This window comes from Streptomyces sp. NPDC054765, assembly GCF_053612065.1.
On sequence record NZ_JBSHBP010000001.1, the window covers coordinates 1 to 56,435 of the forward strand.

The 56,435-nt window shown below is 67.4% G+C and carries 61 protein-coding genes and 3 pseudogenes (1 of these 64 running past the window's edge); 11 read left to right on the plus strand and 53 right to left on the minus strand.

All coding sequences use genetic code 11. From position 1 onward, the window contains the following. Positions 1-282: 282 nt before the first annotated feature. The 6 genes and pseudogenes from ACWGJY_RS00005 (at position 283) to ACWGJY_RS00030 (ending at position 4,387) form a co-directional block, all read left to right on the plus strand. A pseudogene (locus tag ACWGJY_RS00005) lies at positions 283-484 on the plus strand (cold-shock protein). 75 nt (positions 485-559) lie between these two features. Next, positions 560-846 (plus strand): annotated as a pseudogene (locus ACWGJY_RS00010) (hypothetical protein); the annotation flags it as partial. Between the two features lie 181 nt (positions 847-1,027). Continuing rightward, on the plus strand, positions 1,028-1,198 hold the full coding sequence (locus ACWGJY_RS00015) for a helix-turn-helix domain-containing protein (RefSeq protein WP_453258770.1): 171 nt from the start codon (positions 1,028-1,030) through the stop codon (positions 1,196-1,198). A 663-nt stretch (positions 1,199-1,861) separates the two neighbouring features. Further along, a protein-coding gene (locus tag ACWGJY_RS00020) for an IS630 family transposase (RefSeq protein WP_453258493.1) occupies positions 1,862-2,925 on the plus strand; the annotation gives its coding sequence in 2 pieces (ribosomal slippage) (positions 1,862-2,309 and positions 2,309-2,925; 1,065 coding nt in all). A 170-nt stretch (positions 2,926-3,095) separates the two neighbouring features. Continuing rightward, entirely contained in the window at positions 3,096-3,440 is a 345-nt protein-coding gene (locus tag ACWGJY_RS00025; protein WP_453258494.1) for an effector-associated constant component EACC1, read from the plus strand. Continuing rightward, positions 3,440-4,387 (plus strand): caspase family protein, encoded by a 948-nt coding sequence (locus ACWGJY_RS00030; protein ID WP_453258495.1) that lies wholly within the window; start codon positions 3,440-3,442, stop codon positions 4,385-4,387. Before ACWGJY_RS00025 ends, ACWGJY_RS00030 begins: the two co-directional genes overlap by 1 nt. 465 nt (positions 4,388-4,852) lie before the next feature. On the opposite strand, the gene ACWGJY_RS00035 is transcribed toward ACWGJY_RS00030, so the two are convergent. The 35 genes and pseudogenes from ACWGJY_RS00035 to ACWGJY_RS00205 form a co-directional block, all read right to left on the minus strand. Beyond that, positions 4,853-5,437, minus strand: coding sequence for a DUF6349 family protein (locus ACWGJY_RS00035; RefSeq protein WP_453258496.1), 585 nt, complete (start codon positions 5,435-5,437; stop codon positions 4,853-4,855). 56 nt (positions 5,438-5,493) lie between these two features. Next, the gene (locus tag ACWGJY_RS00040) at positions 5,494-7,137 is read right to left on the minus strand and encodes a DUF4192 family protein (protein WP_453258497.1); all 1,644 of its coding nucleotides are present in this window, start codon (positions 7,135-7,137) and stop codon (positions 5,494-5,496) included. Further along, positions 7,134-7,730, minus strand: a complete 597-nt coding sequence (locus tag ACWGJY_RS00045; protein WP_453258498.1) for a hypothetical protein — start codon at positions 7,728-7,730, stop codon at positions 7,134-7,136. Before ACWGJY_RS00045 ends, ACWGJY_RS00040 begins: the two co-directional genes overlap by 4 nt. Further along, a complete protein-coding gene (locus tag ACWGJY_RS00050) occupies positions 7,727-8,743 on the minus strand; it encodes an N-6 DNA methylase (protein WP_453258499.1) in 1,017 nt (338 codons plus the stop codon). Before ACWGJY_RS00050 ends, ACWGJY_RS00045 begins: the two co-directional genes overlap by 4 nt. A gap of 81 nt (positions 8,744-8,824) precedes the next feature. Further along, on the minus strand, positions 8,825-9,124 hold the full coding sequence (locus ACWGJY_RS00055) for a hypothetical protein (RefSeq protein ID WP_453258500.1): 300 nt from the start codon (positions 9,122-9,124) through the stop codon (positions 8,825-8,827). Positions 9,125-9,187: 63 nt separating this feature from the next. Next, positions 9,188-9,832 carry a hypothetical protein gene (locus tag ACWGJY_RS00060; RefSeq protein WP_453258501.1) on the minus strand — a complete coding sequence of 215 codons (645 nt, stop codon included), beginning with the start codon at positions 9,830-9,832 and terminating at the stop codon, positions 9,188-9,190. Positions 9,833-10,384: 552 nt separating this feature from the next. Next, positions 10,385-11,011, minus strand: coding sequence for a hypothetical protein (locus tag ACWGJY_RS00065; protein WP_453258502.1), 627 nt, complete (start codon positions 11,009-11,011; stop codon positions 10,385-10,387). Further along, complete coding sequence (locus ACWGJY_RS00070; protein WP_453258503.1) at positions 11,008-11,745, minus strand: phosphoadenosine phosphosulfate reductase domain-containing protein; 738 nt, start codon at positions 11,743-11,745, stop codon at positions 11,008-11,010. Before ACWGJY_RS00070 ends, ACWGJY_RS00065 begins: the two co-directional genes overlap by 4 nt. Further along, positions 11,742-12,269 carry a hypothetical protein gene (locus ACWGJY_RS00075; protein ID WP_453258504.1) on the minus strand — a complete coding sequence of 176 codons (528 nt, stop codon included), beginning with the start codon at positions 12,267-12,269 and terminating at the stop codon, positions 11,742-11,744. Before ACWGJY_RS00075 ends, ACWGJY_RS00070 begins: the two co-directional genes overlap by 4 nt. A gap of 71 nt (positions 12,270-12,340) precedes the next feature. Beyond that, a complete protein-coding gene (locus tag ACWGJY_RS00080; RefSeq protein WP_453258505.1) occupies positions 12,341-12,673 on the minus strand; it encodes an HU family DNA-binding protein in 333 nt (110 codons plus the stop codon). A gap of 145 nt (positions 12,674-12,818) precedes the next feature. Beyond that, positions 12,819-13,274, minus strand: coding sequence for a hypothetical protein (locus ACWGJY_RS00085; RefSeq protein WP_453258506.1), 456 nt, complete (start codon positions 13,272-13,274; stop codon positions 12,819-12,821). 22 nt (positions 13,275-13,296) lie between these two features. Then, the gene (locus ACWGJY_RS00090; RefSeq protein ID WP_453258507.1) at positions 13,297-14,028 is read right to left on the minus strand and encodes a hypothetical protein; all 732 of its coding nucleotides are present in this window, start codon (positions 14,026-14,028) and stop codon (positions 13,297-13,299) included. Positions 14,029-14,242: 214 nt separating this feature from the next. Continuing rightward, complete coding sequence (locus tag ACWGJY_RS00095) at positions 14,243-14,857, minus strand: hypothetical protein (protein WP_453258508.1); 615 nt, start codon at positions 14,855-14,857, stop codon at positions 14,243-14,245. Positions 14,858-14,946: 89 nt separating this feature from the next. Next, positions 14,947-15,225 (minus strand): hypothetical protein, encoded by a 279-nt coding sequence (locus ACWGJY_RS00100; RefSeq protein WP_453258509.1) that lies wholly within the window; start codon positions 15,223-15,225, stop codon positions 14,947-14,949. A 100-nt stretch (positions 15,226-15,325) separates the two neighbouring features. Further along, the gene (locus tag ACWGJY_RS00105; protein ID WP_453258510.1) at positions 15,326-16,240 is read right to left on the minus strand and encodes a hypothetical protein; all 915 of its coding nucleotides are present in this window, start codon (positions 16,238-16,240) and stop codon (positions 15,326-15,328) included. A gap of 87 nt (positions 16,241-16,327) precedes the next feature. Further along, positions 16,328-17,461, minus strand: coding sequence for a PD-(D/E)XK nuclease family protein (locus ACWGJY_RS00110; protein WP_453258511.1), 1,134 nt, complete (start codon positions 17,459-17,461; stop codon positions 16,328-16,330). 62 nt (positions 17,462-17,523) lie between these two features. Beyond that, a complete protein-coding gene (bet, locus tag ACWGJY_RS00115) occupies positions 17,524-18,510 on the minus strand; it encodes a phage recombination protein Bet (RefSeq protein ID WP_453258512.1) in 987 nt (328 codons plus the stop codon). Between the two features lie 25 nt (positions 18,511-18,535). After that, on the minus strand, positions 18,536-18,880 hold the full coding sequence (locus ACWGJY_RS00120) for a hypothetical protein (RefSeq protein WP_453258513.1): 345 nt from the start codon (positions 18,878-18,880) through the stop codon (positions 18,536-18,538). 104 nt (positions 18,881-18,984) lie between these two features. Beyond that, the gene (locus ACWGJY_RS00125; RefSeq protein ID WP_453258514.1) at positions 18,985-19,206 is read right to left on the minus strand and encodes a hypothetical protein; all 222 of its coding nucleotides are present in this window, start codon (positions 19,204-19,206) and stop codon (positions 18,985-18,987) included. Between the two features lie 91 nt (positions 19,207-19,297). After that, on the minus strand, positions 19,298-19,867 hold the full coding sequence (locus ACWGJY_RS00130) for a hypothetical protein (protein ID WP_453258515.1): 570 nt from the start codon (positions 19,865-19,867) through the stop codon (positions 19,298-19,300). 174 nt (positions 19,868-20,041) lie between these two features. Continuing rightward, a complete protein-coding gene (locus ACWGJY_RS00135) occupies positions 20,042-20,350 on the minus strand; it encodes a hypothetical protein (protein WP_453258516.1) in 309 nt (102 codons plus the stop codon). Positions 20,351-20,422: 72 nt separating this feature from the next. Next, positions 20,423-20,668 (minus strand): hypothetical protein, encoded by a 246-nt coding sequence (locus tag ACWGJY_RS00140; RefSeq protein ID WP_453258517.1) that lies wholly within the window; start codon positions 20,666-20,668, stop codon positions 20,423-20,425. Positions 20,669-20,996: 328 nt separating this feature from the next. Further along, positions 20,997-21,899, minus strand: a pseudogene (locus ACWGJY_RS00145) (peptidoglycan-binding protein); the annotation flags it as partial. A gap of 164 nt (positions 21,900-22,063) precedes the next feature. Further along, positions 22,064-22,501, minus strand: a complete 438-nt coding sequence (locus ACWGJY_RS00150; protein ID WP_453258518.1) for a hypothetical protein — start codon at positions 22,499-22,501, stop codon at positions 22,064-22,066. Next, a complete protein-coding gene (locus ACWGJY_RS00155; protein ID WP_453258519.1) occupies positions 22,502-23,605 on the minus strand; it encodes a hypothetical protein in 1,104 nt (367 codons plus the stop codon). After that, entirely contained in the window at positions 23,605-24,534 is a 930-nt protein-coding gene (locus tag ACWGJY_RS00160) for a hypothetical protein (protein WP_453258520.1), read from the minus strand. The genes ACWGJY_RS00155 and ACWGJY_RS00160 overlap by 1 nt, the downstream gene beginning before the upstream one ends. 13 nt (positions 24,535-24,547) lie before the next feature. Continuing rightward, positions 24,548-25,483 (minus strand): hypothetical protein, encoded by a 936-nt coding sequence (locus ACWGJY_RS00165; protein WP_453258521.1) that lies wholly within the window; start codon positions 25,481-25,483, stop codon positions 24,548-24,550. Then, on the minus strand, positions 25,483-29,742 hold the full coding sequence (locus tag ACWGJY_RS00170) for a phage tail tape measure protein (RefSeq protein WP_453258522.1): 4,260 nt from the start codon (positions 29,740-29,742) through the stop codon (positions 25,483-25,485). The genes ACWGJY_RS00165 and ACWGJY_RS00170 overlap by 1 nt, the downstream gene beginning before the upstream one ends. Before the next feature lie 34 nt (positions 29,743-29,776). After that, entirely contained in the window at positions 29,777-30,121 is a 345-nt protein-coding gene (locus ACWGJY_RS00175; RefSeq protein WP_453258523.1) for a TFIIB-type zinc ribbon-containing protein, read from the minus strand. Continuing rightward, positions 30,118-30,600 (minus strand): hypothetical protein, encoded by a 483-nt coding sequence (locus ACWGJY_RS00180; protein WP_453258524.1) that lies wholly within the window; start codon positions 30,598-30,600, stop codon positions 30,118-30,120. Before ACWGJY_RS00180 ends, ACWGJY_RS00175 begins: the two co-directional genes overlap by 4 nt. A gap of 80 nt (positions 30,601-30,680) precedes the next feature. Continuing rightward, the gene (locus tag ACWGJY_RS00185; RefSeq protein WP_453258525.1) at positions 30,681-31,313 is read right to left on the minus strand and encodes a phage tail tube protein; all 633 of its coding nucleotides are present in this window, start codon (positions 31,311-31,313) and stop codon (positions 30,681-30,683) included. Between the two features lie 129 nt (positions 31,314-31,442). After that, entirely contained in the window at positions 31,443-31,898 is a 456-nt protein-coding gene (locus tag ACWGJY_RS00190; protein ID WP_453258526.1) for a hypothetical protein, read from the minus strand. Further along, positions 31,895-32,323, minus strand: coding sequence for an HK97 gp10 family phage protein (locus ACWGJY_RS00195; RefSeq protein WP_453258527.1), 429 nt, complete (start codon positions 32,321-32,323; stop codon positions 31,895-31,897). The genes ACWGJY_RS00190 and ACWGJY_RS00195 overlap by 4 nt, the downstream gene beginning before the upstream one ends. Further along, a complete protein-coding gene (locus ACWGJY_RS00200; RefSeq protein ID WP_453258528.1) occupies positions 32,323-32,754 on the minus strand; it encodes a DUF6093 family protein in 432 nt (143 codons plus the stop codon). The genes ACWGJY_RS00195 and ACWGJY_RS00200 overlap by 1 nt, the downstream gene beginning before the upstream one ends. Continuing rightward, a complete protein-coding gene (locus ACWGJY_RS00205) occupies positions 32,744-33,115 on the minus strand; it encodes a hypothetical protein (RefSeq protein WP_453258529.1) in 372 nt (123 codons plus the stop codon). The genes ACWGJY_RS00200 and ACWGJY_RS00205 overlap by 11 nt, the downstream gene beginning before the upstream one ends. A gap of 318 nt (positions 33,116-33,433) precedes the next feature. Here ACWGJY_RS00205 and dnaE point away from each other — a divergent pair, with 318 nt between their 5' ends. Together dnaE and ACWGJY_RS00215 are read left to right on the plus strand one after the other, a co-directional pair. Beyond that, entirely contained in the window at positions 33,434-37,024 is a 3,591-nt protein-coding gene (dnaE, locus tag ACWGJY_RS00210) for a DNA polymerase III subunit alpha (RefSeq protein WP_453258530.1), read from the plus strand. After that, positions 37,021-37,371, plus strand: a complete 351-nt coding sequence (locus ACWGJY_RS00215) for a DUF6300 family protein (protein ID WP_453258531.1) — start codon at positions 37,021-37,023, stop codon at positions 37,369-37,371. Before dnaE ends, ACWGJY_RS00215 begins: the two co-directional genes overlap by 4 nt. A gap of 329 nt (positions 37,372-37,700) precedes the next feature. Here the strand turns inward: ACWGJY_RS00215 and ACWGJY_RS00220 are convergent, their stop codons facing one another. From ACWGJY_RS00220 to ACWGJY_RS00250, 7 genes are all read right to left on the minus strand, one after another. Beyond that, a complete protein-coding gene (locus ACWGJY_RS00220; protein ID WP_453258532.1) occupies positions 37,701-38,138 on the minus strand; it encodes a glycine-rich domain-containing protein in 438 nt (145 codons plus the stop codon). Between the two features lie 167 nt (positions 38,139-38,305). Continuing rightward, entirely contained in the window at positions 38,306-39,211 is a 906-nt protein-coding gene (locus ACWGJY_RS00225; RefSeq protein ID WP_453258533.1) for a hypothetical protein, read from the minus strand. A 126-nt stretch (positions 39,212-39,337) separates the two neighbouring features. Next, positions 39,338-40,276: an MvdC/MvdD family ATP grasp protein gene (locus tag ACWGJY_RS00230; RefSeq protein WP_453258534.1), complete on the minus strand. Its 939-nt coding sequence runs from the start codon at positions 40,274-40,276 to the stop codon at positions 39,338-39,340. Positions 40,277-40,323: 47 nt separating this feature from the next. Further along, the gene (gene tgmA / locus ACWGJY_RS00235; protein ID WP_453258535.1) at positions 40,324-40,548 is read right to left on the minus strand and encodes a putative ATP-grasp-modified RiPP; all 225 of its coding nucleotides are present in this window, start codon (positions 40,546-40,548) and stop codon (positions 40,324-40,326) included. A 632-nt stretch (positions 40,549-41,180) separates the two neighbouring features. Then, the gene (locus ACWGJY_RS00240) at positions 41,181-41,585 is read right to left on the minus strand and encodes a hypothetical protein (RefSeq protein WP_453258536.1); all 405 of its coding nucleotides are present in this window, start codon (positions 41,583-41,585) and stop codon (positions 41,181-41,183) included. Then, on the minus strand, positions 41,572-42,093 hold the full coding sequence (locus ACWGJY_RS00245) for a DUF6302 family protein (RefSeq protein ID WP_453258537.1): 522 nt from the start codon (positions 42,091-42,093) through the stop codon (positions 41,572-41,574). Before ACWGJY_RS00245 ends, ACWGJY_RS00240 begins: the two co-directional genes overlap by 14 nt. Next, a complete protein-coding gene (locus ACWGJY_RS00250) occupies positions 42,090-42,503 on the minus strand; it encodes an ATP-binding protein (RefSeq protein ID WP_453258538.1) in 414 nt (137 codons plus the stop codon). The genes ACWGJY_RS00245 and ACWGJY_RS00250 overlap by 4 nt, the downstream gene beginning before the upstream one ends. 134 nt (positions 42,504-42,637) lie before the next feature. On the opposite strand from ACWGJY_RS00250, the gene ACWGJY_RS00255 reads away from it, so the two are divergent. The 3 genes from ACWGJY_RS00255 to ACWGJY_RS00265 all read left to right on the plus strand — a co-directional run bounded on the left by ACWGJY_RS00255 (position 42,638) and on the right by ACWGJY_RS00265 (position 45,815). Then, the gene (locus ACWGJY_RS00255; protein ID WP_453258539.1) at positions 42,638-43,225 is read left to right on the plus strand and encodes a hypothetical protein; all 588 of its coding nucleotides are present in this window, start codon (positions 42,638-42,640) and stop codon (positions 43,223-43,225) included. A gap of 548 nt (positions 43,226-43,773) precedes the next feature. After that, positions 43,774-44,874: an XRE family transcriptional regulator gene (locus tag ACWGJY_RS00260; protein ID WP_453258540.1), complete on the plus strand. Its 1,101-nt coding sequence runs from the start codon at positions 43,774-43,776 to the stop codon at positions 44,872-44,874. A gap of 32 nt (positions 44,875-44,906) precedes the next feature. Then, positions 44,907-45,815: a phosphotransferase family protein gene (locus tag ACWGJY_RS00265; RefSeq protein WP_453258541.1), complete on the plus strand. Its 909-nt coding sequence runs from the start codon at positions 44,907-44,909 to the stop codon at positions 45,813-45,815. Between the two features lie 129 nt (positions 45,816-45,944). Here the strand turns inward: ACWGJY_RS00265 and ACWGJY_RS00270 are convergent, their stop codons facing one another. The 11 genes from ACWGJY_RS00270 to ACWGJY_RS00320 all read right to left on the minus strand — a co-directional run. Continuing rightward, the gene (locus ACWGJY_RS00270; RefSeq protein WP_453258542.1) at positions 45,945-46,274 is read right to left on the minus strand and encodes a hypothetical protein; all 330 of its coding nucleotides are present in this window, start codon (positions 46,272-46,274) and stop codon (positions 45,945-45,947) included. An 18-nt stretch (positions 46,275-46,292) separates the two neighbouring features. After that, a complete protein-coding gene (locus ACWGJY_RS00275; RefSeq protein WP_453258543.1) occupies positions 46,293-47,291 on the minus strand; it encodes a DUF4331 family protein in 999 nt (332 codons plus the stop codon). Between the two features lie 361 nt (positions 47,292-47,652). Next, a complete protein-coding gene (locus ACWGJY_RS00280) occupies positions 47,653-48,702 on the minus strand; it encodes a major capsid protein (protein WP_453258544.1) in 1,050 nt (349 codons plus the stop codon). A 14-nt stretch (positions 48,703-48,716) separates the two neighbouring features. Continuing rightward, positions 48,717-49,133, minus strand: a complete 417-nt coding sequence (locus ACWGJY_RS00285) for a head decoration protein (protein WP_453258545.1) — start codon at positions 49,131-49,133, stop codon at positions 48,717-48,719. A 103-nt stretch (positions 49,134-49,236) separates the two neighbouring features. Further along, a complete protein-coding gene (locus tag ACWGJY_RS00290; RefSeq protein ID WP_453258546.1) occupies positions 49,237-49,941 on the minus strand; it encodes a hypothetical protein in 705 nt (234 codons plus the stop codon). 99 nt (positions 49,942-50,040) lie between these two features. Beyond that, positions 50,041-50,274 (minus strand): hypothetical protein, encoded by a 234-nt coding sequence (locus ACWGJY_RS00295; RefSeq protein ID WP_453258547.1) that lies wholly within the window; start codon positions 50,272-50,274, stop codon positions 50,041-50,043. A gap of 362 nt (positions 50,275-50,636) precedes the next feature. After that, positions 50,637-52,397 carry a hypothetical protein gene (locus tag ACWGJY_RS00300; protein WP_453258548.1) on the minus strand — a complete coding sequence of 587 codons (1,761 nt, stop codon included), beginning with the start codon at positions 52,395-52,397 and terminating at the stop codon, positions 50,637-50,639. A 114-nt stretch (positions 52,398-52,511) separates the two neighbouring features. Beyond that, complete coding sequence (locus ACWGJY_RS00305; protein WP_453258549.1) at positions 52,512-53,333, minus strand: hypothetical protein; 822 nt, start codon at positions 53,331-53,333, stop codon at positions 52,512-52,514. A gap of 286 nt (positions 53,334-53,619) precedes the next feature. Continuing rightward, positions 53,620-55,113, minus strand: a complete 1,494-nt coding sequence (locus tag ACWGJY_RS00310) for a terminase large subunit domain-containing protein (RefSeq protein ID WP_453258550.1) — start codon at positions 55,111-55,113, stop codon at positions 53,620-53,622. Beyond that, positions 55,110-55,643, minus strand: coding sequence for a hypothetical protein (locus ACWGJY_RS00315; protein ID WP_453258551.1), 534 nt, complete (start codon positions 55,641-55,643; stop codon positions 55,110-55,112). The genes ACWGJY_RS00310 and ACWGJY_RS00315 overlap by 4 nt, the downstream gene beginning before the upstream one ends. 26 nt (positions 55,644-55,669) lie before the next feature. Next, positions 55,670-56,435, minus strand: partial view of a ParB N-terminal domain-containing protein gene (locus ACWGJY_RS00320; protein WP_453258552.1) — the 3' portion only. The gene runs 137 nt beyond the window's last position; 766 of the gene's 903 nt are visible here — the last part of the coding sequence; the start codon falls outside the window, past its right edge — the gene reads right to left on this strand; its stop codon occupies positions 55,670-55,672.

Consider the following 56,435-nt stretch of genomic DNA (forward strand, 5'->3'; position numbering starts at 1 on the left):
CAGCAGCCTCGGCTACCGCAGTCCCGCCGAATATGAGACCGCACTCGCAGCCTGACCACCACACCAATGGTGTCCGTCAAAGCGGAACAAGCTCAGTGGCGCATGGGTCGCTTCCTGTGGTGACAGGTTGTGCGGACGTTTAGCGTCTGCGTCAGCTGTCATGGTTCGGAAGTTCCCCTTCGCCCACGTCTTCGGCGTGGGCATTCTGCTGTGCTGTGCCGCCGGAACCAGGGGCGATCACCTCTGTCGTGGGAGGCGTTCATCTACTGGAAGGCATGAGACATGGCTACGGGATCTGTGAAGTGGCTCAACGCGGAGAGGGCTTCGGCTTCATCGCCCAGGACGGCGGCGGCCCTGACGTGTTCGCCCACTTCTCGAACATCGCCGCCCAGGGCTTCCGTGAGCTGCTCGAAGGGCAGAAGGTCGCCTTCGACATCGCGCCGGTCAGAAGGGCCCGACGGCCGAGAACATCGTTCTCGCCTGACGCTGACGCGCACTTTGTAGCTGGGTCCCGCATCCCTCGGGGTGCGGGGCCCAGCTGCGGGCATTTCCCGCAGTGATGCCACCTGTGGGACAACGCCGCCCGCAGCCCCTTACCCCCCCCGCTTTCGGCTCCGGCGCCCGTTCGGGACGGGGCGGCCGCTTCGGCTCGCCCGCCCCGAGCCGTTCAGGGGGTCCGAGCCGCTCTGGCGGCCACGGCCACGGCCGGCGGCCGCAGCGGTCCAGGGCGAGTTCGCCCTGCCGGAAACGATCACTCCCGCGCTGCCCGCGGTCGAGGCGTTCGCGGACCTCGACATGCCCGAGCAGTTGCTGGCCGCGCTCACTACGCAGGGCGTGAGCGTCCCGGAAGTCGACCCGTACTCTCGCGCGGATTCCGCATGGCGCTTGGCCCAGTTGCTGACGGCGGAGCGGCTGACGCCGACGAGGTCGCCTCCAGCGGCGAGGCTGATCAGTTCGTCTTCTCGGCTGGCGCGGGAGTCGACGCAGCCGATGAAGCAGTTGCTGCGCCGCCAAGGAGGCCCGGGGACTGCCGACCGGACGCCCGGCGAAGCTGAACGCCACCGACCGGGCCGGGGCCGCCCAGCGGATCAAGGACGGCGCGATCCCCGAGCAGGTCGCCGCCGAACTCTGCGTCAGCCGCTCCACGCTGTACCGAGAGCTACGCAAGCACCGCGAGAGCACCAGCCACAAAGACTGATCAGTGATCCGGGCCGCATCCCTGGTGGTCAGCGATATCGGTTGTTTTCGCAGCGAGTACTACGGGGACCCCGAAGTGGCCGATGAGCGGCCCCGAAAGCGCAAAAATGTCCGAGATGTGAGCAATCCCCACTTCAAAGTTTCCAGGGCGTTCCCATTGCATGCCTGAAGGCCTTCCAAACAGGTTCCCTGGAAGGCCTTCAGTGTGCTGACCTGCAGCTTTGTGGTGCCCCCGGCAGGATTCGAACCTGCGACACCCGCTTTAGGAGCATGATCATAGGCTTACTCGTCTTTCCTTGTCCGGCTTCACGCTTCCCTGTTTTTGCAGGTCAACGGCCTGATGTGGAGAGACTGGAGCAGAGTCTTTCGCGATCCTTCCTGGGCTTTCTCCGTCCTTCTGTTCCCATCACGTTCCCAACTGAGGGTCTGGGAACAGGTCGTGCAGAGCCAGCTGCGAGGTCTGCGGAGGTCAACCAGCCAGTCGCGTTTCGGTGAGCACCGCAGATGCTTTGGGGAGGATCGGCCCCTCGCTCCCTTGGCCCGGGAGTTGAGCCGTTGGCCGTTTTCGCAGGCCAGCCGCGTGGCTACAGGCTACTGAACTTGATTGGGTGATGTCGGGTCAGTTCACCTGACGACGGCCGGTCGGCCTGGTAGCTCTGTGTGCGTGAGATACGCACAGGGCGGCGGGTTGACCGACACCGGCAGGGCCGCGCGGGAGCGGATCCGGCTTCAGGCCGTGGAAGCCTTCAAGTACGGGGAGAGGAACAAGGACGTCGCTGCCGCGTTGCGGGTGAGCGAGCGGTCGGTGGAGCGGTGGCGTCGGCAGTGGCGCGAGCGGGGCGAGAGTGGCGTCCTGTCGAAGGGTTCACCTGGGCGTCCACGGCTTGGTGAGTCTCAGATTGCCCGGCTTGAGCGGGAGCTGGAGCGTGGCCCGCTGTCTCACGGCTGGGCGGACCAGCGGTGGACGCTGGCGCGGATCAAGACGCTGATCGGCCGGCTCTTCCGCGTCTCCTACACCGTGGAGGGCACCTGGCAGCTGCTGAAACGGCACGGCTGGTCGTGGCAGCAGCCCGCGCGGCGGGCGATCGAGCGCGACGACGGGGCCGTGGAGCTGTGGAAGAAGGAGGTCTGGCCGCGGGTAAGACCACCGCGGCGGCGTGCGACGGCTGGATCGTCTTCGAGGACGAGGCTGGGCAGTCGATGACGCCGCCGCGCGCCAGAACCTGGGGCCGTGTGGGCCGGACGCCGGTGGTACGGGTGCGGGGCAGGGGCTCGGGACGGGTGTCGATGGCGGGTATGACCTGCTACAAACCGGGTGAACGATCCCGGATGTTCTATGCGGTCCGCGAGTACAACGGGCGCAAGGACCAGCCGAAGGGCTTCGGTTGGCGTGACTTCCGTGACCTGCTCGTCCGGGCCCGCGCCCAGCTCGGCGGCCCGATCGTGCTGGTCTGGGACAACGTCCGTATCCACCTGACGGCCCCGTTGCGGGAGTTCATCGCCGCGAACGCCGACTGGCTCACCGTCTTCCAGCTGCCCTCGTACGCACCAGACCTGAACCCGCAGGAAGGCATCTGGTCGGTGGTCAAGCGCGACATCGGCAACCTTGCCGCAGCCGACCTGAGCCAGATTACCAGGGCCGTGAAGTGCAGGCTCAAGCAGATCCAGTACCGCCCTGACCTGGTCGACGGCTGCCTCGCCGGAACTGGCCTGGTCATTGACGGCTGACCGGCATCACGAGTTCAAGGTCAATAGCACGGATAAGTGCCGCCCGCAGGAGAACACCTCGACGATGACGAGCGACTCGAACTCTTGGATAGAACCAGCCCGTTTGCCGCGCGGCACTGATCGTATGTCTCTATCGTGGGTGGGTCACGAGAGACGCGACGGGGGGTGTCATGCGGGTTCAGGTCAGCATCGAAACGGACGATAGTGGTACGACGCTTTTCGACCTGTACGGCTGGTTCCGGCAGGACGGCGAGCTGCGGCGGCATGCCGAGGTGCGGCTTCTGTCACCCCGGCGAACCGGCGGCTTCATGGGGGCCGTCGAGGTTATTGAGCTGGTCGTCGGCCAGGGCATCGCGGTAGCCAACCTCGCGATGGCTTATGCCACTTGGCGCCAAGGACGCGCCACGGCAGGGGCTATCACGATCACGGTCGGCGAGGTATCGGTCACGGTGAAGGACGGTTCGGAGGAATCGATACGCCGGATCGTGGAACTCCTGCAGTCGGAGAACGACTAATGGATCTTCCCGATCCCACGAGGTCTCGTGCGGTCCTGATCGGGGTGGACCGCTACCGTCACCTGGCGGACCTGCCTGCGGTGGGTAACAACGTCCGACAGCTCGCAGCCTTGTTAAAGGACCCCCGCCTGTGGGGTCTGCCCCCACAGCACTGTGTGGTGCTGCATAACCCGCCGTCCGCCGACACCGTGCTGGACGCCGTGCACGAGGCGGCGGCTGAGGCGGCGGACGCCCTCGTGGTGTACTTCGCAGGCCACGGACTACTGTCTCCCGACACCGACCTGCTGCTCGCTCTGCCAGAGTCCAACCACGAGCGGCTCTACCGGACCGTCCCCTACCACCTGCTCCGCCATGAACTGGTCGACACGTGCACGGCCCCCAGCCGTGTGGTCGTACTGGACTGCTGCTACAGCGGACGTGCACTGGAGGGCCACATGGGCCCATCGGTCGAAGTGGCGGAACGCGCCGGCGTAGAGGGTACGTACGTGATGACCGCGTCATCCGAGACCAAGCTGGCCTGGTCCCCGGAGGGTGAGGAGTTCACGGCCTTCTCGGGCGAACTGCTGAAGGCCATGACCGATGGGGTACCCGATGCGCCGGACCCACTGGAGATGGGCGCCCTGTTCCGGCATGTCCGTGGGGAACTAGTCGCGAAGGGCCGCCCAGTGCCGCAGCAGCGAGCCCGTAACGCCGGGCACAGTATCGCGCTGACCCGGAATCGCTGGTGGGCGGCACCGATGCTGGCTCAGACCCAGGTAGCCGCCGTGGAGCAGCACGCGGAGGAGCAGGGGCCGATGCCAGCCCGAACTCGGCAAGTTTCGATCAGGTCTGAGCCTTCCGCACCAGGGCAGCAACGTCGGATGGGGGCAAGCGATGTGGTCGAGCTGTGCGTGGTACTTGCGGTGATGCTCGTCATCGCCTTCATAGTGCTGTCGGCTTTGGCATGACCACGACGCTCTACTGGTGAGATCGGCACTGACGCAGACCCGCCCGAGGGCCTTGGTGGCCGCCACAGTGGTGCCGGTGCCACCAAGGGGGTCGAGGGCGATCCCGAGCGGCGGAGCGTAGCCGAGGACGAGCTGCCGGGGCTGGGCCGTGCAGGCAGACGGGCTGATCGGCAGTTCAGGCCCGTGACACATGAGGGTCGGCGAAGGTTCGCAGGTGTTTCGATCGACACACCTGCCGACCGCCAGACGCCCGCCCGCGAGAACGGCCATCGCGACGGACCGCCCACGGTCGTCGACGACGCGGCCGCCTACGCCCGCAGTCTGAGGGCAACCGTGTACCTGCCCCCGAGATCCCTCCGTACGCTCGTCACCTTGTCCGTCAGAGCAAACCAGCACCACCGGTCGCTGCACCGACATCACGAATTCAAGCTCAGTAGCTCGTCGTTGCTCCCTTCGGAACCGGTCTCACGCTGCCTCGCTCAGGTCGTAGTCCAGAGGCAGCGTCTCGGTGATCGCCGTTTGGTGCTCTGTCTTCGGAGGCTGTACGGCGAGGCCGTAGCCGCCTCCTGGCGCGGCTCCGGGTAGGTGCCGTTTCTCGATCCCCGTACGGATGGTTCGTATCGGGCCGCCGTTGTCGAACCAGTTCTCGGGGTAGATGCGGGTGGCGTGGGTAAGCCAGTGCCGGCCTCGGCATTCGGGGAGTGCGGGCAGGTCTCGCCAGCTGGGGTGGGTGTGGCCGTGGGCGTCTTCGACGGCTTGGTCCGTGCGGCGTCGGTCTGGGCCTTCCCAGGTGCAGCCGAGGCAGGCGCCGCGATGGACGTACGGCCACGTCTCGCCGGAGTCGTCGGGGGCGGGGCGGTCCCATCGGCGCCCGAGGACGGTGGGCTGGTGATCGGCGGTGGGTTCGGGTGGGGTGCTCTGGCTGAATCCGGGGTGGCCCCAGTCGATGTGCCAGACCGGGCGGCTGTCCTGGGTCTTGTCCCAGAACTGCGGTAGGTAGGCGGTGTGTCGGGCGACGGCGCCGCGGGCTTCGTCAGGGGTGATGGGCATGGGGTGGTTCTCCGGAGCGGGGTGGCCCCGGCGGGCTGCCGGGGCCACCGTGATGGTCAGGGGGTGTCAAGATCCGCTCGGCTCGCGTGGAATCGCGCGGCTTCCTCGCGGAACATCGCGAGGATCGGGGCCGGATCGCACTTGGTGCGGATGCCGGTGAGCAGCAACTCGGCGAGCCCGTAGCCAGGGTCGATGTCGAGGGCGTCCGTGAGGGCGTGGCTTGCTGTGACGGTGTCGCCCTGACGCCAGACGACCCAGGCGAGGAGGGTGAGGAGCGGCGGGGCTTTGTCGGTGTGCGGCGGCACGCAGTGTCGGGCGAGGTAGCCCCAGAGCTGCCGTTCGTAGGTGAGGTCGTTCTCCGCGCCGGTGGACAGTGCGGCGTCCCGGGTCTGGCGGTCTTGCAGGCCGAGGATGATGCGGGCGGCGACCTCGTCCATGAGCTGAGGTCGGCCGTCGCGGAAGTCGGTTAGAGCTCCGCCGATGATGTCGATGGTGCCGTGGCGGGCGAGGAGTTGTCCGTCGTCGGTGAGGATCTGGACGAGGTGGTTGGCGGTGGCTGCGTCGAGGGTTTCGCGGTAGCGCGCGGCGTTGGTGTCGGTGGGGCGGTACTCGCTGGCGACTCGGTCGCCCTGCTGGAGGTGCGCTATGCGCTCGGCTCGGCCTTCGTGGGCGGCGGCGAGGAGTTCTCGGGGGTCTTCGCCGTCGATCGTGCCGAGGTGTATTCCGGTGGCCAGGTCGTAGTCGGGGTCGGTGGTGATGGCGTCGCGCAGGGCGAGTCGGGCTGCGATGAGGTCGCCTTGGCGCCAGGCGACGAAGGCGAACAGCGTCAGGATGGGGACGGCTTCGTGCGTGAACGGTTCGGCGCAGTGCCGGGCGAGGTACGCCCAGAGGCGTCGGGCGTGGGGGAGGTCGTCGTCCTCGGCGTGGGTCATGCCGGCCTCCACGGCTCCGTCGTCTTGCAGACCGACGATGAGTTGTGTGGTCAGGTCTCGGTCGAGGGCGGTCGCGCCCGCGCGGAACTGGCTCATGGCGTCGTCGATCTGGTCGCAGGTCATCGTGAGTGTCGCGTCGCGTCCGGCGTTGGTTGCGCACTGCGCGTTGAAGCGGGAGGCGGCGGCGTGGAGGTCCTTGAGGAAGTCGGGGTCGGCCGTGGCCTGGAATTGTTTGATGATGTCGCGGGTGCGGGGGCCCGGCGTGCGGCCGAGGCGGGTCATCTGTGCGACGACGCTGGTCGGGTCGTCGGGGGACGGGAGTGGTTCGCCCTCGCAGCACCCGTCGATGTTGCACTCGTACGCCCACCACCGGTTCGCGACGAGTCCGATGGTTTGGAGGACGTCGGCCCGATGCTCTATGAGCTCGTCGGTGAGCCAGGTAGCGAGGGGGGCGAGGGTTGCGGCGGTTTCCGCGGGGCTCTGGCCGGGGCGCGGTTCGCGGCACAGGTAGATGATGATGCCCTGGTCGGGGTTGTGCCCGTGGGTGTGGGCGTAGGCCACGAATCGGCGGGCGGCGGTCTTGGCTTCGGCCTGCCACTCGGCGGTGTCCTTGGGCAGGGGGCATGTCATGGTCGGCCCGTCGTGGAAGTTGGGGCCGGGGGCGTGGAAGGCGATGCTGTCGTCGGGGTAGTGGTCGAGGAGGTACGGCAGGATCTGGGCGAGGTTGCCCAGGCTGGTGACGTTGATCGTCTTGTTGGGTGTGGTCATTTCTCGGTTCCCTTCTTCTTCGTGGTGGCGCGGCGTGGGTTGGCTGGAGCGGTTGTCTTTTCGGGTTCGGTCTCGGGCTGGGGCTCGGGCCGGACCGTGGTGGTGGGCACGCGCTTGGGCTTGTTCGTGAGTGCGGGGATCAGCTGGTGGCGCACGACTGCGTCGAGAAGCCCGCGGGTGTACTGGGGGTGGCGGGTGGTGACGGTGGCGTGCCAGGAGCGGCCGGGCTGGAGGCGGGCGTCGTTTGCGGCCTGGGCGTCGGCTTTCTCCTCGGCGGTGCCGGCGGGGAGCTGCGGCAGGTCGGGGCCTGCGGTGATCCAGGTCTGGATGATGGTGGTGCTGGGTTGGAGGCGCAGCCCGATGCGGTGGCCTTCGGGGTGGGTGTAGTGGGTGGTGCGCTCTGGGGTGTCGGTGTCCTCTTTGAACCAGGGCGGTTCCAGGTGGGATGCGATCTGGCTCAGGGGCTGTTCGAGGCGGTGCTCTTCGGTCCGGCCGGAGGCTTCGGTCCCGTGCTTGTGCGAAGGCTTTTGGGAGCGGCCAGCGCGTCGGGTGGGGGTTTGTGCGCGAGGGATGAGGGGTTGTTCTTCGGTCATGCGGGGGCTTTCTCTTTGGGGGTGCTGATCTGGTCGAGCAGGCGCTTGGCATTGCGGGTGGCGGTGATGGTGGTGGCCGCGTCCAGGGCGGTGTCGCGCTGTTTGAAGGCGTCCCGGGCTTCGGCGAGGGTCTTGGCGTAGTCGTCCTCGGGGGCGAGGGAGTCGGCGCAGCCGATGGAGCACTTGGGGCCGAGGTCCCAGATGATGGCGTTGACGGCGGCGCAGGCGGCGGCGAGGGAGTCGATGTCGTTGCCGTACCAGGTGTAGTCGTGTGGGTCGAGCTGGAGGTCGCGCAGGCACTGGGCGACGGAGCGGAGCATGCCGCCGGAGCCGACGGCGGGTTCGTGAATGGACTTGGTTGGTCCGCCGTAGTCCTTGTCCACGAGCATTCGGGCCATCAGGTCTGAGACATACGCCGGCGTGTGGTATTCGCCGCGCCACTTCTTGTCGCTCTTGTGCCGCAGGCCGGTCAGCAGGGGGCTGAGGACGTCGGACTCGGAGCGCATGTAGGGGTCGTCGTGGCCGGTGAGGTCCAACAGGCCCGTGTTGATGGCCCGGTGGGTGACGGCGTGGACGGCGCGGAGCTGCTGGGGGTCGGGGTCGGGGTTCCAGGCCCAGTCGTGCAGGCGTATGGCGCGGTCGATCAGGTCGGGCCGATTGATCCAGTGGCCGAGGTAGATCTCCTTGAAGAACTGCGGGAGTTCGTGCGGCTGGAGGTTGAGTATCCGGTCAGCCAGGCCGGGTGGATTGCGCAGGAGCGCGAGAGCGGCGACGGTGCCCAGGGGGATGTCGATGCTGCTGCCGCCGAAGGACTGGTACCAGGCTTCGATGACGTTCTCGGCGATCTTGCGGGCGTGCTCGTGCGGGTCGCGGGGTGCGAGGTACTTCCGAGCGGTGACCTTGGGGCGGTTGGTGGCCTTCGATTTGGGCGGCTTCTTCTTCGCCCAGGACGGGGCCGGCCGTGCGGTGGCGGGTGCGGTCGTGCGTGGCAGGTACGGGGCGTCGTCGGACACAGGCTTCCTTTCTGCGCGCATGGGGCCGCCCCGGTGCGCGGTGCGCAGCCGGGGCGGCGGAGTGGTGCTGTGGGTGCTGGATCAGCCGGGGTGGCTCATGGCCTGGTGGTGGCCGAGGATGATGCGCACCTCGACGGCGCAGGCGGCTTCGTGGTGTCCGGTGATCCGCAGGCCGGAGGTCAGGAACATCAGAGCGAGATCGTCAGTGTCCGTGCTTGCGGCTACCTCTTCGAAGGTGAGGTGGTGCAGTGCGGGAGCACGGTCGTACCTGCTGCGGAGGGTCTTCTCGATCTCGCAGAGGACGTCGGCGGTCTGCTCTTCACTGAGACCGAGGAGGGCGGCCCAGCTGGTCAACGTGGTGTCGTCTACCGGGAACTTCACGGTGGGTGGCCTTTCAGAGTCGGCCGTTCCCGGCCCGCCGGTGGCGGGCCGGGAACGGGGTGGTCAGGAGGGGAAGGGGTTGTCCCGGTAGTCGGGGTGGCAGGCAGCCCACCGGCCCCCGTACACGTCTTCGGTGATGACGCCCCATCCGGCCCAGCGCATGACGGCGAGGTAGCCGAGTCGACCGCCGGCGAAGCCGCGCCGGTGCTCGGCGTCGGGGTCGGGCTGGATGAAGACCCAGCCGGGTAGTTCGTCTTCGCAGGGGGGCATGACCCCAAAGCCAGCGTTGAGTTCGTGCGTGCCGTCGGTGTGAATGGGCGGCAGGTCGGCGGCCTGAAGGATACGAATGGCGTGTTGCACGTGGGCGTGGTCGTGGAATTGAGGCAGGGTGCCGTCGCCTGGGCGGATCACGGGGTGGTGGAGAGTGGCGCCTACGCTGGCCTTGTAGATGTTCATGAGCAGGTGGGCGTCCTCGATGCGGCCTGCGAAGCGCATGGCGAGGTTGCCGACGATGGCGACGGTGTGCCGGTTGGTGACGATCAGGCGCCGGAACTGCTCGGTGGTCATATCGCCGTAGCAGACGGCTTGTACCGCGACGTTCGTGCGGGCGGCGATGCGCAGGGCGCGGGCGACGTGATCTGGATCGACGCCGAGTTGATCGGAGAGGAGTTTCACTCCTCGGCCGTAGGTCATGGTGATGATCTCCAAGAGACTCTTGCGCGTATGGGTGCGCCCCCGGCGGTGGGCCGGGGGCGCGGGTGTGAACCTGGTGCTTGCTGGTGGTCAGCGTCGGCGGCGTCCGCCGCATCCGGCGTGTCCGCCGCCGCCGCAGAAGCCGCCGGGCTTGTTGCACTCACACGGGCAGGGCTTCATTTCCTCCTCCGTTCCGTCCGGCATTTCCGGACTTATAACCTATATCTTAATAGCAAACACCGCGAATTCAAGGTTTACCCATTTTGAATTCCAATTAATTCAGAGGATTTAATTCGAAATTCGCGGGCGGAGAGGCGCCCTGCCGCCCCGGAATCGCTCCCCCATGGCTGCACCCCCGACTGCGAGCCGGGGGCGCAGGGTCTTCACCACTCGCTACGTGGCACCAATCACGCAACTCGCACGTGGCGCCTGCGCAGCAACCGCAGCGATTTGCTGCACATGTCTTAATGGCATGCCTCCACAGCCGGAATGGAACACAGGCCGCTCGTGGCGTCTTCTCATTCGCGAGGATCCGCTCCCTGAATGGGTTTATTGGATTCGTCCGGCCTAATTGGCTGCGGCTGGGATGAGGTCCGGCCACCGCACCGCCTCCAGGGCCCGGCGGTGGGTGTCCGGCACTGGCACCGTGGGGTAGCCGAGCCAGTCCAGTCCCATTGCCGCCAGCACCGTGGCGTCCGCCTGGTCGTAGCGGCCAGGCCCCTCGCACTCCACGCCGTACCGCTCCACGGCGACGCTGCGCACCATCCCCTTGGCCACCCTGGACCGCTCCTTGCGCGGCCAGTCTTGGGCCGGGTTGGCGCGGCCGGTGGCGTAGATCGTGCGATGGTGCGGGTTCGCCACGGCGTACGGGATGCGGTGGCGCCACAGATTCTGGGTCACCAGCCACCACAGCCCGGCCAGTTCGTGGTGACCGGCCTGACCGCCCTGGGCGTAGGCCGCCCCTTCGACCACCACCAGGTCGACTTCCTCGACGCCGACGCGGATGTGCTCGCACAGCCAGTTCATCCGCTCATGGCTGCGGCGCCTGCCCGGTCGCAGGGTCTTCGCCCAGTTCGCGCCTGCCACGCCCGTGGAGGTCAAGGAGAGGTCCAGACCGATGACGCGCGGCTGCCAATCCCCGTGCCCCTGGACCGTGGGCAGGGTGACCGGGGCACTCTGGAGCAGTGCCGTCATGACGCGCCTCCGGTTCGCCGGATGACCTCGGCCATGGGCAGGTCACGGCGGAAGGGCGCGCCCATCTCCGCCTCCAGATCGGCGTATTCCTGGGCCAGTTCAGGGCGCAGACTGGCCGCGCAGGTCAGATCGGGGATGGAGGCCAGCACGCACAGGCTGCACGACAGGCGGGACATGCCGGCGTCGTACGCCCAGTGGTAGGGCAGGCCGCTTTCGCGGATGCGCTCCCACACCTCCGCGGTGCTCCAGCGCAGCACCGGGTACCACAGGGTCACCGTGCGGCGTCCGCTGCTCGCGCGCTGGTCGATCTCGACGGCGGGCTTGCCCGCGCGTGCCCGGGATTCTTCTGCTCGCAGGCCCATGACGAGGACGATCCGCGCAGGGCGTCCGGTGATGCCGAGGTCTGCGACCTGCTCGGTGATGAACTTCCTTGTAACGCCCCGCTTCTCAGCGGTGCAGAACCGGTTGAAGAGGTTGGGGAACTGCCCTCGGGCTTTGATGCGGTGCAGCAGCGACGGCCACCTCGCGGGGCTGCGCACCTCGAAGGGAAGGCCGTAGTGTTCGGCCTGCCGCCGGGCGAGGTCGAGCGTTCCGGGCCACTCCACCGAGTGCCCGCGGGGGGTGAGGCCCAGGTCGATGTGGAGGACCACGATGCGGTCGGCTGAAGCCAGGTCGGGCACCGGGTCGGGACCGTGCGCGTCCTGGGTGGTGATCAGTTCGAGCTGACGGCTCACTGCTTCACCTCCGCCACGGCGGTGAGGTGTTTGGTGATGAGCCGGTCGGCTTCGGTCATTGCCTCGGCTTTGTGTGCGGCGATCCACTCGCCGAAGCTGCCGTCCGGGCCCCATAGGTACCAGCCGGTGTCGTGGTAACCGTCCTTCGTGTTCTTCTTGCGGTAGCCCAGCTCCCACCAGCCTTCACGCCATCGCCACAGCCGCCGTGGTCCGGCGTCGGGCATCCATCCCGCACGCTCGGCCAGCGCCTGGAAGCGGGCCAGGTCGGTGCGCAGCATCGCAATGACGCGGGCGGCCCAGGGGTCGAGCGGTGAGGAGGGTTGGGCGCCCGCGCTTTGTTGCGGGCGGACGGCGCAGGGCTGTTCGGGGGCTGCGGCCGGGCGGATGCGTTCGGCGGCCAGTTCCTCGCGTGCCTGGTCGCGCTGGCGGGCGACGCGCCGCAGGACTGTCGCTGCGCCGGAGGCTCCGCGTCCTTCCAGCCATTGGGCGGTGGCTTCTATCTCGGTTCCGACAGGGTGGTTCATCTGTGGTCCTTTGTGGACAGGGGTCGCCCCGGGACGGCCCGGGACAGCCAGGGGCGGCTCGCCGTGCGTGACTACGGGCGGGGTGTCTTGGGTGCTTTGCGGATGCAGTTGCCGGACTCGGGCATGGCCGTGCGTCCCGCGGCTAGGTCCTTGAACCGCGCGCCGGCGCGGAAGTGCGGGACCCGGGTAGCGGGCACCTGGATCTCGTCGCCGGTCTGCGGATTGCGCGCCGTGTGGGCCGGGCGATCATGAGGCACGAGGGAGCCGAAGCCAGTGACGGAGACGGGGTCACCCGCGACGACGGCGCGCACCATGACGTCGAGGACGGTCTCCACGGCTTCCTTCGGCGTGAGGCTGCGGCCGCCCTTGTCGGCGACGGCCTTGATGAGCTGGGCCTTGTTCACAGGATTTCCCTTCACTTGGTGAGGAGGAATGGGCAGTTGGGGAGCGGCAGCGGGCCGGGAGGGGCGTGCGCGCCACTCAGCGGGGAGGGCATGGAGGCCGAAGCCCGGTTCGCCATCGGGGCCGGTGCTGTCAGGCGCGATGCCCTCACCTGTCTCGATTCTTGTAGCCGTTTTCATTAATGTCACCTATCTCAAGTTGGCGGTCGGCCCGCTTGCGCTCGCGTCGGTGGGCCTGGGCGATCCGCGCGGCTTCCCGGCACAGGGCGCAGGCCCGTTCTCCGCGCCGGTTGTGGGCGCGGGCTCCGGCCTCGGTGCCGTGGTGGATGTACGAGCCGCCCTCTGCCAGTTCGTCAGGGTGCGCGGTCTTGCACGCGGCGCGGATCTGCCCGTTGAACCACAGCCGTCCGCCGCAGATGCCGTCGAATCGGCTATGCCGTGGCAGGACCAGGGTGACGCACTGCGATCGGAACGGGCAGTCCTGGCAGACCTTCAACAGCGTCTGCATCAGTGGCTTCCTGAGTGAGTCCGCGGTCGCGTCGTTGGGGGTGAAGCGCAGGTCCCCGGCGCACGGCGCATCGCGGACCCACCAGGTGCCGCTCATCGATGCTTTCCGGTGTCGGCGGCTACGGGGTCGGAGGCAGCGGCATCCGGCGCACGTGGCCGCTGATGCTGCTGCTGCCGTAGGGGTGCGCGTAGGTGCTGCCGACGGGCATCAGGTGGCGGTCGGCGAGGTCAGGCAGCGCGAACATCTGGGCGACGAGCGCGGTGAGCAGGTCGTCGCACCGCTCGTTCCAGCGGCGCCGGGTAGTGCGGTTGTCCGAGCCGTCCTCGGCGACGCCTTCGATGACCTCGATGATCCGGCCGCCCGCACTGCGGCCGTCGACGACGATGGCGGTGGCCTCGGGGTGGTGCTCGCGCACGAGCTCGGCGATGCGGGCGGCGCGGTCGGGCGGAGGCAACTCCAGGATCCAGTCATTGCCTTCGCTGGCCGAGTTCCGCCGGGTGCGTGCCCAGGCCGGGGAGTTGTAGGGGGCCAGGGCCTCTTGCAGGTCGTTGCCGATCTTCTCGCCGTGCTCGGCCAGGGGGTGGTCCTGGTCGCTCTCGTTCCACAGCCACGGGCAGGCGCCCAGCGGGCTGGACTGCTCGCCGAGCACCCCGTACAGGGACAGGGTCCGCGAGCTGCTGTAGTAGGCGAAGTTGATGTACACCGCCTCCGGGCACAGGGCCCGGATTAGTGCGGCCGTCTCGTCGAGGACGGCCAGGGCGTACGCCTTCTCCGCCCGCGTGCGCTGGGTATCGGCTTCCTCGCGCTGCTGCTTGAGGATGGCCAGGAGGTCCGATGTTGCGTCGGTCATGGTGCGGATTCCTGTCTTCGAGGTATGGGCTGCCCGGCCCGTGTCGGGCCGGGCAGCCGAGGGATCAGGGCTGGTCGGGGGCGCGTAGCTCGCGGTGGTGGTGGCTGTCCTCGATCCCGAGGGCGATGAACGCCGCGAGTTGGAGGAGGCCAGCAATCAGCAGCCAGATCACCGCTCCGCGCCCCTGGTGGGGCGCGGAGCGCGGTGCGGTCGGTCAGTCATCGCTGCGTGTGACCTGGACGGTGGTGACGTGACCGTCCCTCTCATAGCGAGCCAGCGGGTACCCGTCCTCCTCCGGCCGTTCCCAGACGTGCTGGTAGCCCTCTGAGGCGACCAGCAGCCGCGACCACTCGAAGAAGCGGGCGACGGCTGCCCCCGGCGTCTCGCTGCCGGCGGCCTGGTAGTGGTTCATGCCGGAGGGGGACGTGTAGGTGGCCGAGACGACCAGCCGATTCATGGGCTTGGGGGCGTCCAGCTCATCGATGCGGCCGAACAGCGGGATGAGGCTGTTGCGGTGGTGGCTCTGCGCGCCTTCAGGTGTCGAGTCGTACAGGACCGTGTGCCGTGCGTTGTCCTCAATGTCCAGCCTCAGCACGCTCCAGCCGGTCACCTCGTTCGGGTCGAGGGGCAAGGCGCGCACGGAGGCGATGATCAGTTCTGTGCCGTCGCCGAGGTCGGCGTGGATGCGGTTCTCTCCACCGGCAATCTCGATGTCGGTGGGCCAGCCGTTGTGGCGCAGGGGGGCGATGACGTGGCGGTAGCTGTGGAAGAGCTTGAGCCACAGCGGGTGGGTGGTGTTGTTGTGGTCGGGCAGTGCTGCGATGGTCACTTCTGTTCTCCAAGAGGGGTGTTGCGGGGCGGGAGCCCCCTGGCTGGGGCTCCCGCATTTCAAGCAGGTCGCCTATCTCCTACGCGTTTTCAGCCGTTGCTGGCCAGCTCGTGTACGGAGAGGATCTGCACTGCCCACATGCGGCCGCGAGGGCTGACGACGACGCCGACGGGGCGGCCCATGTGGCTGGCGAGGTAGCTCACGCCCTGCTCCTCGATGCCGAGAGCCACTGCGAGGTCGCGCACCTCCTGGGTGGCGCACTCGATGGAGCAGAACGGTCCGCCGCCGAGGACGGGCTCAGCCGCCGGACCGAGGAGGGCTTCGGCCATGACGACGTAGCCGACGGGGCCGAGGGTCAGAGTATGCACTGAATTCTCCAAGAGGTTGGAGTTCGAAGGGGTTTCGAACTTGTACCTATATCTTATTCGCATACACCGGGGCGTCAATGTTTGCGATCTTTGAAATCACCTACGGGGCACCGGAGTTGGGTGTGTGTGAGCGGCCCATGCGGGCCAGCTCCTTCGTTCGCTGGCGGGCCATCGCCAGGGCCTGGGGGTCCGTGTCCGCAACACGGCGCTCCTGTTCGGCGAAGAACTCCCTCAGCCACTGCTGCTGTGATGAGTGCTCGCTGGCCGCAGCATCGCGCCTCACCTGCTCGCGACCGGCACGCGGGTTGGTTCCGCACCCCCGGCAGTTGCCGACCGGCTGCCGGTGCCGCTCACAGCCGCTCGGCGGCTTGTCCTCGCCAGCCCTGGCAGGCTCCCCCGCAGCGCCAGCTGTGGGGGTAGGGGGGTAAGGAAGGAATGAGGAATGAGAAGGAAAAGAAGGGGTTTCCGTGGGGGAACCCTCTCGGTTCCCCTGGGGGAACCTGCCAGGTTCCCGTGGGGAAACCCTCTCCTCCTCACTCCCAGGGTTCCCCTCGGGCAACCCTCCCTCCAGCGGCGCCTCGGACGCGGCGCGTGCCTCCTCCCGCGCGGCCACATCACCTTGGGTGCGAGCAGCCGACGACGGTTTGCGGCGCCTGACCTGCCGGGCCAGCCGAGGGTTCTTCGGAGCACGCTGCGCCACACGGCGCCGCTCGATCAGCTCCTCCGTCGACGGGATGGGAGGCACACCGTGCGGGAACACCTTGTACTCAGCGCGGCGGCCGACGCGACCGACTTCCACCCTCTCGACGAGGCCGAGCCCCACCAGCTCGGTGACGACCGTGATGACCTGCTTCTCGCCCACGCTGGCCCAGGCCATCATGCGCTCCAGCCCCGGACGGGCCAGGAGTGTCTGGTCGTCGGCGGAGTCCGCGATCTTCATCAGGACCATCTTTTGCGTCGTGTTGATCACCTCCTTGGGTAGATAGGCCGCCGCCAACATCAAATGGATGCTCACCCGCACCTCTCCATGTCACATCCGGTTCAGGCCGCACTGGGGTAGAGGCAGGACCAACGGCGGCTCTGCCCCTACCGGGGTGCGGGGTCAGGGCTTCTTGCGCAGGGTGACGTTGATGCTCACCGACGTGCGCCTGTCCGGGGCGAGCCGTACGGGCACGGGGATGTCCGCCACCTTGAGCTGCGCCTTCATCGCCGCCACGTCGGGAGCCATCGGCACGGGCAGGCCGGCCCGCTCGTAGAGCGCCACCATGGCGTCCACGTCATCGACCTTGGTCGGGTTGCCGCCGCTCCACGAGAGCACGTTGTCGCCGTAGACGCCCGACTCGGAGCCGTCGAGCTTGGCTCGCAAGACCTTGTGCCGCTCCTTGAGCGGCTTCATCTGCTCGGAGACTTCGACGTACTCGGCCAGCGCCTGCTCACGATCCGCGTCGTCGTGGATCAGGATGCTCTGCGGGCGCCGTCCGGCGACTTCTGGTCCCCAGCAGGCCGTCTTGAAGGGGCAGTTGTCGCACACGGCGGACAGCCCCGGCCCCTGGAAAGTGCGCGGCAGATCCTCCGGGGTCTCGGCGGAGCGCACCTGCTGGACCCACCAGCGTGCCCCTCGTGCTCGTTCGGCGCTGTGGGCCATCTCCTGTATGTGGTCGTCGCCGTTGTCGCGGTTGATGAACCGGAACCGGATGCGGCCGACCGAAACGGGGCCGAGGCGGGCGAGCTGCCGCTGTCCCTCGATGTCGGCGAACCCCTCGCTGCGCAGCAGGTCCGCGTATAGCAGCGCCTGGCGGATCTCCGCCTCGGTGGCCCCGTACCGCAGGACGTTGTCCCACTGGTAGGTGCTCTTGGTCTTCACGTCCTCCACGGTCGTCTCGTCGGCCGGAAGGCTCGGGCGCAGGCGCTTGGGCAGCTTGGCCGCGGTGTGGCCGTCGAGCTGCACCGCGTCGATGTGGCCGCGAATCGTCTCGTCCTCCACGCGACGTTCGATGATCCAGCCGAACTCCTCGCGGGCGGCTGCGAGTATCCCGGCGTGCAGCCAGGTGCCGAGGATCGCCTTGCGCTTCTCGCCGCCGTCGGTCGGCGTCCGACCATGCAACAGGTACCCGGCGCGGCGAGCGCACACGGTGTCGCTCGCACCGATCTTCGTCTGCAGCGAGCGGGGTCGCCGCGCGTCGGCTGCATGGGCTGCGGGCCACAGGCTGACGGGGCGTTCATCTATGAGAGTCATGTCATCTCCAAGAAGGCGGTGCCGCCCGCCCCGCGGGCGGGACGGCACCGGTGCGGGCGGGGTCAGGAAGCGGCGCGGGGCTTGGCCGAAGGGGCGCGCTTGCGGGGGGTGGCTGGCTTGCGCGCGGGTGGCTGCTCGTCGGCCTCCGTCGCCTCTTCCGGCTCCGGCTTCGCCTTCGACCGCGCGGACTTGGCGGCCCTCTTGGGTGCGTGCTTCTCCTCGTCCTGGTGCTTGCGGTCGTCAGGGGTCCCGTGGGCTGCGCCGTCGTCGTTGTCCTCGTCGTCGTTCTCCAGGCCCGCCGCAGCCCGCAGACGCTGGGTGGCCTCCTTGGCGACGCCTGCCACGACCTCGGCGTCGGCTTGCGCCATCTCCTCTTCGACGTACATGCCAGACAGGTCCTGCGGGGCGGCCATCCTCAGCGCGCCGGCCTCGGCGCACTTCCGCAACATGTGGGCGGGCATCGTGCGCCACATCTTCGCTATGACGTACTGGTTGGTCTTCGCGTCCCAGTAGGTCGGGGCGAACTCGCCCCAGCGTGCGATGAAGGGGAAGCGGCTGGTGCCCCGGAGCACAGTGACCTTGACGGCGGTCGGCGGGCTGGGGGCGAACCAGACCTCGTGCGCCGTGCCCTCGGCGTCGTAGTAGACGGTGTCCTCGTAGCTGACGCATTCGCCGGTCCGCTCTGCCGCACGGTGTGCGATGGTGCGAAAGCCGTCGATGCCGGTCTGGATGGTCCAGTTGACCGGATTCTCTTCCCGGTCATCCCCCCGCTTCTTGCGGCCGATCATGTAGATCTGCCGCGCGAAGGGGTCGAGGCCGCTGCGCACGCAGTAGTGGAAGAACACGGCCAGCTGGGCGCGGGGAGCCGCCTGAAGGCCGGGGCTGATCAGGGCCAGTGCAGCCACCTGCCGCGCGTCGAACTCCTCCTGGTCGGCGCGCAGCACGATCGCGCTTGCAGCGGCGGAGAGGGGCGGGAAAGCCTCAGCGGCAGGGACGGCGGGCGCCGTCGCCCCGGCGTCGTCGGCCGGTTGTTTGTCCTGGTGGTTCACGAGTGGTTACTCCAAGAGATTCGGTTCAGTCGGTCCGCAGAGCGCGGACCTCGAACGCGGACTGCCACTCCGGGTGCCGCTCGATGAGGAGCCGGACGTACCGGGAGCGATAGCTGTTGTTGAGGCGGAAGTCGTCGCCCGCCGTGGCGATGGCGTAGCGCCAGCGCAGGACCTCGAAGAGCATTCCGATGCCGACGCGCTTGGCTCCGCGCTTGAGGTAGTCGGCGGCCAGCTGCTCCAGGGCTCGCAGGACCCACGGGTTGAGCTGATGGAACGCCTCGAACTGCGCCTGGATCGTCGCTGCCTTGCCATCGGGCTGCCGCACCGTGTGAATCACCAGGCCCGGAATCTCGTCCTGGACGACCGCCATACCCCACCCCCTGGAGACCGATTTCAACAAGGTCTCCTATCTTGGGGCTTGGGAGCTGGATGATCAACCCCGCTAGTGGCAGGCGCGACTTCATGCCAACGCGGTTACGCGGAGGCGGTCGCCTCGGCGGCCTCTTCTGTATGCTGCTCGGCCTGCTCGCTCGCGCCTACGACGTCCCGCAGCATCCGGACCGCGAGGTTGTTGGTCGCGAGCTTGCCGTCCGGGCTCTCGGCTGCGTAGCGCATTAGCGCCGCTTCCGTTACGACGACTTCCGCCACCCTCATGACGGCGACGACGCCGCCGCCGGGCGTGTAGATGATCTGCACTGCTACCTCCTTGTACGGCTAAGGTCCACCCGTGAAAGGGTGTACCTATATCTTATTCGTACACAGGGTCTGAGTACAGTGTTTTCGCAGGTCAGAGGCTCTGACGCGCGTGACGCCCGCGCGTCAGCACCACCGAGCCGGGGCCGTCGTAGGTGCCGGCCCGCAAGGCTGCCTCCACCTTGCCGTCCACCTCCCACGGCAGGCTGCGGGCGCTCGCGCGAAGCTGGGGCACGGCCTCGATCACGGTGTCCAGCAGCCACAGCCGCGATCCGGACAGCAGCCAGTCCTCTTCCGGGAAGCTGCCCTGGGCTATCCGCGTGGCAAGGGTGCCTTGAGTCGGCACGTGGAAGAGCTCGATGATCTCGTGCTGGCCGACGATCGCGGGCAGCTCATCCCCGAGATCGGCTTCCCAGCCCTCGCCCTGCTCCGCGATCAGCTGTTCCTTGTACCGGACGTTCAGGAGCTTCGGTCGGGTGGTGGTCTTTCCGAAGCGGCAGGCGAACCCCAGCGGCCAGTACCTGACTCCGGAGACGACGATGGCCGTCGACGGGTCCAGGACGCGGCGGCTGGGAGCCAGCCATTGTCCCACCATCTGCGGTTCCACCCCGTACAGGGCAGCGAACTCCTGGTGCCCGACCAGATACGGCTTGCGCCTGTACATCGTCCCCGTCCCTCACTGTCGCCTCTCGCGTGCACCGGCAGGGTAGCCGTGCGCTGCGCCTCGCGCTCGGTGAAGGCACTGCTATCGTTGGCGGCGGTCTTCTCCAAGAGGCCCTGAACGGCCTCCGCTCCGGCGGAGGCCGTTCGCCTGCGTCTGGATGCTCGCCGGCCTCGCCTACGCGGGCGCTGAGCTCGCCTTGCCGGGCTGCGTTCGCGCGACAAGCTGAGGACGCCCCGTGCTGCGGTGTCGGCGCGCCTGCCGGGTGAAACGGAGGGCGTGCACACTCTTGCCTGTGATCTCCCGGAACGGCGCCACCACTTCTTCCCTCCGCAGCCGTCGTGAGCCCACGGTGAACACCGGCCCGCTTGGCCGCGAGCCGATCAGCTCAGCCAGTACAGCGGCGGCAGTGGCAGTGATTTCTGCTTCGAACGTCCCGTGTTCCTTGTTGTCGTGGAGAACGACGAAGCGTTCGGCGAGTTCCACATCCGGTACGTCCAGCGAGACGGCTTCGTCCAGCCGTACATCGGACTCCGAGAGCGAGGACTTCGGCGTCGGTCAGCCCCGGGCGACACCGAAGAGCGTCAATGCCACCGCGGTGATGCTGGCGAGGACGGCGATGGTCGGCAGCGGCCACTGCCCCCTCTCCAACGACGTCACCCTCGCCTCAAGCTCCTCCACTGCCTTGTCGGTCTGGTCGGACCGCTGCACCAGCAGCGCGAGCTGCCCGTCGATCTTGGCCAGGCCCACTTCCAGCGCGCTGCGCAGCTCGGCGAGGGCCAGTGCGACATCTCCCTCCGGCACGTGCTTCTCCCTTCGCTCATGTCGCAGGTCAGCGCAAGGGCGTGGCGGGGTCGCGCTTGAGCGGCAGCCACGAGGCGGTGCCCCGCCGCCCGAGCACTGTCCCGATGGTGGACTTCAGCGCGGACAGGGCTGCGGGTATCGCGGAGACAGCTGCGGCCTGCCAGGTCGAGAGGGACACCATGTCGGTGGTACTGGATGCGGCCATCAGGCCCAGCACGGACTGGAGGTAGGTGGCGATAGTGCGCTCGGCGACGTCAGCGAGGGCCTGCGGCATGGGGGGTTTCATCTCCTGGCGGGGCGTGTTCTTGGTTGGTTCGGCGGCGCCGGCCTGGTGTGGGACGCGCAGCTTGGCCCAGGTCTCCGGACCAGGGATGCCGTCGGCGGCATCCCCGTGATGGCCACACTTGATCTGATACGCGGCGTACGAGCGACGGTGCGCATCGCTCCAAATCGGGCCGGGCGGTCTGTCGTAGGAGTCGCAGCCCTCGGCGATCAACCGCTTTGCCATGGCCGCGATCACCGGCGAGGAACGTCCGGCGCGGAAGAAGTCCTTGCCGGGGTAGGCGGCGTACTTCGGTACCGGCTTCGGCTTCGGTTTCGGGTCCGGCTCGGGCTTCGGCTTGCGGGGCGGCTCGTTGCCGCCCTTGAGGTGGGCGGCGACGCGGGCCCGGAAGTCGTCCATGTCGATTCCGCCGGGATCCGACTTGGACGGCTTCCACTCCTTGTGACCGATGACGCTGTGCTCGTTCCAGCCGTGCGCACGGCAGATCGCGGCGGCGGCGCGCACCATCGCGTCGATCTGCGCCGAGGGCCACGGCTGGCTGCCCGTATTGATGCACTCGAAGCCGTAGAAGTGCCGGTTGCCGTCGGTGTCTTCCTCGTTGGCGCGGGGAAGGTGCGTCTTCTCCGCGATGACGGCGAGCAGCACGTCGGTATCGCCCATGCCAGCGTGGTTGGTTCGGCCATAGCCGACCAGGTGCACCGTTCCGTGCCGGTCGATCACTCCGTGGCACAGCGGCCCGGGAAGGGCCTGGTAGCCGACGCGGCAGGTCTCCACCATGTCGGACTCGGAGCTGTAGGAGCCGGTGTGATGGATCATGACCCCGTTCGCGGGGCCCCAGTTGCCGTGGGTGTTGCGGTTGTGGGTACGCCAATGGCCGTGCTCGACGACGCCGAGGCCCGCGTGCTTCAGCGCGGACAGGAACCTGTCCGCGCTCAAAGGTGTTGCCACGCTCGCTTCGCCATTCTCCCCTGCGCCGTATGGCAATCGGCCTAGCCCTCGGTGTGGGCCGGTCCCTCGGGAGTTGGCTGCGAAGCGTCGGGTGGAGGGTCACCCGGTGGTCATGGTACCCAGCGGCGCGCGGTGAGCTGCGCGGATGGCGCTGGGGTGTGCGGCTATTCCTCGTCGTCGCCGATGCGGCAGGAGGCGCTGTCCAGGCTGAGCCAGGTCGCCCGGACGCTGGCGCCGTCCTGCACACGCAAGGTCAGGCGGCCCTTCGGGTCGATGTCGATGTGGAGGGTGCGGCGGGCCGCGTCGGTGGCGACGGGTACGGTCCGGGGAACGGCGGGCCAGTAGCCCTCGGGGAGCAGGCCGATGACCGTTTCGTCTACGGCCCGGCCGCCGGGCAGCCCGATCCGGCCGCTGAACTCCAGCGTGTTCCACGGGTTGGCCCGCATCTGCGGCGGCTGCTTGGGGTCGGCCACTGACGTGTCACCGGTCAGCGGCACATCGCGCCACGGCGGGTACGGTGCGCGCCGGGCCCGCTCCAGCGTCGTGACACGCCGCTCCAGGCGGGCCAGGCGGCACGCGAGCGCGGCGATCGTGTCCGGCATCTACCTCTCCTTCGTTTCCTCGCCGCTGTCGGCGGGCTTCACGCTGCGGTCCAGCTTCAGCGTCACGCGCTCTGCGGTCTCGCCTTCGCCGGGCCGCATTGTCCAGCCGACGATGCGGTTCCATCCGTCGTAGGTGGTGTGGGGCTCGTGCAGCCGGATACGCACGTGGTCCCCGATGCGCAGCGCCTCGATCGGCGCGGCCGGGTGATCGGTGATCTCCAGCTCGGTGAGGGTAGGCAGGATCTGCCGTGCCATGCGCTCGCGCCGGGCGCGCTGCTTGAGCTTGGCCTCGTCCTTTTCGCTGGTCTCCAGCTTGTGCTCCAGGCGCAGCCGCCCGTTGCGCACACCGTCGATGACGATCTTGCGCTTTTTGCCCTCGCCTGCGCCCAGGCTCACGACCCACTGGGCGTACTCGTCGGCGTCCTTGATGACGTGCGGTTCCCCGACCACGTTGGCGCCGGTGGTGAATGTCAGGTCCTCGCGGCGCCGGCCGAGCTTCGGAGCGCCGAGGATGATGCGCCGCTCGGCGCGGCGCCCGCGCCAGGCCACGGTCTCCGACCACTCCAGGCCGTCATCGATGTCCGCCATCTCGTCCACGATCTCGCCCAGGTTGCGGGCGTCGGTGCGGGGGATGTCGTAAGGGTCCTTTGCGGTGCCGGTCTTGGCCTTCGACGTGGTGTCGTCCACGGCGACCTCGAGGTCGCCGTCCGCCTGCTCCTGGGCGTAGGCCCACACATCGCGGATCACCTCGCACGGGTCGGCCTCGACGTAGGGCCCGCGCCCGGCGAGGTTGCCGTGCAGGTCGTGACGGCGATGCAGGTAGCTGGTGAACCCCGAAGCTTCGATGGGCAGCTTGGGCCCTTGCGGCTCCGCACGCCAGATGACCCCTCCCCAGGCGAGCTTGGAGCTCCGCTCGACCAGGATCACGGCGTTCCCGCCGTCGAGCATGTCACTCAGGGAGCGGGCGAAGGTCGGGGCAAGAGTCCCACTGAACGAACCGGGCCCGGATATCTCCGGACCGAACTCCACTTCCGTCAACGGCAGGTTCCAGTGCAGGACCTCACCGGTCTCAGCGCGGGCGACGATGTAGCGGTAGTCGGGCATCACACCGGGCTTTCCGTGAACTCGATGTCGGCGGTGACCGTGGTACCGCGCGCTACCGACAGGTCACCGTCGCCGTACTTGTCGATCTGGTTGATCTGCACCACCAGGTGCTGGCGCGTGCCCCGGTAGGCGGGCGGCACAGCGACGGTGTCGCCCAGCACCACGGTGGCGCGGCGCGTGGTGGTGCCGTCGTCGTCGACAACGGTCGGCTTGGACCTGCGCTCGCCCAGGCTCATGCGCAGCTCGGCGTAAATGCTGCCTGCCTCCGCGCGCAGACCAGAGAGGGTGATCACGATGGTGGCCCTGGTTGCCCAGGCGGGGATGTCCAGATCCCAGGCCGCGTCCTTGGGCCAGGCCGCCCAGTGGCCGTGCTTGCCGAGCACCTTCTCCGTGCCCTGGGGGTGCACGGTGCGCAGGGTCCGCTCGGTGCGCGGATTGGCGATCCGCCGCAGGTCCGTGAGCATCTCCTCGGTGACGGCCGCAGTGTTGCGGGGCAGGGTGATCCGCGCCAGCGGGATGGCGGTCATGTCGCGCGGCGCAGGTGTCACCTCGTTGCTGATGTCCTGGATGAGGTGGAAGTAGCCGATGTCCTGCGTCCGGGGATCGCGCTCGCCCTCGAATTCGGGATCTTCGATACGCAGGACCAACAGGTCTGTGCGGGCAAACGGGCCGGTCGGCGGGACGTCGACCACGGCGTCGCCGGCGTTGGTCTGGGTGTAGGCGCCCTGCCAGGGCCGCGCCCCGTGGATGAGGGCCGAGCCGCCGCCGACGCGGACGCCGGGCCCGGGAGCCTCCAGAGGCCGGACTTTCAGGTCTCCGGCTTCGGCGATGCCCTGCCGGCCGCGTGCCAGGTCGCGGATCATCAGGCGCATCGCGCGGGCCGGGTGGTTACCGCCGTGCACCATCATCGGGGGCTGGACAAGGGTCACAGGTGCTCTCCGTTCACAGGGCGGTGTACGCCGACCGCCACGACACGACGAGTCGGCAGGTGCCGGTGGGGTCCTCCGCGGCCCACCCGATCTCCGAGCGGCCCCGCGGGATGCTGAACAGGTCGAGCCGCGAGGCGGGGGTGAGGTCGTTCGCGACGTTGGTGACGCCGTTGCGCAGGGCCCAGCAGGTGCCGGGTCGCGTCTCCATCTCCACCCACTCCCCGGCACGCAGCTCCAGGCCGAGTTCGAGTACGCGGCCGGTGACGGTGTTCCACATGCGCGGGCGGTTGGCCGGGCCGTGGATGCGGATGCTGGGCCAGGCCGAGACGTTGCCGTGGTTGGTGATCCAGCCGGGGCGGTCGGCCGGGTCGGCGCTGCCGCAGTCGGCGGGCGCGCACAGCGGCGCGGTGACGTTCCGATCGTCGGGCTTGTGGTCGGCGGCCTGGTCGAGGGTCAGCGTCAGCTGGGAGAGTTCGTCGGCGTGCCAGCGCGGGTCGAGGGCGGCGAACTCGATGTCCAGCGGGATCCATCCGTTGATCGCATTGGTGGTGCTGGTGGCTTCCAGGCGGCGCAGCCGCCCGTACAGGCGGCGTATGCCGTGGCCGGGCCAGCGGCCACGCAGCACGGCCCGCCCCTGGGGGCGGGTGCGGGCGGCCGGATCATCGACGGCCAGCTCCAGGCGGGCCAACAGGTCGGCGGCCGCAGTCGGATCGCCCGGGGTCTTGATGCCGGCCTCGACGCGGACGGTGCGCGGCCCGTAGAAATCCTGGCCCGGATTGGTGCCGTCGCCGGTCGGGTTGTCGGTGTCCTGTGGCCGGACGGCGGGCGAGCCGAGTCCTTCGATGTTGCCGATGGGGATGCAGGTGCCTCTGCCGAGGACGACACCGCCGATCTCGAACTGCCACGGGGCCAGCTCGATGGGCGGGGACTTCTTCACTGGTGTGGTCATCAAACCCTCCCGCCCCTTTGGGCGTTGCGCAGGTTGCGCATCATCTCGGTGCCGATCTGCTCTGGCGTCGCAGAGCTGTCGGTGACGGTGACCGGCATGGTGCCGATCAGCGGCTGCTGCTCGCGCACGACGACGACCTGGACGCGCCCGGCCGACCGGCCATCGACTACCCGCGTTCGGGCGCGGTCCGATCCGGTGCGCACGTCGAAGGCGCGGACGACGCCCGCCAAGGCCTCCGTGCTCTTGGCGCGCTTGAACGAGCTGGCGGCCATGGGGTTGTAGTTGGCTCGGCTTCGAACACCGCCGTCGGCGTACCACTCGACCTGGCCGCCGAAGCGGCCAACGACGTCCTCGACAACTGCCTTGCTGCGAACTCGCTTTGCGGGCGAGAGGGGTACATATGCCTCGCCCTGAGTCTCTGGCTCACCCCATACGCGCCACGATCCGGCAGGAGCGATCTGCGCGACGTGCTGCTCCTGCCGGCGGGGACGAACCGCGTCCTCCCGAACACCTCCGTCGGCGTAGTAGTCGACCACCCCACCATTGGCCTGGCCGAAGCCCTTGAGGTTCGGGTTTTGGATCGAGTCGGGAATGCCGTTGGCGTCGTGGTCCCAGGAAGGTCCCTTGACCTGCCGGAACAACGTGACAGTCACCTGCTTGTCGCGCAGGGCGTCGATCCGGGCCTTGATCGCGGCAGCTGCCTTGGTCGGGCCGCCCGTGGGGACGGTGATCTTGACGTTCTTGGTGCCGGGTACCTTCTCGATCCGGAAGCCGAGCGCCTCCAGCTCCATGCGGGCCTGCGCAGTGGGGGCGCGCACTGTCACGGACTTCGCTCCCGGCGTCGCCCGGATCTTTGCCTGCACCGCCTCCATGCTCTTGATCGCAGCAGCGGTTGCCGCTGACACCCGCACGTTTTTCGAGCGCGGCGTCTTCCCGAGCTTGTCGATCAGTCCGTCCAGGTTCTTGCGGGCTGCGGCAGTCGGTGCCGTGATCTTGATCTGGCGCGTGCCGGGCACGGTCTTGACGGTGAAGCCGAGGCTGCGCAGTTTCTTCTGCGCGCCCTCGCTCAGCGAGTCGACCTTGATCGTCTTCTGGTTCGGCAGTCGGTGGAACTCGGACTGGACAGCAATGAGATTCGCCAGGGTGCTGTCCATGCCCTTGGTCTGGAGCAGGAGCGAAACCTTCGACGGCAGCAGACCGAGGCTGTCCGCGACGCCCTGGGCCTGGGTCTTGGTCAGCCCGTAGCTCTGCGCGGCCTTGATTGCCTCGGCGCGTGCCCGGCTCATCTCGCCGCGGGCCTTCGCCAGCGCCGCGGGCAGGGCCTCACCGTTGCGCTGCGCCAGGTCGTACGTGGCCACCGAAGCATCGGCAGCCGCGTCGGACAGTGTGGTGAGCTGTGAGTACAGCTGCTGACCGTTCCGGGTCGAGGTGTTGAGGGTCTTGTCCTCGTTGACGAGCTGCTTGCCGCCGTAGCCCTCCTTCTGGTTGACGTTCTTGCCGCCCTCCTTCAGGTCCAAGACAGCCGAGTTGACCTTCGCCTTTGCGGCCTGGAGGGAGATCTGGCCGCCCGAGAGCAGGTCGAGGGCGCTCTTGAGAGAGCGTGTGCGGGTGTCGGCATCGGCCGTCTGATCCGCCAGGCCGCCGACTGCGGTCTTGAGCCGGTCGTAGGCTGAGGTGCCGTCGCCGGCGCCGCGCGTGGCCTTCGCCAATTCCTTGGCGTTCTTGATCGACTCGGCCATTTCGCCCTTGACGCTACCCAGAGCATCGGCGGCGTCCTTGTACCGCTGACCCACCGGCGAGTAGTCCAGGACTTGGGCCTTGCCGCCAGCCAGATCCTTGTACGCCTTATGGGAATCCGCCGTGGCCTGGAGCTTCTTCTGCAGCGCGTCCAGCGACGTGCCTTGGCCGAGGTAGGCGTCGGTCAGCGTGGAAAGTGGCACACCGGCCTGCTCCATCACCTTGGTCAGCTGTCCCTGGGAGGCCTTGGTGTCCAGAAGGACCTGCGCAGCCTGCCCGCGTACATCCCCGGTGATGTGTCCGCCCGATTCCCGCAGCGCGGAGGTCAGAGAGGAGATTCGCTGCTGGTGCTCGGCCGCCGCCTGCGCCGCGCGCTGCTGACGTGCCGCGAGCAGTCCCAGGCCGACCGAGACACCGGCCATGGCGATACCGAAAGGTCCACCCAGGGCGCCCGAGATACCGGACATGGCCGAGCGCAGGCCTGAACCGGCCGCCCGGGTCACTCCGTTCATCGTGCCCATGAACGTCACGCCCGCGCCGTTCGCGCTGCGGAACGCGGCGGTCATGTTGCCGAGGAACCCGATCCGAGCCTGCACCGCCGCCCAGGCAGCGCCGTACCGCCCAAGCGACACACCGGCGGTGGCAGCGAGGGTCTGTTGTACCCGCATCTGCTGGGCGAAGTTCTGAAACCCGATGCGTACCGGGCCGGTGACGGTGTTTGCGAGGCTGGTCAGGCCGGGCTGCACCCTACGGAACAGCAGCATCGCCAAGGCCGCCGACTGGATGGGGGCGGGCAGCGCGCCGAAGGCGCTGACCAATCCGCCGACGACGTGACCGATCGGGACCAGAACCGTGGACAGGCCCGACACCGCATCCATGGCCACGTTCGCGACGGTGGCGATGATGTCGAGAGTGCCAGCCGCGGCGCCGTTCTTCCCCAGGCCGGAGAGGGCGGAGACGATGGGCTCCGCGCCGTCGGCTGCGTTGCGTAGGACCGCACCGAGCATGCGGGCGGCGTTGATCAGCAGGTTCAGGCCCGTGGCAAGGGTGTGCTCGCCCAGCTCCTTGAGCGGCCCGAGCAGCCCGCGGGCCTCGTCTATCAGCCCACCGAGCCCGGCCCCTGCCTTGGCCTTCAGCTCCGGTCCGTACAGGACCGCGAGGTTGCGGCCGTACTCCAGCGCGGTGGTCAGGTACGGCGTCGCCCCGGCCATCCCACGCGTCAGCAGCCGGGTGACGTACTCCAACCCGGGAGCCATGCCCTGGTACAGCGCCAATCCGGTTTGCTTGGCCTGGGTACGCAGCTGCGTCATCGCACCGGTCAGGCCCTGGCCGCGCGACGCGGTGATGGAGGCAGCGGCCCCGGTCTGGCGTACGGCCATCGACAGGGAGTCGAAGCTCTCGGTGCCCTGATGGGCCAGTGCCACGGCGCCGGAGAGTGCTGGCTTGCCGAACGCCTGGGTGACACTGGCCGTGAAGTCCTTTTGGGACATGGTGCGCTGGGCTTTCGACAGGCCGTCGATCACCACCCGCAGGCCCCGGAATTTTCCTTGCGCGTCCCAGGCGTTGATCCCGAGGTCCTTGAGGGCGCCGGCCATCTGCGGTGTCGGAGCAGCGAGGTTGGCGAACATCCCGCGCAGTGACGTTCCTGCGGTCTGTCCGAGGATGCCGCTCTTGCCGAGCATGCCGACGGCAGAGGCCGTGTCCTGCAGCGAGATGCCCAGGCCGTGCGCCACCGGGCCCGCGTAGCGCATCGAGTAGTAGATGTCGGTGATGCTGCCGCTCGCGTTGTTCGCGGTGGCGGCCAGCGTGTCCGACGCCTTTCCTGCCTGATCAGCGCCGAGGGCGTACTGATCCATCACGTCACCCAAGTACTTCGCGGACGTGGCGGCGTTGACATCGGCTGCCGACGCAAGCTGGAGCGAGGCACGTACAGAGTCGATGGACTGGTCCGCGCGGAATCCCGCCTTCGACAACTCGACCATGCCCTCGGCCGCGTCTGCCGCGGTCGCGTTCGGAAGGCTCGCGTCGTTGCCGAGCTGCTGCGCGACGATGGAGGCGCGCTTCATCTGTCCGGGGTTGGCGCTGGTGACCGCCCGGAACTGGTTCATCTCCTTCTGGTAGCGGTTGCCCTCCTGAACCATCTCGCCCGCGCCAAGCAGCAGGCCCCCGCCTGCGAGCATGTTGGTGGCGGAGATGCCGCGCCTGCCCGCGCCGGCCGTTGCGCGTTGCAGGCGGGACATGGAGCGGGCGCCGTCATCCCCGACCGCGCGCAGGCTGGCGCGGGCGGCTGCGGCGCGAGCGGCAATGCGGTTCAGCTCGCCGACGGCGGAGCGGGTAGAGCGGTTGAGCGCCGCGAACTGGCTCGATAGCCGTGCGCCGTTGGCGTCAAGGCGGGCGAGGGAACGATTGGCGGCGTCGGTGCGGTCGGCCAGGGTTCGCATCTGGCCGGAGGCAGCGCGAGTTCCCGCGATCAGGTCGCGGACCTCGGCACGCATCGCCACGGTCAGGGTGAACCCGGCCACCGCCGGCTCTCCTTACATTCGTTGTGCGGGTAGATCAGGTGGGGCTGTGGTGCTGGCCGCGCGGTAGGAGCTGGATCTTCACGCCGTAGCCGGAGCGGTCGCCGGGGACGTGGTCGCGCTCCTGCTCGATCAGCTCGCAGCCGGGGCAGCGCAGGGTGTCGGTGACGTAGGCGTGAGGGTCACCGCCGCGTTCGTGGTCCCATTCCTCCATCCGGGTGTGGCACTCCGGGCACACCGCGCGCTGCCACTCCGCCCAGGCCAGAGCCTTGGCTCGATCCAGTGCTGTCCACCGGCCGTCGCCGCCGAGCAGCTGGGAGTGCGGGATGCGGTACTTGTCGCACAGCTCCAGCTCGGACCTGAGCCCGGCGTCACGGCTCAACCTTTTCCCAGGTCGACCCGGCTTTCCTGCTGGACCTGCCAGGCGGCCTCCCAGAGGAAGTTGGCATCCGGCGCCGACCAGGTGGTCAGGAGTTCGGCGGCCTCCTCGCGGCTCATGCCGTCGAAGGACGCCGCGGAGATCAGCGCGGCGGGGAAGGTGTCCGGGTTGAACACCGCCCCTTCCGCCTCCTGTTTCTCTGTCGGCGGGTGCTCGGCGATCAGTTCCTCCAGTACCGGGCGCGGCAGCGCCAGGAACGTCAGGAAGTCGGAGGCGTCATCCAGCTCGGCGCGTACCGTCGCGGCAACCGACTCGGCGTCGGAGGCGCGCTGGGTGGCCAGCTCGTCATCCGGGGTTGCTTCGGCGAGGAACCGGGCATGCTGGGCGGTCTGTTCGGCGGCCTCGACCCGCTCCCTGAGCTCGTTGTCGTCGCAGACGCGGAGCTTGTTCGTCGGCCGGGTCCGGCGACGCAGGCGTTCCATTTTGGTTGCCCACGCCCCCTCCGCCGGCGTCTCGACGCTGGCAGGGGACGGGCCTTTGGCCGGTGCGGGGCGCGACACCGTCAGTCCTCGCCGTGCTCGTGAACGGTGGTCTCGGTCGCGCTCACGACAGTCACGTCAACGTCGTCGTGATCGTGGTGACCGTGGCCGTGGGGACCATCGTCGTCGCAGTCCTCGGGCGGCTTCGGCAGAGTGTGGATCGCCTCCGGCACCACGGTGTCCAGGGACGGCTCGTCGATGATGGTGAAGTCGACCTTGAACTTGGCCGCCTCGTTGCCGGTGGAGTACGTTGCGGCGCGGGTGGCGACCTGTACGGGGAAGACGTCAACGGAGCGGGAGCCGGGGATGTCGCCCTTCCTCAGCAGGACGATCCAGCCCTTGGCGCCCTTGGGGAGCTTCTGCTCGATCGCGTCGGAGTGCTGGTCCTCGTAGAACGTCAGGCTGGACTTCTCGGCCTTGTCGTTGCCCGGGATCGAGGAGTTGAAAGTCGAGCCCATATCTGGGGTCTCGATCGGGTCGTTTTCGAGCGCCCAACCCTCAATGTCCGAGACTGCGTTGGTCAGGTCGAACCGGTTGGGTTCGCTGATCTCCGTGCGAGTCGGCCACTTGGGGTCGTTGATCTTCTGTAGCCAGTAGATCTTGGAGATGCCGCGCCGGAGGAATCGGGTCTGGGTGGCAGGCTTCTTCAGGGACACAGGTCCGCTCCCACTTCTGAGGCAGCGTCCCGTGCGAGGCCCTGCCCCTTGAGGTTCAAAGGGGGTTCGCCTGGCCTGGGGCCTAGCGTCCGCGCGGACCTCCGCGGTGAGGATCGAAGAAACGTTTCTTCATGCAGGGGTCACGGTGATCGTGAACCGCTGCACGTAGGACACGATAGCGCCTGCCGCCGACACCGAGGGCTCTCCTCCGGCGTCGTGATCCAACTCGCGGTCAATGACGCGTGCTTGGGGAATCGGCAGGTCGTGGGCCCATCCGCCGCCTTCGCTGTTGCGGCCGACGACGCCGGCACGGACGCTGTCGGAGAGCCACTGCACTTGGTCGTCGCGTTCGCCGACAGACGTCACCTGGTAGGTCCAGGCAGCGTCGGCGTGCCAGTCCCATAGCGGCGGGCCGCTGAACTCGCCGGGCAGCGAGTCGAGGATGGTGTACGGCGCGGAAGCAGGCGCCCACTCCCCGGACTCGTCTTGCACACGCGGCAGTTCGCCCACGCCGCACGGTCGGCCGGTGGCCTTAGCGATCAGCGCGGCGAGTGCCCGGGTGACCGGCAGGCGCGCGGCGGTCACGGCAGCACTCCGTCCGCCAGGGCCTGGATGAAGGCGGGCCGCGTCTGCCGGAAGGCGGGCTCGACGTGCGGAAACGGGCGCTGTCGGTAGTGGCGGCCGAGCGAGTCGACACCGACGAATCCGTACTCCAGTCGCCTCGCCTGCGGTGCGTTGGAGAAAACCTCCGCCGTGACCTGTCCTCCTTCGGTGCCCATCCGCACGTTCCAGGAGGCGCGGTACTGGCCGGTGATCACCCGCGGCCCTGGCCTGCCGGACGCGTTGCGCTGGATCCGCACGCGCAGCAGCATCGCGTGGTGCTGGGTGATGGTGCGTGTACGGGCTCGGGCAGCCGGGCCCATGCGGCTGAGCACAGCGGCCAGTGCGATCGGGTCGCGGAAGGCGGTCGCATCGGGGTGTGCATTCGGGTGCGGGTTCGCAGGCGCCATCAGTCGATCACCTGTACCCGGACGATCCGCACCACGCTGTAGGTGCCCACGGACTTGTCCGAGACGCGGAAGCGCCGACCTATCAGCTGCTGGTCGCGCGGACCGCCCAGACGTAGGGACCCGGCAACACGAATCACGTCGTCCGGCCGTAGCTCGGGGGCCTGCACGGGTAGCACGGCCTGGTAGTCCGTCGTCGGCGACTCCTGCATGACCGTGCTACCGAGCGGCTTGGTGATCGACGGGCGCCCCAGCGAAATCACCGCGCCGAGCCCTTCCCAGATCAGCCGCTCGTCCGGCTTTGGCGGCACAAGCTTTCCTGTGGACTCGTCCAGAACGTCGTCCGCGCGTCCACCGCTGTCGCGCCAGGCTTCGAGCTTGTCATCCAGGAGGCGGCCGACGACGCGCCGCGCCCCATCCACGTCAAACGCCACGAGCCCACTCCTCAAGTTGAGTGAGCATCGCTTTGGTGAGCGAGTGCGGTTCCGTACCGAGATCGGGACGGGCGAGCGCGGCGTGCTCCAGGGCCTCCGGGTCGATGGCATCGAGGAAGACGGCTGCGGCCGGGCCTGGGTCCGGGACGTCGGTGACGGAGACGCGTGCCATCCCGGACCACTGGTCGCTGCCGTGGTCGGTGACGTGGAGGAGGACGTGGGCAGGCTCGCCCGCGATCTGGGTGATGGTGTAGGCGCCGACGGCTCGCGGGTCTACTCGCTTGCCGTCGATCTCGACATCGGCCTTGCCACCGCTGGCGGTGATCCGGACATGGTGCCGGGAGCTGTCGTTGTGGTCCATTCAACTGAAACTAAGACTCCTGTCGGACAGCCGCCGAGGCTACTTCCGCGAGTGCTGGCGGCCGAGATCGCGGGCCACTGCGTCCCGTCCATCGCCGTTTCCAGCGCCCCTGCCGCTGTCAGGGAGGCGAAAGGGGCCTCTTCTTCACAGCCGGTGCCGCTACTCGGAGAGCTTTCGCGAGGACTCTGTGTGATACCGCAAGGTCATCGTTTTGACCCGGTTTTGATCATGCTTAGGGGGTTCCCGCACCGGCGTTTCACGAGGCGCGGAGGGATAGGGTGGTGGCTTCCCGCGACCCGCCTCGGAGGTGCCTGAACGGTGTCCGAAAGCTTTGTTCACCTGCACAATCACACCGAATACTCGATGCTCGACGGCGCTCAGCGCCTGAAGCCGATGTTCACCGAAGTGGCGCGTCAGGGCATGCCTGCCATCGCCATGAGCGACCACGGGAACATGTTCGGGGCATACGAGTTTCAGCAGGTGGCCAAGGGCTTCGACGGGGTGAAGCCGATCATCGGCATCGAGGCGTACGTCGCCCCGTCCTCACGCCGCAATCGCAAGCAAGAGTTCTGGGGCCCCGGCGGCGTGCGGGCCATGGCGGATGACGGCGAGGGCTCCAAGGACGTCTCAGGCGGTGGACGCTTCACCCACATGACCATGTGGGCACAGAACGTGAAGGGCCTGCAAAACCTCTTCTACATGTCGACCGAGGCCAGCTACACGGGCCAGTTCCCCGCCGGCAAGCCCCGTATGGACATGGAACTGATCTCCGAGCACGCCGAGGGGATCATCGCGACGACCGGCTGTCCGTCGGGAGCGATCCAGACGCGGCTGCGCCTGAACCAGTACGACGAGGCGCGGGAGGTGGCCGGGGCCTACCAGGACATCTTCGGGAAGGAGAACTACTTCCTCGAGCTGATGGACCACGGCCTGGACCTGGAGCGCAACGTTCGCGGTGATCTGCTGCGGCTGGCGAAGGATCTCGACATCCCGCTGCTGGCCACGAACGACGCGCATTACGTGCTGGAGGAGCACGCGGACGCGCACGACAACCTGCTGTGTATCGGCGTGGGCAAGAACAAGGACGATCTAAAGCGATTCCGCTTCAATGGCTCCGGTTACTACCTCAAGACCGCGGCCCAGATGCGAAAGCTCTTCTCCGAGATCCCCGAGGCGTGTGACAACACGCTGCTGATCGCGGAGCGCATCGAGTCCTACGAAGAGGTCTTCGCGCCCGAAGACGAGATGCCGCAGTACCCCGACGTTCCTGAGGGCGAGACCCAGGAGTCGTGGTTGCGCAAGGACGTGATCAAGGGCCTGGAGATGCGCTACGGCTCTCCGGTTCCTGACCATGTCATGGAACGGTTCGAGACCGAGATGAAGGTCATCGGTCCGATGGGCTTCAGCTCGTACTTCCTCGTCGTCGCGGACATCTGCCAGTACGCCCGTGACAACAAGATCCCTGTAGGCCCCGGCCGTGGGTCAGCGACCGGTTCGATCGTCGCGTACGCCACCCGCATCACGGAGCTGTGTCCGCTGGAGCACGGGCTGCTGTTCGAGCGGTTCTTGAACCCCGAGCGCATCAACCCGCCGGATGTCGACCTCGACTTCGACGACCGCCACCGCGACCGGATGGTGCGCTACGTCACCGAGAAGTACGGCGACGAGTACACCGCCATGGTCAACACCTTCGGCAAGCTCAAGGCCAAGAACGCGATCAAGGACACCTCCCGCCTGCTCGGCTATCCCTTCGCGCACGGTGAGCGCATCACCAAGGCCCTGCCCGCCGATGTGATGGGCAAGAGCATCCCGATCTCCGGGATCTTCGATCCCGAACACCCCCGCTACGGTGAGGCTGGCGAGATCCGGGCCTTGTACGAGGCTGAGCCGGATGTGAAGAAGGTCGTGGACGGCGCCAAGGGCGTCGAGGGCCTGATCCGAGGCACCGGTGTGCACGCGGCAGCGGTCATTCTGTCGAAGACGAAGCTGACCAACCGCATCCCGCTGCACATGCGCGCCAAAGACGGCGTCAAGATCACCGGATTCGACTACCCGTCCTGCGAGGACATGGGCCTGGTCAAGATGGACTTCCTCGGTCTTCGGAACCTGGGAGTCATCGACCACTCCCTGCAAAACATCCGCGAGAATCGCGGCCTCACCATCACGACCGACACCGTCCCGCAAAACGGCGACCAGCCGATCCCGCTGGACGACGCCAAGACATTCGAACTGCTGGCGCGGGGCGACACCTTCGGCGTCTTCCAGCTCGACGGCGCGGGCATGCGCACGCTGCTCAAGCTGATGGAGCCGAGCCGGTTCGAGGACATCGCGGCCGCCCTCGCCCTGTACCGCCCCGGCCCCATGGCGGCGAACGCACACACCAACTACGCGCACCGCAAGACCGGCCGCCAGGAGATCGAGCCGATCCACCCCGAGCTCAAGGACGCCCTGGAGCCCATCCTTGGCAACACCTTCCACCTGCTCATCTACCAAGAGCAGATCATGGCCATCGCCCGGCAGCTCGCTGGCTATACCCTCGGTGGCGCCGACCTGCTGCGCCGGGCCATGGGTAAGAAGAAGCCCGAGGTGCTGGCCGCCGAGTGGGAGAAGTTCCACGGCGGCATGCGGGGCAACGACTACAGCGAAGAGTCGATCAAGGCGCTGTGGGACGTCATGCTCCCCTTCTCCGGCTACGCGTTCAACAAGTCCCACACCGCCGGCTACGGCCTCGTCTCCTACTGGACTGCCTACCTCAAGGCCAACTTCCCGGCCGAGTACATGGCCGCGCTGCTCACGTCCGTGGGCGATGACAAGGACAAGGCCGGTATCTACCTGGCTGACGCCCGTAAGCTCGGTGTGCAGGTGCTGCCGCCGGATATCAACGAGTCCGTGGCCAACTTCACCGCCGTCGGCGACGACGTCCGGTTCGGCTTGCGTTCTGTCCGGAACGTCGGTGAAGGCGTCATCGAGTCGCTGGTCGCCTCCCGCAAGGCCAAGGGCAAGTACTCCTCGTTCCCCGATTTCCTCGACAAGGCCGACATCACGGCTCTCAACAAGAGGGCTGTGGAATCCCTGATCAAGGCCGGGGCCTTCGACTCGCTCGGACACACCCGCAAGGGGCTCACCGGCTCTCACGAAGATGCCATCGACGCGATCATCCCGGTGAAGAAGGCTGCCTCCTTCGGACAGGACGACCTCTTCGCGGGAATGGGCGGGGGCAACGACGAGCAGCCGGTGTTCGGCCTGGACTTCCCCATCAGCGAAGACGAGTGGCCGCGCAAACAACTCCTCGCCACAGAGCGGGAAATGCTGGGCCTGTATGTGTCGGCGCACCCGCTGGACGGCACCGAGCACATCCTGACGCGCAACCGCGACACCACGATCAGCGAACTCCTCGGCTCGGGCCGTACGGAAGGCATGGTGCGACTGTCCGGCCTCGTCGCCGGTGTCGACCGCCGCATGACCAAGCAGGGCAACGCCTGGGCGATCCTCAACCTCGCTGACCGTGACGGCGAGATGGAAGTTCTCTTCTTTCCGGCTACCTACAACTTGGTCCAACACGCCCTGATCCCTGACAGCGTGGTCTCCGTCCAAGGTCGGCTCAACGAGCGGGACGGGGTGGTCAACATCTACGGGCAGGAGATCCAGACCCTGGACGTTTCCTCAGCCGAGAGCGGCGGCCGGCCACCCGTACAGCTTGCCTTCCCGGCACACAAGATCAACGAGCCCGTCATCGCTGAGCTGAAGCGCATCCTCAAAGCCCACAAGGGCGAAAGCCCAGTGCGGATGCGTGTTCAGGCGCACGATAAGACCATCGTGTATGAGCTGGGCTTCATGGTGGACCCAAACTCTGTCGCCTCCGACGTCAAGGGCGCTTTCGGCCCGAACACATGGCTCGGCGTGACGTGACCGGCCTAGCCGAAGAAGTCACTCTCCAGCTCGACAAACCACCGGACTGTCCTCGATGCGAAGGCGAAAGCCTGCTCCTAGCCCGCTTTCCGCACTCGTGGCGCAACGCGAGCGGTGAGGTGGTGCACGGGAACCGGGAGGCAGTGCTGTGCCGAAGCTGCGATCGCGGCGCGCAGCCTGCCGACGAGTTGATCGCGCTCTTCGCTGTGGACGAGCTGCTGGATCAGAACAACGTCGAGATCTTCAGCGCGTTGGCAACCGCATGGGTCGAATCCGTACGGCAGCGCAGCGCCGACGAGTCCATGCTCGCCGATGAAGAGGAGTGTTGGCGCCGAGGCGACCTCTGACCCGTCAATCTCCCGTACGGCATGCACAGGCACGGGGCCGGCGCCACTACGGCGTCGGCCCCGCGGCCCTACTACTCCTCAGAGCTTTCGTTCGGGACGTCGTCCGGCGGGACGATGGCGCCGTCCTCGTTCTCGGCGGTTCCACCGTTTCGGATGACGGCCCAACGGTCAGCGAAGGGGCTTCGCATGCTGTTCACCTCCTTCATCGCTAGCGGGTAGGCCCGGCAGACTCATACCTGCGGGAGCCAGTGAGCGGCACAGCGGATGGGGCGTTGACCGCCGCCGCATGTGTTCCCCAGGGGTGAAAAGCGGCCGCTACCTTTGGCCGACTAGCAGCAGGGGCCGTCGCCGCAGCATGTCGGCGCGTTGCAGTCTGCCTTCAAGCCCCACAGGCTCTCGTCGACCTCGTAGCCTGCCTCGCGGATCCTGCCGACGACGTCGACCATCGTCGCCTTATCCCGGTACCGGGACTTCGGGGCGTGGTGGATGTACCGGCCGTAGCGTTCCATGCACCAGCTCGTGTACTCCTCGCTGTGCAGCATGAACGTGTGCCACGCCGGGTCGACCTGCTTCGACGGCGAAAGGCCCACACCAGTGGAGCCCATCACGTCGAGGAAGGCGAGTCCCTGGTCCATCACACGCTTGGCCACGGACGCTTCCAGGCCGTATTCCTCGGCGCAGAAGCCCACGAGCCGATCGAACAGCTCAGGGGCGACAAGATCACGCCCGGACCGTTGTGCTGCGGTAACTTCCAGTGCTGTTGCCATGGTGGTTTGCCCTCCACAGTCAGTTGGAAGCCGGGGTCTCGGCGAGACTCCGGGTGGTGCACCGTCCACCGGTCAGTCCAGCACGTATGACTCGGCAGACGGAGTCTTTGGGCCTGATAGGCCTGATTCAAAGGGCTCTCGGCTCGCTGCCCTCGCGCCGTCCCCATCTACGCGGCTGTGATACGCAGATCCTTGAGCCGCTCAGCCAGCCGGGACCGGCGGATTCGGGCATAGATCATGTCGTGGTCGGAATCGCCGTCCGTGTCGATGACCTCGACCGACTCCCACAGGTCGTCATCGGCGATGTGTCGACTTGCGACGATGACGTCCACCCGGGCATCCGGTCCGTGCGTGCTGCTCGCACGCATGCTCGGGGCCACGGCGGAGGTCTGGCCGGACCTGGCTTTCAAGGCCGCAATGTCGACTAGACCGGCCTCCGCCCACACGTCGTGGGGGTACTGGTCCATCACCCGGCTTCCGTCGGGCAGCCGGTGACTGCGATGCACTCGGTGCGGGCGGTCCTGGATGTCGGATAGTTCCGGCAGCTTGGGCCCGCTGCCGTAGGCGTTGGTATCGAATCCGCCAACCATCACCGCATGGCGGAATTCACCAGTCTCCGGGAGTTCGACCCACTTGTCGTTCAAGACAGTGACGATCTCCGATTCGATCTTCCGCAGCGTGACGGAACAGTACGTAAGGTGCCCTGCTACGGAAACGATCGGAGTGGAATCTGGGCCGGCATCGCGTAGCTGCAACGAAACGGCACACGGCGGTCCCGTCATGATGGGGTGCGGGTTGGGCCATTCTCCCAAGTATCGGAACACGCTCGGGTCGGCGTAGACCGCGTTCCAAGCCCGCTCGCCGACCCAGCTCTGCATGCCAGGCATGTGCTCCTCGGACTCGGCCCGAATCGCCTGATTGTTGGTCAGGATGTCCCAGTTTTCCTGCCGGAAGAGCAAGTGGACACCGTATTCCTCCCGGATTTTCCGGTACCACTTCTTCCTCTTCGTGATGTCACCGCCGAAGTTCCTTTCTGCGTTGAGGCACGCGACGTTGATGTATTCGCGGTCCATATGTGCGCTACCCCTTCAGTAGTGAGTGCTGCTGGCGCCGATGCCATAAATGACTGCGATTGCCACGAGCGCGAGGATGACCTTGACCCACAGTTGGTGCTGGCCATTCACTCCTGCACGAACTCCTCACCGATGCAGCGGAACGGACAAAACATCTGCGAGGGCCGCGCAGATCGCTGGCTGTGGGAGAGAGTCCTCCATCCGGCCGAACTGGCCGGCGGGATTCAGATCTACGAGCTGCCACTCCCCATCTCTCGTGACCAGCAGATCCATGGCGGCGTAGTGGAGGCGGTAGTGCTTCATGAGGCGGGCGACCGACGAGCTGACGGCAGCTGGCACTGAGATCGCTGTGTACCGGTGGTCTTCGTAATCGGCCCGGATATCGCAGTCAGGACTGAGAGTCGACCTGTCTATCCGGATAGCGAACTGCGTACCTCCGACAGTTGTGAGTCGGACCTCGAACTCCGCGGCGACGCGGTGCTGCAATAGATGGACTCCGCGCGAAATGCTCTCGTCCAGGATGGCTGCGGGAGTGGTGTAGAAGCCCTTGCTCTCGTCGTTGCGGATCGATGGGCTGCGGATGGATTTGGTCACGATGTCGTCGTAGCGGGATGTGAAGATGGCGGCGCCTGGCAGGCGGTTCCCGATCCAGGTTGGGGGACTCGCAAGCCCGTGTTGGATTGCTTGGACCAGCACGTCGGGCTTGCACTGGGCAGCGTGTGTACTGGTTGGGTGGTTGACGTGGAGGCAGGGCAGGGAAGCCAGTACGCCGGCGAGCCCTGCGGTCGCTTCGTCGCTTGCCCAAGTGGCCTCAGCCGGGCTCAGATCGGGTCCTGGCGGGATGCGGACTGGCTGCGGGTGCCACCACCACACTGCGCCGACGCTTTCGAGTCTGACGGTGTGAGGGCCGCTGGTGAGGGTCCCGCGCCAGCCTCCGCCGTTTTGGTGGGCGTCTAGCTGTATCCGACCGCCCACGTCCCGCAGATCCACGCGGATGACCGGGGTGCGGCGGTGTGTGAGGGCTTGGACGATGCGGTCGGCGGTGGGGTTGGTGCGGGTGGTCACCACACAGACCGGGCGCGAGGGCCCGGTCTGGTGGTGTGGTGCAGTGGCTACCACAGGGAGGTAACCGTCCATTCCACATCGCCCGGGTGCATTCCGCGGGTTGTCACCTCGGTCGATTCGCCGACCTGCGGGGCCGGGTGACCGTCGGCGGTGACGGTGATCTGCCGTCCGGGGTCGTAGCTACTGTCGGGGGCCAGTTGGCTGGCGCGGGGCGGGACTGTCGTGAAGTGCTGCAGCGCCCACGGGCGGGAGGATGTTGCTCCCTGGTGCATCTTTCTCCTGGTGCTTGTCGTGGTCAGGAAAGGGGCCCGGCCGCCGCGGGCCTCCCCCACAGAGGGCGGCGGCCGGGGCACGGAACTGGCACACGCCGCGTGCGGCCAGGCAGCACCGTGCCTTACTTTCACTCAGCGACCCTGGGGCCTTGCGCTAGCCGGATCGTCGAATGAAAGGGGCTGATGGGCAGGCGCGGCCGGTAGGCGGCGTCACGCTGCGAGAGCGGGGGCGGGGAGGGCGCGATACGGACGAGGGCGGCCGGGGTGCCAACTCCCAGCATCGGCGTGCTGGGTAGTGGCGCCGTCCTCTCCGGGGGTGTCCCGGGGCCAGGCCGTGGGCGGGAGTGCACGACGGCCGAGCCGGAACAGAGAGGACCCACGTGGAGAGGCCGCCGGTGCGTCGGGCTGGGTCCGCACCGGCGACCGGTCAGGGGCTCAGGGCGCTCTGGAGCGCCTTCACGAACCGGCGAGCGACGTCCACCTTGATACTCCCCAGCTCAATGGCGGGGTCGCCTTCGCATCGCCGACAGTACGAGTGGAGCCACATACCCACGAGCACACCGACGTCAGTCGCTTTCAGCGCGGCGTTGAGTCGGTCGAAGACCTCGTTCGGCTCGGGCCAGTCCGGGGTTTCATCCAGCTCGGGCCCAGGCGGGGCGCCCAGGATGCAGGCAAGCCGGTCCGCCGTGTGGATGGAGATCTCGCCCAGGTCGATCCTGTCCAGGGCCGCAGACCAGAGGTACGGGGAAGTCGACCAGGCCGTGGTCGAGTACAGCGCAACGCAACTCTTCTGCCAGCGAGTAGTTTCCGTCCATCCCCCTGCGTACGAGGTGCTCCAGCCGAGTGGCCTGCTCGGCGTCGATGCCGTGCAGCTTGACGTACGGCATGTCCCGCTCATGGTCAAGGACCGGGCGGATGTCGCCCAGGCCAGCATCATCCAGTGCCTGGTAGAGGGTGGAGGCAGCGTCGACTGTCTCCTCGTGGGTGGCCTGCGGCGCGAGAGAGACGCGCTGCTGGGGCGGCTCATTGCCAGTCATGTGGATCTCCCAAATGATGTTCGTAAACGGTGGAAGGCAGCGGGAATTGGGCCTTGTCGACTGCTACGTCGCCGGGGGGACACGGATCGGAGCTGGCCGAAGAGGGGGTCTGTGAGCGGTGCCGCAGGAAATCGGCTATGGCGACGACGCTGTAGCCGAAGAAGCGGCCGAAGACCACGTCCTCCTCCCACCACTGGGGAGCGGGTTCGCCCCACACGACCGTGTGGCAGGTGTCGCGGAACGGCGACCAGCGGACACGCAAGCCAGGGAAACCGGGGACGGTGCCGAGCAGCGCGCGGGCTTGAAGTGCGTCCACCACGTGTCCGAAGCTCGCGTATCCGCCTCGTCGCACGCCGCCCACCGGGACAGCCAGCAGTGGAGCGCCGACGAGCGCGACCGCGACGCCGGCATCGGCGAGGTTCGGGTCCGCGAGGCGCGCGCGGAAGTACTCGTAGTCGTACGCGTCGCGGGCGGGCACGAGCCGCGCCCGAGGCGATGTGATGTTCATGCGGCCCCTTTGCTAGAGGCCCGGATCTCGAACCAGACGAGCTTCCCGTCCGGGGTGGGCTCCGCGCCCCAGGCGTCGACTGTCTTGCTGATCAGGAACATTCCGCGCCCGCTCTCGGCGAACCAGTTCGGTTCACGTACGACAGGGAGATCCTGGCTTTCGTCACTGACGACGATGCGCACGCCGGAGGGCGAGATCTGGAGGAGGAGAACGCAGGCAGCCGAGCCCGTGTGCTTGTGCACGTTGGAAAGAAGCTCCGTAACGCACATGGCAGCGCGTTCGACCATTTCGTCCCGGCCCCAGTACCGGAGGTAGGCGCCGACGATCCGGCGTATGCGTTCGAGGTTCTGCGGCTGAACGGTCAGCTCTTGTCGGTACTGATGAGTGCTTGTTTCGGCCCTGACGGCCATGGCTCCTCCACCCCCTGACACCGATTCCCCAACGGACCGACCCCGCGTCGGCCTTTTCGAGATGCCGCGGGGCAAAGTCATGCTGACCACCGGCTCGTGGCGGTACGGGGTTCGTCGAAGGTCGGCAGCGGTTCGTGGTCATCGACGGCAAGGACGTCCAGCAACTCCAGAGTTACCAACGCCAGACGACGCAGGTGGGCCTGGTCGCATGGCGCATCGGCTGCCAGCCGAGAACGCAGTCGTTCGGCTTGGCTGATTGCTACGGAAAGTTCCCGGTTTGGCTCGCTGAGGGCCCTCTGGTGAGCGATATTCACGAGCTGTCCCAGCAGACGACTCATTCGTTCGGCCCGACGAAGGACGTCGAGCGACGCGTCGATGGGGCGACTATCGGAACGCCTGCGAGGGACTCTCAGGAGCTGCCCGAAGCTTCGCCGACGCCTTTCTCTGCGGCGGCCCCCGGCGATCCCCGTTGGACCACCGCCGAGGGCAGCGTTCAGGTCGTCGACGATTCCCTCTTCGCGGATGAACGAGTTGTGCAGGGAAGCGATGGCCGTGTGGACGGTCGCGGCTGGAGCGGGCCGGGCAGGCTCGACGTTCAGATGCCGACGCTGGCGCCTCGGAAGCTCACCAGTGCGGTCGACCGGCAAGACGTAGCGGGTGAGACTCTCGGGCCCGGCCGCTTGGGGGTAGCGATCACGAAGGCGATCCGATCGTTCGGCTGACTTCGCCATGGGCTGGGAAGGACCCTTGCTGCTTGGCAGGTTAGGCATCGGAGGTGTCCGTTCGGCAGGCGATGACGAATAACTGGAGTTCGTGAAGGCAACATGCACCGGGTGTGAGTACTCGCTCAACCGACTCCTACGTCGGAACCTGCGCCTGCTGAGAAGCAGTTGACTGTTCCGCATGAAAAACCGACGGAAAGCGTCGGATAATCGAGTCCGAGTGCTGGCCCTGCCCCTACATTTAGCCATCGACTTGGGGAGGTCCCGTGGTGGCTGACAGTTCAGGAGTCCACAAGCCCTCGTGCGCCCGACGAATTCGCGAGCGAGGCGCTGCCCTGGGGTGGTCTGTATCGCAAACAGCCGCAGCGATCCACGAGTGCTGCTCTGTCAGACGGCTTCGTGCCCACCGTCTCGCTCGTGGCCTGACGCTTAAGCAAGCAGGCGAGGAGCTACGGTGCCTCGGCGAGACCCGTGATGCGAGCCGCTTGCGAGCAGACGCAGATCAGCTCGGTCTGTGGGAGACCGGGGGGCGGGCGCCGCGGGCTGCGATGGTCTCGCTGCTGTGCGAGTACTACGAGGCCACCTCGTACGAGCTCGGGCTCGGAGACGATGGACCGGGCCAAGTCGAACCAGCGAGCGGGCCGCTGAGCATCTCGTCGCTGCCAGATGCCTATCCGGCAGTAGATCCTCTCGCCGACCGCGTTGATTCCGTGCGTCGCTCTGTGGACCGGACGCTCGCCGCAGGAAGCGTCAGTCCTGGGCAGTTAGATCTCCTTGAGGAGCGCCTGCTGCTCTCTCGACAGGAGTACGTCTCCAAACCCCCTGCGCCGATGCTCAAACAGCTCCTCATTGATCTGCAAGAAGTGGAAGGACTGGCCAAAGACCGCCAGCCGGCTTCGGTACAGGTTCGACTCGCGGAGATGACTGCTGTTCTGGCCACCCTGATCGCCGACGCGCTGATGAAGCTTGGCGACTTGCACCGTTCTCGCTCTTGGTACAGCACAGCCAGACACGCGTCCGATGAGAGTGGCAATCTTGAGCTGCGGGCACGTGTGCGGGCGCAAGCAGCGATGCTGCCGTATTACTACGGCCCACTGGCGTCAGCCATCACGCTTGCTCGCGAGGCTCGCATAATGACGCGCAACAAGCCCTCCCCCACCGCAGCCTTTGCTGCTGTCGCTGAAGCACGGGCCTTGGCCCAGCAGGGCGACAAGGCCGTCGCCGAGACACGCATCAGAGACGCACGTGTCATTTTCGACCAGCTTCCCGCCGTCTCAGACGAGGACGCTTTCGCGTTCCCTGTACGCCGGTTCTTGCTCTACCTCAGTGGCGCCTACACGGCCTTGGGCTGGAGTTCCCAAGCACGAAGGGTCCAGGAAGATGCGCTGGCCCTCTACCCCGCAAGCACCGGTATCGACCCCGCTCTCCTCCATTTGGAAGCCGCTCTCTGTCTCGTGCACGATCACAGCGCGACCGAGGCATGCCAGCTCGCCGCGGCGACATATTTGCGTGTCCCCGAGGCCCACCGCACACCGATTCTGGGGGCGCGAGCGCGCCGCGTGATCGAGGGGCTCCCTGGCACGAATCAGGCGACGCCAGCGGCGAAGGATCTACGCGAACTGCTAGAGCTCCCTTCGGCTGCAAGGTGACAGTCGAGGTAATCGTCCGCCAGCCTTGAGCCATGACTGCAACCCCCGCACCTCTGCCTGGTGGGTTCGATGAGGCCGAACTTCGGCGCGTCCTCGACCAAGCCTGCTCCGCTGTTGGGCTGAACCCAAAGGGCGCCCGGCTCCTGCGCGGCCACACCAACGCCGTTGTTCACCTCAGCACCGCCCCAGTAGTGGTCAAGGTCGCCCGCCGGGGATCGAAGTTCGAGAACGTGCAACGCACGGCCAAGTTCGTCCAGTGGCTCATGGACCGCGGGTTCCCCACGTCCCCTTTGCATCCGGTGGGTGATCAACCGTTGGATATCGACGGGCACGCGGTGACGTATTGGACCTACCTACCCCAACCAGAGCACTCCCTATCAGCTGCCCAGATCGCCAAACCGCTCTTCGCGCTACATTCGCTCCCTATCCCCCCGTTTACTCTCCCAGCCTTGGACAACCTGCGAGCCATCCGTTTGTCGATCCACGGCATCACCGCTCTGTCGGATGAGACTAAACTGTTCCTCGCCGATCGGGCAGACCACTTGGAAGAGGCCCTCCACACCGTGGAATACGTCTTGCCCAAGGGCGTAGTGCAGGGCGACCCGCAGCATCGAAACGCCCTGTTCGATGGCGACGAAACCGTTCTCTGTGACTGGGACACAGTGGCCGTTGGTCAACCGGAGTGGGACCTGGTGACCCTCGAAATCCATTGTCGGCGCTTCGGGTACAGCCACGATCACTACAAGGACTTCGCCGATACCTACGGCTTCGACGTCACCCGCTGGCCACACTTCCCGATACTTCGGGACATACGTGAGCTGCGCATGATCGCAACCAACGCCCGAAAGATCAGCCATGCTCCTTTGAGCCGAGGCGAGATTCAGCGCCGGATTACGGGTCTCCATCGCGAGGACACATCGCTCAGATGGAACATTCTGTGACGCTTGTTATGAGGTAGGCAAACCTGCCGTTTGCTGCAACACAAGGCCACACCGTCCTCGGCAACGGCAGGCGACCACCAGCCTGGACAGTGGCGCTACCGGCTCCCTACGGTGGCCGCCCGCGCGGCGCTACCGGTAGCGCCGCGCGGGCACCAGCCACGTCACGCCCATGGCCTCGTCGCCGGTGTCCTCGTCAGTAGGGTCATCCGGGGCCGGGGCCTGGCGCACCTGCTCGATCTGTCGCTCGATGCCCCGCAGGTTCTCCTGCAAATCCATGGTCACCACACCGTCCACGGTGACCTTCAGCGGGTCGCCCAGCAGCTTCGCCCGCCGCTCGCCCAGCACCTCCAGTGCCACCCCTCGCACCGACCGGAGGCGGAAGAACCTACGTTCCAGATCCGCCGAGTCCGTATCCGGCCCGAGCTGAGCCAGCAACCACGACCGCTGGAACTCATCCACCTCCACAACCTCCTGCTGTTAGACCGGCTTGCTGAGGTAGGGGAACTCCGAGCGCAGTGTCCCGGTGGCGGAATCCACGTCCAGCCCCCCGTCTACCGTCTTGTGCAGAAGCAGCTCGAACATCTCTTCAGCGACATTCTCGACCAGGTTGCGCCCGTTGCGGCGGCTGCCGGTGAACTGTGCCCTCGTGCCGAGGCGATACCAGAGGATGTCCGGCATCAGGACGTCGCGGGCGGCGCCTGCGTACTCCTCGGCGTCGGCGTCGTATCCGTTGGCTTCCACGGCCTTTGCGATCTTGTCTTGTATCTGGTGGCCCCAGGTGGTGTCGTCGGCCACGGGATGCGCTGCGTTGTAGTCGTCGGCCTCGTTGAAACCGAAGAGCGTGGAGAGCAGGGGGACAGCAGCACGGTCGGTCTGGCGCCAGGCATTGCCGGCATCGGTGGGTACGGCGATGGCGCCCCAGAACCCGATCCTCAGCCCGTGGAAGAAGTGGTCGGGGATCTCAACGACGATGGCGTGGACGTTCTTGCCCGCGAAGAGGTTCTTGGCCTTATCCGGATCGTATTCGCTCAGGTCCAACTGGGTGCCGTTAAGAACGGCTGTGCGGACGGCGGCGACGACGGTGGGTTCGATGTAGAACGGGTCGCCCGCAGGGCCGGCGAAGAAGCGGACGCCACCGTCGCCGGTGGTCTTCTTTCCGGTGGTGGTACGGGCAAGAATCGCACCTCGGGCATTGCGGTTGCAGGCATCGCGCCCGGCCAGCAGGGCAAGGGTGGCTTCCTGCCGTCCACGCCAGTCCCGGTCGCCGAAGGTGACGCGGAGAGTGAACTCCTCCCGGGCATCCCCGTCCACATCGATTTTGAGTTCGTAGACGGCTTCGTGGTGAAAGCCATTGTTGCCGCCAGGGTTGGTGTTCAGCACGAATACGGTGCCGGCTTGGCCGTGGAAGACGTAGGCGTCGCTGATGTCCAGGCGGGGGTCGCTCTTGGCGGTCAGGCCGTCGAGATGATCAGACACGAGGGGCTCCTTGGTGACTGGTGAAGGCATACAGAGCCGGGCCGGGGCCGACAGCACATTGCTGCTCGGCCCCACCCGGCGGTGTGCGGCTATTCGGCGGAGGGGCGTGCCCGGCGCTGGCCGCCGGACTTCCTGGATGGGTTCCGCGCAGCCGCCACAGCGGCGTCGTCTGCCGAGGAATGCTCCGCGGTGGGTGCGACGCCTGCCTGCTCACCAGGCTCCGGCGGCACCACCCACGCATCGGGATTCGTCACCAGCGCAGCGAGCTCCGGACTGGGCTCGTCACCCGGCAGCAGGATCAACTCCTCCCGCGTGCAAGGGTCCTGCACGTACACAGCAGCGATCAGACGAGGCACCGGCATCACAGCACCTTCGCCACGATGTGCGCATCCGGCGTGTGCAGCACCGGCATACCCACCGCAGCGCCCTTGGTGTAAATCTGCACCGGGTCATCCTGGACACCGCGGGTGATGATGAGGCCCGGCGCATCCTCCCGAATGATCTCCGGGTTCGTACCCCGCGAGAGCACCAGCGCCTCGGCCGTCACACCGAGCTGGGTCTGGCCCCACTTCTCCCGGTCCGGCGGCACCAGAATCCACAGGTCTTCCGGCAGCACCTTGCGGGGCTTACCGTCCACGCGGACCTGCGCCTTGTAGAACGTGATCGGCGGCAGCGAGTAGTTGCCGCGCACCACATTGATCTGCTGCGGGGTGAGCGTCGCCGTCGGCGTCGTCGACGGGTTCACCGATCCGTAGTACGCCGCCCGGTAGGCGTTGTTCGCCGCCAGGTAGCTGAACGCCTTCCGCGAGGTGATCACGAGCTCCGGCTCAGGGGCACCGATATCGTCCAGGTGCTGGATCCACCGGAGTTCGTCCGCGATCGGGTCCGATGCAGGGTCGGACCACGGCCGCGCTGCAACCGGCATGTTCTCGACGGGAACGTTCCAGTCCACCTCCAGCGTCAGCCCGTTCTCCTGCACCAGCTCGAACTTCCCGTCGGCGAGCACGTCGCCGGCCGCCAGCTCCAGCCGCGACCGGATCGCCTCCACATGCCGCTCAACATCGTCATACAGCAGCTCGATCAGCCGGTCCTGGTCCGAGCCGTGCGACGCCTCCAGCAGGATCTGCTCCTGCTCCGACACCACCAGCTTCTGCCCCAGCGCGGGCAGCGCACCCTCACGGGAGGTCTGCCACGCCTCACGCGTCGCGAACGGAACCGAGGCGTTGAACGCCCGGTACTTCGCAACGTTCACGTACCGGCCCGAGTCCTTCGTGCGCCACTTGACTTCACGCAGCTCAAACGTCGGGAAGATCGTCTGCGTGAGGAGGAAGTCCTTCGGCGACGGGATCGCCCTCGCGAACGTCGTCAGGTCCGCGACCGAGACGTCCTTCAACAGGTCCTGAATCGTCACAGCTCAGACCCCGCTCACACGAACCGGATCTGTGCGGCACGCGGGTGCCACACCAGCTGCGACACGTCGATGCCGCCCGGAACCTTCGACGCCTTCACCGCGCCATGCCACAGCAGCGCGGCCGGCACCCGCGTCTGCCCCGGCGCGAACGGCGCCTCCGCGATCACGAACCCTCGCAGCACCTGACGGCCGCAGTGCGCCTCCGGGTCGTACGGCCCGTACAGGCCCGACTCCGCGACCTTGCCGACCGGCACACCGGACAGCACCCGGCCGTACGGGTCGCAGCCGTCACCGCACTGGTAGTGCACTCCTTCGGTGAACAGCGGCAGATCGAGGGTGATCGTGTCGATCGAGTTCGTACCGTGCAGTGCCGCCAGCCACTCGCGGTTGGCGGTCAGGTACTCGGACTTCTCGACGGGCTGGATGGTCATGCTGTGTCTCCATGGACGTTGCGGTCAGAATCCGCACACCGCCCATGGGGGCGATGCCGTCCACGAAGTCGAGGGGGCGTGGTCCCCACAGCTCATCTACTGGTCAGCGGGCGTCGCCACCCTCGGGAACGATCAGTCCCCGCCGACGGGCCATCTCCAGCCCGGCCGCGCCCGCCCTCTGCACCGGCGCCGTACGCGTCGGCCCGCGCCCGGCCGGGGCACCCGCGGGGGCCGCCGGCACCTGCTTGCGGACCTCCCCGAACAATTCCGGGCGCCGCGCCCTCAGGGCCTCGGCCGCCGCCTGGATCTGCGGCTCTTCAGCGTCCTCGTCATCGACAGCCAGGAGCCGTTCCGCATCCACGAGATCATTGCCCTCCGCGCCGAGTGACACCAGCGCAGCCCGGCGCAGCGCCGCCCGCTCCCTCTCAGCGGCAAGCTCCTCACGCCGAGCAGCCTGCAACTCCCGCTCAGCCGCCTGCTGTTCACGCCGCTCGACCTCCGACAGCGCAGCCTGCTCAGCCTCCCGCTGCGCGGTCACGAACTCCGTCAACGCCTTCGGCGTATCGAACCCGAGAGTCGACAACAGGCGCTTAATCGCGGCCCGTTCGCCCTGGGCCTTCTCCCGAGTCAGCATCTTCCCCAGACGATCCTGGGTCACCCTGACCTGCTGCTCCTGGCCGCCGTCCTCGGCTCCGTCGTCCAGCTGGTCGTTCGTCTCGTCCTCCGACGAGGCCCCGAGAATCGGGTAGATCGCCCGCCCGTCACGGCGGTAGCCGACAGGGCTGCGAGTCGGCAGGGGCCGGACCATACAACTCCTCCTGGTGCGCGCCCCCGCGCTGGCGATCAGTGTAGCTAAGCGCCCGCCACGTCACGAGACCCATCGGTGACCTCTGGGGAGAGGCGCCCGTCAGCCAGCCCACCCGATCTCGCGCACCTCAATCGCTCCTGCACGCGGCGTGTACTGCACCCAGCAGTGCGAACCGAACGCCTCCCGGATCTCCTCAACGGACCCAGCACCCCGTACGTCCGGCCATGCCCTCGGCTCCAGACGCACCCGCTCGATCAAGGCCAGTACTTCATACCGCGCCATGTCGCTCGGCAGATCGGCCATGACCTCGACTGCCAGCTCCTCGAACACCATCCCGCACACCGTGCCCCCATGATCGGCTGAGCCGTCACCGTAGGGCGCAACCCAGCGGTCCCGCGACCCCTGTGGATAACCTCAGCTCGCTTCGCCGCCCCACACGTCCGGGCCACCGCCACGCCACTCGATGGCCCCGGAGTCATCAAGACGGACCGTGTCCGGGTCCAGTCCAGCGCGGCGTAGAAACTCCAAGAGATCGGCGACACCATGCGCCAAACCGAGGATCTCCCCACGGGCACTCACACGGCGCCCACCTGTCGGCGACGGCGGGTGCACAACGATCGGCGCAGCCATACCCCCAGCCTGCGCCCACACCACCCCCCACGCACACCGAGACGACAACCCGGCGCTCAGCCCAGTCACCGCCGCCCCGACACCCCCGCAGCAAAGCCAAACGCCTGCCCCTTCTCCTGGCCAGCAGCTTCCTCCTCGCCGCCGGCTGCCTGGTCCTGCGGCTGCCCATCGTCCGCGCCACCCCGCGCAGCCGCCGCTTCTTCCATCCGTACCTGCGACTCCCGCTGCGCGCTCTGCCGAATCCGCGCCACCTCCTCAGCCGCGTCCCGGATCGGGTAGCCCGCCTCCACCAGCATCGCCACCGCGGTCTCCAGAGAGAGCACCCCAGCGCCGAACGCCTGCACTACCTCCTCCAGCACCGCCGCCCGGTCCGTCGGAGCATGCGGCGCCCACGCCAGACGAGCCGGGAACGACTCCCCGGCTGACCACCCCGGCGCCCGGCCGGCCTGGTGCAGCCGCTGCACCATCTTGAACAGGAGCCTGTACTTGTGTTCCCTGGCGAGCCGCATCATGCCGACCAGCGCATCCAACGGCCCCAGCGCCAACTTCAGCGCGTAGCCCGACGGCACCTCGGAGGCGTCCAGCGTCCCCAGACCCGCCGCCGTGATCCGGCTGTTGGCCGCGATCCGATCCAGCAAGTGCTCCACCCGCGCCCGCAACTCCGCCAACTGCGGTGAGGTGTCCAGGGCATCCATCCGTCCTGTGTCCCCAAGCTGCCAGACCGCGCCAGCCTCCACCTTCAGCTTCTCCGGCTTGCCCGTCGCCCGGTCCACCGGCAGCCGCGCCCCCGCGAGCCCGATGATCGGCGTACCCGTAGTCGCCGACGCAGCCGAGCTGTCCGAGTCCGTGGCCGCCAGCTCATCCAGGCCCTGGAGCACACGCGCTACCGCAGAACGGCCCCAGTGCTCCCCACCATCGGGAATCGTGTTCGTGATGTGGATGACCGGCACAAAGTCGATCATCAGATCCAGACGGTTCAGCTCGGTACCGTCCGGCCGCACCCTGAACGCCGCTTTGTCGATCGGCAGGCGGTCCAGCGTCTCGCCCCGCTTGATGTCCTCCAGCAGCCACTCCGCGTCCGTCAGGTAGCACGTCATCCGCGACGGGCGTCCCGGCTCCCACGGGTACTGCCGCACAAGGCTCTCGTCATCCTCGGACACCGGGCCCAGCTCGTAGGTCACCCGTCGGACCCGCGCTTTCAACCCCGCGTCCCGGTCCTCCGGCAGCTCCCATGCGAGATGCACCCGCGACGGGAAGTCGGCGTCCTCGTCCTCCCACTGCGGGAAGAAGAACCCGGGATCGTAGACCCGCAGCGTCGGCCGCTGCTTCTCCGGATTCCACGCCAGCACATACACGCTGTCGCCCAACAGCACCGCGGCGCGCTCAGCCTGCTGGATGCGCAGCGTCAGCAGCTCCTTGCCCGCCCACGTCCGCAGACGCTCCTGCAGCGCGGCGGCCTCCGTCGAACCCGGCTTCGGCGCCTCGCCTTCCGCGCCTTCCGCGTGTTCCGCACCCTCCACCGTGATCTTCTGCTCCGAGCCCAGCAGATAGCCCAGGGCCGTATCGACCAGCTTGGCCGCATCACCCAACTCGCGCCTCTCCAAGGACGCGTGGTCACCTGCGGCCGCCGCGAGCTGACCGGCCTGGTTGCTGTCGTACGCGGCCAACACCTTGTACGCCGCCAATCGGCGCAACTCGTGCGACGGGAGCCACGACGAGGCCAGGTCCGGAAACGCGCGGTTTCCGGGTCGGCCGAGGTCGGCCATCACCGGCTTGTAATTCAGCCACGACCAAGCGTCGATCACGAATTGGCGCAGGCCCACCATGCCTCCCGGCAGTCGGCCCCACGCCAACGATCAGCCTATCGATAGCGCAGCGCAACAAAATGCCCTCTGCCTCGACTCGCCTCACAGTTCGAACGACGTTCTGCAACGCGAGAGTCAGGTGTCCGTGGGCCGTGCCGGGCGCCCGCGCCAGCTCTGTGACTCCGGGTCCCAGGCCAATGTCTCCCCGCGGATGCCGTCAGCCGTCACGTCCAGGTCGATCAGGGCGAGCTTGGCCTCGTCGCTCAACTCACCGTCAGGCAGCACGATCAAGGTGTCGGCTCTGTCGACCCTGATGGTGAGAGTGCTGGACCGATTCCCTAGGCGGAGCCACATGCGCCTGAGGACGCGCGCGCTCGACTCACCCAGCAGTTCACCAAGCTTGGCCAGATAGGCTCCGCCCATCTGGCCCAGGACGTACAGCGCCGCAGCCCCCACTAAGACGTCGGGAGGCGCCGCGATTGCGGCCTCGTTCACTACCACCCACGACTTGCGTGCGCCATCCCAGGCGAGTGTCGTGCCCCCGGCATAGTCCCACTTCAGGCCCCGGTCGACCTCATGGCTGGGCGACTGGAGCTGCCCGATGGCGTGCGGTATGGCCAACAAGGCTTCGGGCGGTAGATTCCCCCACCGCAGATTGAACGCGACGGACGCGCCTGGGGCATACTCCGGCAGCCCTGGCATGCCGCGGTCACGCAGGTCGATGCAGAACCAGTCGATCAAGAGCTCATGGGGCTTGCTTCCCCGCCTTCCCCACGCCCCAACTCGGGTCAAGGCCTCTGAACTCGACTCGTCGAGCAGAGCTGCGAGCATCGACGTAACCGCTTCGACCACCCCATCGGCCACGTCGAACGTCTCAAGCAACTCAAGGGCTGCGGATCCCAGCGCAAGCAACTCAGGATCCCGCATCAGCCACTCACGAGGATTTGACAAAGCCATACCCACAAGGGTAATTGCACAGGGCTCCAGGGGTATCGAAAGCACGCAACTGGCTGGATCGCATTCTCAGCACACCCACCACCACGGAGCTCACCGCCTCGGCCACGCACCAACACTAGGACAGAGACGGCAAGTTGTTCTTCGAATCGCACTCCCTCAGAACGACCCCAAGCCACCGGACCCTAGCTGTAATGCCATCAGAATCGGAAGCGCCAGTCGCTCTCCACAAACACGACGTACACCCGGAGCACCTGGCCGTCCCGACACGTACGACATGTGTCTGCTCCTACCGCCGGCCACTCAGTCGCTGGTCATCCCCAGCACGCGGAGGCGGCATCGTCGGGTCGAGGAACAGATCCCACAACGCCCACACCGCCGAGTCCAGCAGGTCAGGGGAGTCCTCCGTCTCGCCTTGACCGACGAACGTCGTCATCTGCTCCTCCAAGTCCGCGAACACCCGCGCAGATCCGACGTGATGCACACGGGCCTGCTCGTACAGCTGCGCCGCGGGCGCCGCCCGCGCCCGCTTCCCCCGAGTCGCATGAACGATCCGCCAGTTCACCGTCGGATCTACCTGCTCCAACAGCGCGGGCAGGTAGTCACCACCGTTATTCGCCTCGATCACCACGCAATCCGCCCGGTGCTCGTGATACAGCTTCGCCGCCCGCTGCATGGCCTGCGTCGGCGTGTGCCGGTCCTGCTCGCAATGCAGCAAATACCCGCGAGGCCGACCGTCACCGAACATCGACTCCACGGGATACCCGCGCCCCGCCACAGTGAAGGCCGTCATGTCCGCGTTCTCGTGGCTCTTGGTCGCGGGGTCCACCGCGACAACCACGCGCTGCAAGCCCGGCAGGTGCTCCGGCCACCACCGGAACCCCTCGACCTCCAGCATCCAGCCCTGCCACAGCGCGCCCTCGACGTCCTCCAGCAGCTCCCCCGACAACTCCTGCCGACCGAGCCGCGTGCCGGCGTACTCCTCCTCCAACTCCTCCCGTGCCGCCGGACTCAGGTTCGCGTCGTTCTCACGCATGTGCCCACGCGTCAGCACCACCCGCGGTGGCGCCCCGCCGTCCCGCTGCCCCCTCTCCTGCAACCGACCGCGCTCAACCAGCCTCTTCACATGCGGCAACGGCTTCGGCGTCGTGGAGATCACCACCTGCGGGGTATCCGCCTCACGCAAGCAGAACCACAGCATGTCGTAGACCTCTTGCGCCGTATGCCGCGACCAAGCCGCGTACTCATCGCACCACGCCTTATCGAACGCCCAGCCACGAAGGTTGTCCGGCGTCTCTGCACCAAACCCACGAATCAGCGTGCCGTTCTTCAGCCGCAGCGTCGTCTCACCCAGCGACGAGTTGTACTTAGCGACCTCATCCGGCGGGAACACCGACAGCAGCCCCGACTTCGGCGAGTCGAAACAGATGTCACGCACCAGCGTCGCGTTCTTCGCCACCACCGCAATCTGCAACCCCGGCGTCTTCGCCCACTCCCGCACTGCCTCCGCCGCCGTCCGCGACTTCCCCCAACCACGGCCGGTGAGCAGCATCCACACCGTCCACAACCACGACGGCTGCCGCTGCGCCGCACGAGCGTGATGATGCCGCCACCCCTCGTGCGGCAACCCATCGCACTCCGGCACCTCACACGCCCACCGGCGCGCCGACAACTCATCGGCACGCAGCAACTCAGCGGTCTCGGCCCTCAGCTGCTCCAGGCTCATCATCCCCGGATCAGCAAAGCTCTCGACCAGCTGGCGCTTCGCCCGACCCCGGCTCACTGCCCGTCCTCCGCAAGACGCCGCTCCAGCTCACGCTTCAGCTGGTCCATCCGGGCCCGTCGTTCCTCGTCCGTCAGGGCAGCAACATCGGCTCCCTGCTCGTCCATCTCTACGCCGGCAGTCACGGGTGCGTCGCCAACCGCGCGCCGTTCGATCTCTGCCGCGACCTGGAGGTAGCGCAGCAGGTCGGACGGGGACAGCTCGCGCGGGTCGAGAGCCTGGAGCCGGGCCACGGCCTTGCTCTGCACTGCCTGCGCCAGCTTGGCGTGCCGACGCGCGATGTCCCGCCGAGCCTGCCGCTGCTCAGCGAGGAACACCCGGTCCTGCTCCCGGTCGTACGCGGTTGCCCGCATCACCCACGCGTACTGCCGCGACCATCGGCCCAGCAGCGTGCGGGATTTATGCAACTCCTGTGCCACCTTCGTGACACTCCGTGCCGGGCCGAGGTCGCGGTATACGGCGAACGCCTCGAATGCCTGGACCGACTCTGCTGTCTGCCGCTCCCAGGGCTCCACGGGGCTCTCAGCCACCGCTCACCTCCTGGCCAACGGCCGCTCTAGTGCTCCTGCGCAGCAAGCACGTCCAGCGCCCGCCACGGCTCGTCTTGCGGCACGCTGCCGTCCTTCACGAGTCGGTCGATCGCCGTCCGGACGGCGGCCGCGGTCTCCACCGGGATCTCCCGCACGCCGAACACGGTCTCCACCGGAGCCGCGCCCATGCGGTTCGGCTCACCCGTTTCAGCGTCGAACCATCCCTCGGCCAGCTCGCCCAGGTGCCGCTCGAACACAGCGAGGATCACGCCAAGCGCCGTCGCACTGTTGCCGATCTTGTACGCCGCCCGCGACGTCTCTAGCGCATCGAGCACCGGCTCGTACTGCTCCAGCCCGGCCACCCACCGCTGGTCCGCCGAGGCCGCCGAGCGTGCCGCTTCGAACGCGGCCTCCGCGCGCTCCAGCTCGTCGGGCAGGAACATCAGCTGCACGCTGGCGAAGTCGAGGTTCGCTTCGCCCAGGGAGGCCACGTCCACCTTCTCCAGCAGGTCGAGCGCCTTATCGTCCAGGCCGGTGTATTGCCGCCATTCCACGTTCTCCAGCTCGTCGTACAGCTCCTTGAGGATCGCCGGGTCATCCTGGCCCGCGATGGCGTTGTGCGAGAGCTGGAGAGCAATCTGCCGCTGACGGGGCAGCGGCTCATCTATCTGCATCCACCAGATCGAGGCCAAGCCGGCCTCGATCGCCGCGAGCGTGCGGTGGTTGCCGGACAGCACGATCAGGCGCCCGCTCTCGCTGTCGTTCCACACCAGCGGCGTCGAGGTCAGGCAC

Bases quoted from the DNA above. Each gene is read 5' to 3' on its own strand.
- ACWGJY_RS00155 (WP_453258519.1), bottom strand. From the start codon at position 23,605: ATGCCCGACTACCGCTACATCGTCGCCCGCGCTGAGACCGGTGAGGTC.
- ACWGJY_RS00245 (WP_453258537.1), bottom strand. From the start codon at position 42,093: ATGAACATCACATCGCCTCGGGCGCGGCTCGTGCCCGCCCGCGACGCG.
- ACWGJY_RS00240 (WP_453258536.1), bottom strand. From the start codon at position 41,585: ATGACTGGCAATGAGCCGCCCCAGCAGCGCGTCTCTCTCGCGCCGCAG.
- ACWGJY_RS00150 (WP_453258518.1), bottom strand. From the start codon at position 22,501: ATGCCGGACACGATCGCCGCGCTCGCGTGCCGCCTGGCCCGCCTGGAG.
- ACWGJY_RS00295 (WP_453258547.1), bottom strand. From the start codon at position 50,274: ATGGTGTTCGAGGAGCTGGCAGTCGAGGTCATGGCCGATCTGCCGAGC.
- ACWGJY_RS00250 (WP_453258538.1), bottom strand. From the start codon at position 42,503: ATGGCCGTCAGGGCCGAAACAAGCACTCATCAGTACCGACAAGAGCTG.
- ACWGJY_RS00205 (WP_453258529.1), bottom strand. From the start codon at position 33,115: ATGGACCACAACGACAGCTCCCGGCACCATGTCCGGATCACCGCCAGC.
- ACWGJY_RS00305 (WP_453258549.1), bottom strand. From the start codon at position 53,333: ATGGCTTTGTCAAATCCTCGTGAGTGGCTGATGCGGGATCCTGAGTTG.
- tgmA (WP_453258535.1), bottom strand. From the start codon at position 40,548: ATGCACCAGGGAGCAACATCCTCCCGCCCGTGGGCGCTGCAGCACTTC.
- ACWGJY_RS00065 (WP_453258502.1), bottom strand. From the start codon at position 11,011: ATGACGGCACTGCTCCAGAGTGCCCCGGTCACCCTGCCCACGGTCCAG.
- ACWGJY_RS00300 (WP_453258548.1), bottom strand. From the start codon at position 52,397: ATGGTGGGCCTGCGCCAATTCGTGATCGACGCTTGGTCGTGGCTGAAT.
- ACWGJY_RS00110 (WP_453258511.1), bottom strand. From the start codon at position 17,461: ATGACTCTCATAGATGAACGCCCCGTCAGCCTGTGGCCCGCAGCCCAT.
- ACWGJY_RS00090 (WP_453258507.1), bottom strand. From the start codon at position 14,028: ATGACCGACGCAACATCGGACCTCCTGGCCATCCTCAAGCAGCAGCGC.
- ACWGJY_RS00260 (WP_453258540.1), top strand. From the start codon at position 43,774: ATGGTCTCGCTGCTGTGCGAGTACTACGAGGCCACCTCGTACGAGCTC.
- ACWGJY_RS00025 (WP_453258494.1), top strand. From the start codon at position 3,096: ATGCGGGTTCAGGTCAGCATCGAAACGGACGATAGTGGTACGACGCTT.
- ACWGJY_RS00130 (WP_453258515.1), bottom strand. From the start codon at position 19,867: ATGTACAGGCGCAAGCCGTATCTGGTCGGGCACCAGGAGTTCGCTGCC.
- ACWGJY_RS00030 (WP_453258495.1), top strand. From the start codon at position 3,440: ATGGATCTTCCCGATCCCACGAGGTCTCGTGCGGTCCTGATCGGGGTG.
- ACWGJY_RS00075 (WP_453258504.1), bottom strand. From the start codon at position 12,269: ATGAACCACCCTGTCGGAACCGAGATAGAAGCCACCGCCCAATGGCTG.
- ACWGJY_RS00220 (WP_453258532.1), bottom strand. From the start codon at position 38,138: ATGGCAACAGCACTGGAAGTTACCGCAGCACAACGGTCCGGGCGTGAT.
- ACWGJY_RS00225 (WP_453258533.1), bottom strand. From the start codon at position 39,211: ATGGACCGCGAATACATCAACGTCGCGTGCCTCAACGCAGAAAGGAAC.
- ACWGJY_RS00195 (WP_453258527.1), bottom strand. From the start codon at position 32,323: ATGGCGCCTGCGAACCCGCACCCGAATGCACACCCCGATGCGACCGCC.
- ACWGJY_RS00290 (WP_453258546.1), bottom strand. From the start codon at position 49,941: ATGGTCCGGCCCCTGCCGACTCGCAGCCCTGTCGGCTACCGCCGTGAC.
- ACWGJY_RS00285 (WP_453258545.1), bottom strand. From the start codon at position 49,133: ATGACCATCCAGCCCGTCGAGAAGTCCGAGTACCTGACCGCCAACCGC.
- ACWGJY_RS00035 (WP_453258496.1), bottom strand. From the start codon at position 5,437: ATGCCCATCACCCCTGACGAAGCCCGCGGCGCCGTCGCCCGACACACC.
- ACWGJY_RS00045 (WP_453258498.1), bottom strand. From the start codon at position 7,730: ATGACCGAAGAACAACCCCTCATCCCTCGCGCACAAACCCCCACCCGA.
- ACWGJY_RS00040 (WP_453258497.1), bottom strand. From the start codon at position 7,137: ATGACCACACCCAACAAGACGATCAACGTCACCAGCCTGGGCAACCTC.
- ACWGJY_RS00120 (WP_453258513.1), bottom strand. From the start codon at position 18,880: ATGGCGGTCGTCCAGGACGAGATTCCGGGCCTGGTGATTCACACGGTG.
- ACWGJY_RS00085 (WP_453258506.1), bottom strand. From the start codon at position 13,274: ATGAGCGGCACCTGGTGGGTCCGCGATGCGCCGTGCGCCGGGGACCTG.
- ACWGJY_RS00165 (WP_453258521.1), bottom strand. From the start codon at position 25,483: ATGACCACACCAGTGAAGAAGTCCCCGCCCATCGAGCTGGCCCCGTGG.
- ACWGJY_RS00265 (WP_453258541.1), top strand. From the start codon at position 44,907: ATGACTGCAACCCCCGCACCTCTGCCTGGTGGGTTCGATGAGGCCGAA.
- ACWGJY_RS00180 (WP_453258524.1), bottom strand. From the start codon at position 30,600: ATGGAACGCCTGCGTCGCCGGACCCGGCCGACGAACAAGCTCCGCGTC.